The 57,671-nt window shown below is 42.6% G+C and carries 42 protein-coding genes and 1 tRNA gene (2 of these 43 running past the window's edge); 18 read left to right on the forward strand and 25 right to left on the reverse strand.

Features of this window, described 5'->3' with window-relative positions:
• A protein-coding gene (locus I6E84_RS10615) for a proline--tRNA ligase (RefSeq protein WP_197217921.1) crosses the window boundary here: on the forward strand, positions 1-167 show its final stretch. It extends 1,552 nt beyond the left edge of the window; 167 of the gene's 1,719 nt are visible here — the last part of the coding sequence; its start codon lies beyond the left edge, outside the window; the stop codon is at positions 165-167.
• A gap of 88 nt (positions 168-255) precedes the next feature.
• On the opposite strand, the gene I6E84_RS10620 is transcribed toward I6E84_RS10615, so the two are convergent.
• The 6 genes from I6E84_RS10620 to I6E84_RS10645 form a co-directional block, all read right to left on the reverse strand.
• Positions 256-657: a lysozyme inhibitor LprI family protein gene (locus I6E84_RS10620; RefSeq protein WP_197217922.1), complete on the reverse strand. Its 402-nt coding sequence runs from the start codon at positions 655-657 to the stop codon at positions 256-258.
• A gap of 76 nt (positions 658-733) precedes the next feature.
• Positions 734-1,618 carry an NADPH-dependent 7-cyano-7-deazaguanine reductase QueF gene (gene queF, locus I6E84_RS10625; protein ID WP_197217923.1) on the reverse strand — a complete coding sequence of 295 codons (885 nt, stop codon included), beginning with the start codon at positions 1,616-1,618 and terminating at the stop codon, positions 734-736.
• Between the two features lie 63 nt (positions 1,619-1,681).
• On the reverse strand, positions 1,682-2,512 hold the full coding sequence (locus I6E84_RS10630; protein ID WP_197217924.1) for a hypothetical protein: 831 nt from the start codon (positions 2,510-2,512) through the stop codon (positions 1,682-1,684).
• A gap of 120 nt (positions 2,513-2,632) precedes the next feature.
• Positions 2,633-3,406, reverse strand: coding sequence for an ABC transporter permease (locus I6E84_RS10635; protein ID WP_197217984.1), 774 nt, complete (start codon positions 3,404-3,406; stop codon positions 2,633-2,635).
• A gap of 29 nt (positions 3,407-3,435) precedes the next feature.
• The gene (locus tag I6E84_RS10640; RefSeq protein ID WP_197217925.1) at positions 3,436-4,398 is read right to left on the reverse strand and encodes an ABC transporter ATP-binding protein; all 963 of its coding nucleotides are present in this window, start codon (positions 4,396-4,398) and stop codon (positions 3,436-3,438) included.
• 232 nt (positions 4,399-4,630) lie between these two features.
• Positions 4,631-5,281: a c-type cytochrome gene (locus I6E84_RS10645; RefSeq protein ID WP_227681464.1), complete on the reverse strand. Its 651-nt coding sequence runs from the start codon at positions 5,279-5,281 to the stop codon at positions 4,631-4,633.
• Between the two features lie 428 nt (positions 5,282-5,709).
• On the opposite strand from I6E84_RS10645, the gene I6E84_RS10650 reads away from it, so the two are divergent.
• Positions 5,710-5,786 (forward strand) — tRNA-Arg (locus I6E84_RS10650).
• Between the two features lie 243 nt (positions 5,787-6,029).
• Here I6E84_RS10650 and I6E84_RS10655 read toward each other — a convergent pair.
• The gene (locus tag I6E84_RS10655) at positions 6,030-6,410 is read right to left on the reverse strand and encodes a hypothetical protein (RefSeq protein WP_197217926.1); all 381 of its coding nucleotides are present in this window, start codon (positions 6,408-6,410) and stop codon (positions 6,030-6,032) included.
• Positions 6,411-6,445: 35 nt separating this feature from the next.
• Here I6E84_RS10655 and I6E84_RS10660 point away from each other — a divergent pair, with 35 nt between their 5' ends.
• Positions 6,446-7,246 (forward strand): SIR2 family NAD-dependent protein deacylase, encoded by an 801-nt coding sequence (locus I6E84_RS10660; protein ID WP_197217927.1) that lies wholly within the window; start codon positions 6,446-6,448, stop codon positions 7,244-7,246.
• A gap of 164 nt (positions 7,247-7,410) precedes the next feature.
• On the opposite strand, the gene I6E84_RS10665 is transcribed toward I6E84_RS10660, so the two are convergent.
• The 4 genes from I6E84_RS10665 to I6E84_RS10680 form a co-directional block, all read right to left on the reverse strand.
• Positions 7,411-8,409, reverse strand: a complete 999-nt coding sequence (locus I6E84_RS10665; RefSeq protein WP_197217929.1) for an adenosine deaminase — start codon at positions 8,407-8,409, stop codon at positions 7,411-7,413.
• Positions 8,410-8,601: 192 nt separating this feature from the next.
• Positions 8,602-9,126, reverse strand: a complete 525-nt coding sequence (locus tag I6E84_RS10670) for a TPM domain-containing protein (RefSeq protein ID WP_197217931.1) — start codon at positions 9,124-9,126, stop codon at positions 8,602-8,604.
• Between the two features lie 128 nt (positions 9,127-9,254).
• Positions 9,255-10,460, reverse strand: a complete 1,206-nt coding sequence (locus I6E84_RS10675) for a TPM domain-containing protein (protein ID WP_197217932.1) — start codon at positions 10,458-10,460, stop codon at positions 9,255-9,257.
• A gap of 249 nt (positions 10,461-10,709) precedes the next feature.
• Positions 10,710-11,342, reverse strand: coding sequence for a LemA family protein (locus I6E84_RS10680; RefSeq protein WP_197217933.1), 633 nt, complete (start codon positions 11,340-11,342; stop codon positions 10,710-10,712).
• A gap of 1,083 nt (positions 11,343-12,425) precedes the next feature.
• Between I6E84_RS10680 and I6E84_RS10685 the strand changes: the two genes are divergently transcribed.
• Positions 12,426-13,985, forward strand: a complete 1,560-nt coding sequence (locus I6E84_RS10685; protein WP_197102370.1) for an alanine/glycine:cation symporter family protein — start codon at positions 12,426-12,428, stop codon at positions 13,983-13,985.
• A gap of 514 nt (positions 13,986-14,499) precedes the next feature.
• Here the strand turns inward: I6E84_RS10685 and I6E84_RS10690 are convergent.
• The 3 genes from I6E84_RS10690 to I6E84_RS10700 form a co-directional block, all read right to left on the reverse strand.
• Positions 14,500-15,123: a fasciclin domain-containing protein gene (locus I6E84_RS10690; protein WP_110923896.1), complete on the reverse strand. Its 624-nt coding sequence runs from the start codon at positions 15,121-15,123 to the stop codon at positions 14,500-14,502.
• A 183-nt stretch (positions 15,124-15,306) separates the two neighbouring features.
• The gene (locus I6E84_RS14265; RefSeq protein ID WP_197217986.1) at positions 15,307-15,456 is read right to left on the reverse strand and encodes a fasciclin domain-containing protein; all 150 of its coding nucleotides are present in this window, start codon (positions 15,454-15,456) and stop codon (positions 15,307-15,309) included.
• A gap of 105 nt (positions 15,457-15,561) precedes the next feature.
• Entirely contained in the window at positions 15,562-16,122 is a 561-nt protein-coding gene (locus I6E84_RS10700; protein ID WP_110923895.1) for a fasciclin domain-containing protein, read from the reverse strand.
• A 670-nt stretch (positions 16,123-16,792) separates the two neighbouring features.
• On the opposite strand from I6E84_RS10700, the gene metH reads away from it, so the two are divergent.
• The 3 genes from metH to I6E84_RS10715 are packed head-to-tail and all read left to right on the forward strand — an operon-like array spanning position 16,793 to position 23,462.
• A complete protein-coding gene (gene metH / locus I6E84_RS10705) occupies positions 16,793-20,584 on the forward strand; it encodes a methionine synthase (protein WP_197217934.1) in 3,792 nt (1,263 codons plus the stop codon).
• Positions 20,585-20,625: 41 nt separating this feature from the next.
• Positions 20,626-22,800, forward strand: a complete 2,175-nt coding sequence (locus I6E84_RS10710) for a DEAD/DEAH box helicase (protein ID WP_197217935.1) — start codon at positions 20,626-20,628, stop codon at positions 22,798-22,800.
• Positions 22,797-23,462: a DUF2290 domain-containing protein gene (locus tag I6E84_RS10715; protein WP_197217936.1), complete on the forward strand. Its 666-nt coding sequence runs from the start codon at positions 22,797-22,799 to the stop codon at positions 23,460-23,462. Before I6E84_RS10710 ends, I6E84_RS10715 begins: the two co-directional genes overlap by 4 nt.
• Before the next feature lie 258 nt (positions 23,463-23,720).
• Here the strand turns inward: I6E84_RS10715 and I6E84_RS10720 are convergent, their stop codons facing one another.
• From I6E84_RS10720 to I6E84_RS10755, 8 genes are all read right to left on the reverse strand, one after another.
• Positions 23,721-23,867 (reverse strand): DUF2256 domain-containing protein, encoded by a 147-nt coding sequence (locus I6E84_RS10720; protein ID WP_197217987.1) that lies wholly within the window; start codon positions 23,865-23,867, stop codon positions 23,721-23,723.
• Positions 23,868-24,090: 223 nt separating this feature from the next.
• Positions 24,091-24,261 carry a DUF2256 domain-containing protein gene (locus I6E84_RS10725; RefSeq protein ID WP_010196547.1) on the reverse strand — a complete coding sequence of 57 codons (171 nt, stop codon included), beginning with the start codon at positions 24,259-24,261 and terminating at the stop codon, positions 24,091-24,093.
• Between the two features lie 293 nt (positions 24,262-24,554).
• Entirely contained in the window at positions 24,555-30,668 is a 6,114-nt protein-coding gene (locus I6E84_RS10730) for a DNA repair ATPase (RefSeq protein WP_265090864.1), read from the reverse strand.
• Positions 30,669-30,791: 123 nt separating this feature from the next.
• Positions 30,792-31,835: a hypothetical protein gene (locus I6E84_RS10735; RefSeq protein ID WP_197217938.1), complete on the reverse strand. Its 1,044-nt coding sequence runs from the start codon at positions 31,833-31,835 to the stop codon at positions 30,792-30,794.
• Between the two features lie 157 nt (positions 31,836-31,992).
• Complete coding sequence (locus I6E84_RS10740) at positions 31,993-34,077, reverse strand: flotillin family protein (protein WP_197217940.1); 2,085 nt, start codon at positions 34,075-34,077, stop codon at positions 31,993-31,995.
• 461 nt (positions 34,078-34,538) lie between these two features.
• Positions 34,539-35,189 (reverse strand): DUF1449 domain-containing protein, encoded by a 651-nt coding sequence (locus tag I6E84_RS10745; RefSeq protein ID WP_194365112.1) that lies wholly within the window; start codon positions 35,187-35,189, stop codon positions 34,539-34,541.
• 197 nt (positions 35,190-35,386) lie between these two features.
• Complete coding sequence (locus I6E84_RS10750) at positions 35,387-36,388, reverse strand: PD40 domain-containing protein (RefSeq protein ID WP_197217942.1); 1,002 nt, start codon at positions 36,386-36,388, stop codon at positions 35,387-35,389.
• Positions 36,389-36,645: 257 nt separating this feature from the next.
• On the reverse strand, positions 36,646-37,131 hold the full coding sequence (locus I6E84_RS10755) for an META domain-containing protein (protein WP_197217944.1): 486 nt from the start codon (positions 37,129-37,131) through the stop codon (positions 36,646-36,648).
• Between the two features lie 514 nt (positions 37,132-37,645).
• Between I6E84_RS10755 and map the strand changes: the two genes are divergently transcribed.
• The gene (gene map / locus I6E84_RS10760; RefSeq protein WP_406947678.1) at positions 37,646-38,437 is read left to right on the forward strand and encodes a type I methionyl aminopeptidase; all 792 of its coding nucleotides are present in this window, start codon (positions 37,646-37,648) and stop codon (positions 38,435-38,437) included.
• A 313-nt stretch (positions 38,438-38,750) separates the two neighbouring features.
• Complete coding sequence (glnD, locus tag I6E84_RS10765) at positions 38,751-41,495, forward strand: [protein-PII] uridylyltransferase (RefSeq protein WP_197217945.1); 2,745 nt, start codon at positions 38,751-38,753, stop codon at positions 41,493-41,495.
• A gap of 146 nt (positions 41,496-41,641) precedes the next feature.
• On the opposite strand, the gene I6E84_RS10770 is transcribed toward glnD, so the two are convergent.
• Positions 41,642-42,313 carry a hypothetical protein gene (locus tag I6E84_RS10770; RefSeq protein ID WP_197217947.1) on the reverse strand — a complete coding sequence of 224 codons (672 nt, stop codon included), beginning with the start codon at positions 42,311-42,313 and terminating at the stop codon, positions 41,642-41,644.
• Between the two features lie 258 nt (positions 42,314-42,571).
• Between I6E84_RS10770 and dapC the strand changes: the two genes are divergently transcribed.
• From dapC to I6E84_RS10810, 8 genes are all read left to right on the forward strand, one after another.
• On the forward strand, positions 42,572-43,804 hold the full coding sequence (gene dapC, locus I6E84_RS10775) for a succinyldiaminopimelate transaminase (protein ID WP_197217948.1): 1,233 nt from the start codon (positions 42,572-42,574) through the stop codon (positions 43,802-43,804).
• 338 nt (positions 43,805-44,142) lie between these two features.
• Positions 44,143-46,083, forward strand: a complete 1,941-nt coding sequence (locus tag I6E84_RS10780) for a DUF294 nucleotidyltransferase-like domain-containing protein (RefSeq protein WP_197217950.1) — start codon at positions 44,143-44,145, stop codon at positions 46,081-46,083.
• A 16-nt stretch (positions 46,084-46,099) separates the two neighbouring features.
• Positions 46,100-46,705: a 3'-5' exonuclease gene (locus tag I6E84_RS10785; RefSeq protein ID WP_197217953.1), complete on the forward strand. Its 606-nt coding sequence runs from the start codon at positions 46,100-46,102 to the stop codon at positions 46,703-46,705.
• Between the two features lie 108 nt (positions 46,706-46,813).
• Positions 46,814-48,823, forward strand: a complete 2,010-nt coding sequence (locus I6E84_RS10790) for a D-alanyl-D-alanine carboxypeptidase/D-alanyl-D-alanine-endopeptidase (RefSeq protein ID WP_197217954.1) — start codon at positions 46,814-46,816, stop codon at positions 48,821-48,823.
• An 83-nt stretch (positions 48,824-48,906) separates the two neighbouring features.
• On the forward strand, positions 48,907-49,422 hold the full coding sequence (locus tag I6E84_RS10795; RefSeq protein ID WP_197217955.1) for an ABZJ_00895 family protein: 516 nt from the start codon (positions 48,907-48,909) through the stop codon (positions 49,420-49,422).
• Between the two features lie 156 nt (positions 49,423-49,578).
• Entirely contained in the window at positions 49,579-50,127 is a 549-nt protein-coding gene (locus I6E84_RS10800) for a DUF421 domain-containing protein (protein ID WP_197217956.1), read from the forward strand.
• A gap of 158 nt (positions 50,128-50,285) precedes the next feature.
• Entirely contained in the window at positions 50,286-50,774 is a 489-nt protein-coding gene (gene rlmH, locus I6E84_RS10805; RefSeq protein ID WP_197217957.1) for a 23S rRNA (pseudouridine(1915)-N(3))-methyltransferase RlmH, read from the forward strand.
• A 105-nt stretch (positions 50,775-50,879) separates the two neighbouring features.
• The gene (locus tag I6E84_RS10810; protein WP_197217958.1) at positions 50,880-51,782 is read left to right on the forward strand and encodes a DODA-type extradiol aromatic ring-opening family dioxygenase; all 903 of its coding nucleotides are present in this window, start codon (positions 50,880-50,882) and stop codon (positions 51,780-51,782) included.
• Between the two features lie 30 nt (positions 51,783-51,812).
• Here the strand turns inward: I6E84_RS10810 and I6E84_RS10815 are convergent, their stop codons facing one another.
• Both I6E84_RS10815 and I6E84_RS14270 read right to left on the reverse strand, forming a co-directional pair.
• Positions 51,813-53,306 (reverse strand): amidase, encoded by a 1,494-nt coding sequence (locus tag I6E84_RS10815; protein WP_197217959.1) that lies wholly within the window; start codon positions 53,304-53,306, stop codon positions 51,813-51,815.
• 315 nt (positions 53,307-53,621) lie between these two features.
• A complete protein-coding gene (locus I6E84_RS14270; RefSeq protein WP_197217960.1) occupies positions 53,622-56,954 on the reverse strand; it encodes a DNA translocase FtsK in 3,333 nt (1,110 codons plus the stop codon).
• A gap of 663 nt (positions 56,955-57,617) precedes the next feature.
• On the opposite strand from I6E84_RS14270, the gene trxB reads away from it, so the two are divergent.
• Positions 57,618-57,671, forward strand: the beginning of a protein-coding gene (gene trxB, locus I6E84_RS10825) for a thioredoxin-disulfide reductase (protein WP_197217962.1). The gene runs 969 nt beyond the window's last position; the window shows 54 of its 1,023 coding nt (coding positions 1-54); the start codon lies at positions 57,618-57,620; its stop codon lies beyond the right edge, outside the window.

A 57,671-nucleotide genomic window follows, 5' to 3' on the forward strand; every position in this document is an offset into this window, starting at 1 on the left:
GTCCAGGCGTTAAGTTTGCTGATCTAGAATTGATTGGTATTCCACATCGTATCGTGGTTTCAGACCGTAACTTGGCTGAAGGCAAATATGAATACGTCAATCGCCGTGAAGCAGAAAAGCAAATGCTAAGCCGTGAAGAAGTCATGGCGAAAGTAAGCGGTAAATAGTTTTAGTCTTAAAAACTGTGCCATAAAAAGCGCCTATCTCATTCAATGAGATAGGCGCTTTTTTCTCGTGTGATTTAGCTAAAAAAAACTACTTAATATTATATCTTTTAGCAATGACCTTGCTACGTTTCTGTGTCTCGTTAGCGGTGCAAACATCAGAATTAATCATGGCATATACCACGGTGTTATTCATGGGGCCATCATGCTCAAAGTCACACTGCTTGCTGCGAGCTTTTAGCCAAGTAATCTGTTCTTTATCAAGCTGCTGCTTTTGAGTAGGTGATAAGGTGCGATACGCAGTCATGTATATTTTGTTAAGCCTATTTTTTTCAACTTGGACCGCATCTTTACCACAGTCATAAGCCACTTCCATATAGGCATCTTCACAAGTGTACTCACTTTCGGCGGATGCCGCTTGTGCTGATAACATCGTATACAGAGATAGCACAGCTACACCCACTACCGTTATAACATGAGTTCTCAATTTCATACTGGTATCCTTACCTTAGATGAATAAAGTTAATTGATTATAGGACGTAACTGCAACTCATAACATCGATATTTATTTACTGTCGAATTAAACGGCTTGGCTGTGGCAGGAGAGTTATATCACTGACACGGCAAGGATTGATATCGATACCACCACGGCGCGTGTACCATGCACGAACCATCAATGCGCTTGGCTCATAGTATCGACTCAAATCAGCAAATATCTGCTCGACACATTGCTCATGGAAGCCATTATGCTGACGGAAACTTAAAATATAACGCAGTATATTAGCCGCATTAACAGGCTTATCCGTCGTAATCGATACTGCTAATGTACCCCAGTCTGGCTGATTGGTCACCGGACAATTACTACGCAGCAAATTAGAATAAAAAGTATAAGGCTGAGTGCTGTCACTTATCACACTCTCGCCACTCGTCTCTGCTTCATTATCACGCAGCAGTGATGCATCAGGATACTCACACAGCGCTACTTTTTCACTGCTGTTTGCCAAGGCCTCATCAATACAAACGCCTTCAGGCTGTGCAATTAATAATCCCGACTGCTCATTGCCTTGCTCGTCATCTAAGCCAAATAACTCAACAATGACATCTGCTTGCACACAAGCTGATAAATCTTTAGCAATCAGCGTCTGCACCTCTGCCCAACTGGCAAATTCGGTAAAATTGATACTGTTTAAATACAGCTTAAGTGATTTTGACTCAACGATAAACGGTGAGCTAGCAGGAATCGCAAAGCGCGCGATGGCCACTTGCGAAATACCTTGCGTGTTCAACCAAGACATCTCAAATGCCTGCCACCAATCAACACCAACCGTTAATTTATCATCTTGCCAGCCAATCACATCACGTCCCATACTTCGCGCGATAGGATATAGCGTCTCTGGGCTATACTCAGTTGGATAGTCCGTGGTTTGCTCACCTAAAATACCGTGGATACTCATAAATTACTTACCTTTCATGCCTAAATACAATGAAATAAAAACCATTCATTTTACAGCAATAGGTTATTTTATGGGAATCATTTGCCAGTCTGAGGTAGGCTCTGTCTTCACATAATTAAATCGTACTCGATAAGCAATAGTGTCATGCTCATTCATCTTAAAATAAAAATCTACTAATAGGCTATCATTGGCAACCCACTCAAGCTTTGCACTATAAGGCATTGGACCATACTCACGACTGTCATAGAACTTGAAGTGTTGCCGAAATTTATCATAATCTATATTATTTTTATCATATTGATAGCTACCATACTTGTCCTTTTTCCAAATGAGAACCTCTTCTTCTCCTGGAAACTCGACTTCAACCGTGGCTGCATAAGTCATGTCTGGTGAAAGTGTCAAATGCGATCCTTCAAACTCTTGTATAACACCCGTGTTTAGATCAACCAATACGGTGTTATTAGTTTCATAGACTTGTCCAGATAGATAAAGCCAATTTTTATCCTTATCGTAGCGATTTATGAGATAAACATATCTAAGGCCGTCCCCCTCTTCATCTTGTACAGGCTTATCGGTCAATATGATAGGAGCTTCATGATTGGGTATCGTAATAGTGGTTTGGTTTAGCTGACGAGAAATATATTTTGATAACTGTAGTTTTTCGATGAGATTTTGATTATAAATCATCGCACTCTGATCCAAGCAATCTCGATATTTCAGCTCATTTTTACTATCACAAGTCTCACCCAAGTTAGGATAAATAGGGGCTTCTATGACCTCCCAATCATAATCATCCATTGTTGCAAATGGGGCTGCGATGGCAATGCTTGTAATTGTACTTAATAACGTGGCTGCACACGCCTTACTCATACTTCTTACAGAAATTTTAAGCATAAAAAAAGAGCCCAACAATATTAGGCTCTTATGATAAGGTTATCAGTCTATTGATTACAAGCTAACTATGACAAATGACGACTCATAAAACTAATGGCTATCATATTATAAACGCACAATTTACAAACGCACACGTGAGCCATTACTGAGTAAGCGATAGGCAATGGTATAAAACACTGCGCAGAATACAAAAATAGCAGCCATCGAGTACCAGACATTGACATCAGAATAGCCAAGGATACCGTAACGGAATGAGTTGACCATATAAACAATAGGGTTCAGTAATGAGATATTTTGCCAAAATGGTGACAAATTTTCCATCGAATAAAATACACCACCAAGATAGGTAAGTGGCGTCAATACAAAGCTTGGAATGATAGAAATATCATCAAATGAGCGAGCAAACACGGCATTGATAAAGCCACCAAGCGAAAACAATATAGAGGTGCCCAGTACCGTAAATATGGTCACGAACACATGCTCAATACCGAGGTCAGTAAAGAATAGCGCAACGATTGAGACAATAACCCCAATGGCCAGTCCACGGAAGATACCACCGCTAATATACCCCATCAGAATCGCATGTTTGGATACTGGCGAAACCAACAGCTCTTCGATACTAGAGGTGAATTTGGCACTAAAGAAGCTCGAAACCACGTTGGAGTAACTGTTGGTAATAATCGACATCATAATCAAACCAGGCACGATGAACTGCATGTACGGCACTCCGCCCATCTCACCGACACGCGAGCCAATCATTTTACCAAAAATGACAAAATAAAGACTCATGGTGATGACTGGTGGCAGTAATGTCTGTGGCCAAATGCGCAAAATTCGGCGAACTTCTTTCAACAATATAGTGCGAAATGCAATCCACTTTTTGCTCAATGACATGGTTTTATTAGGATCTATCATTTCTTGACTCACAATCCCGCCTCCTTCATGCTGTCTTCACTTTGAATATTTTTGTCTACCAAACGCATAAATAGCTCTTCTAATCGATTGGCTTTGTTACGCATGCTTCCCACAGTAATGCCCTGCTCTGACAACTGGGCGAAGACGTTATTCATCGACTCACCTTCCGTCAAGGTCACTTCAAGTGTCTGATCATCCGGCTGGGTTATTCCTGTCACACCTGTCAAAACCAATTGACTATTAACCGGCACTTCCAAATCAAAGACGAATGTTTCCACCGAGAGCTGTGCTAATAAATCTTTCATTTCTGTATTGATACGAATTTCACCATGATCTAAGATAGCAATGCGCTTACACAGTTGCTCGGCTTCTTCTAAATAATGAGTGGTTAGAATAATCGTGGTCTTTTCTTCGATATTAATCTGCTGCATGAACTCCCACATAGAGCGGCGTAGCTCAATATCGACCCCAGCAGTTGGCTCATCCAAAATCAATAATTTTGGCTTATGAATCAATGCGCGTGCAATCATCAAACGGCGTTTCATGCCACCTGATAGCTCACGCGATTTACTATCACGCTTGTCCCATAGACCAAGCGCTGTTAGTAGTCGTTTCGCTCGTGGCTTGGCTTCTTTGGCAGGAATACCAAAGTATCCCGCTTGTGTGATCAAAATATCTTCGACTTTTTCGAACATATTAAAATTAAACTCTTGCGGTACGATACCGAGGTACTGCTTTGCGACAGAAGGGTTTTCCAACAAGTCAGTACCAAAAATATGCACGCTGCCTGTGGTCGGCTTAAACAGCGAACTGATGATACCAATCATGGTTGATTTACCTGCACCATTGGGACCCAATAATGCAAAAAATCCACCTTGTGGCACAGTTAGATCGACTCCTTTTAGAGCCGAAAACCCATTGTCATAAGTCTTGGATAAGTTTTTTATCGTAAGTGCTGGTACTTCTGACATGAAGACCTCTTTGTTTGTTATAAATGTATATAAAAATATTTTGAGACGACGAATAGCTAGAATAGATGCTGTAAAGTCATAAAATGAGGCTACTATTGACGAATTTCAACTATAGTGCAGCTGAAGTCTCATATTGATAATATTGATGATGAAAAAAGCGCCTATCCCATTGAATGAGATAGGCGCTTTATAGATATCTATCGTAAAAGCTTAGCTAAGCACTTGTTAAAGATTAGCTTGCTGCTTCAATCATATAATCTACAGCATTCTGAACTTCTTCATCAACGATATCCGCGCCACCTTTGGCAGGCATTGCATTGAAACCATTGATAGCATGGGTATATAGAGTATCTGTACCTTTTGCTATGCGTGGTCCCCAAGCGCCGGCATCAGCAAAGACAGGAGAGCCTAGCAAGCCCGCTGCATGACAAGTATGACATACGGCATTGTATACCGCTTTACCATCGCGAGGTCCATCACCAGGTGCTGGGCCAGCAACACGTGCCGTCACATCACACACTTCATCATCTTCGAAGCAGACGGTAGCAACAGGGTGAATACGAGCAATCAGGTTAGGATATAGTGCAATCAGTTTTTGCACTTGTGGCGTATCTTGTGGAATCGGCTCTTCAACAGCAGCAGGTGCTGCAGCGGCTGTTTCTTCAGCAGCTTCACCATCTACAGGTGCGGCTTCATCAGCAGGAGCTGCGCCATCTGTTGTATCTGCAGCAGCTTGGGCATCATTGCCTGACTGCTCAGGCGCATTTTCTACGACTTCCTGTGTGTCTGCTACAGCAGAGACAGTTGCAGGAGTTTCTACAACACTTTCAGCTTGGCTCACCGCGATACTAGCGATTCCTAGAATGGCAGCTGCCGATAACATAACTACTTTTCTCATTCGTCACGTTCTCTTATTACGTATACAAAGGCCTGCACAGCTCAGACATTCTGTCTATCCTCCTTTGATAACCTTTGGTCATCAATAGCAAACAGCCATCCCGCGTGCCAGCACACTTGTAATCGGTGATTATAAATATGAATTCTCCATGACATTATAAGGGAAAAGACAGGTAAATTGCCATGCCTGTTTAATGACTATCTTGTTTTTTCTTAAAAAACATCAATCGCTACCGTCATTTATTGGCTTTATGGTTTTTATTTGTTAGACTAAGCGGTCTTTATTTTTCGACACTTATTCGATACTTAGTAATACGACTGATTATTCATACTATTGATTGATATGTTGTGTTGGTTAGCGCAGTATTTATCCATTGAGTGTCCGTGAATAGAGTCGTTGGTTCAGCATATTATGCGCTCGTAGCTCAGTTGGATAGAGTATCGGTCTCCGAAGCCGAGGGTCGTGGGTTCGATTCCCGCCGAGCGCACCAATCATTATATTTACAGCCTCGCTCCACCCTTCCTTAGCACTACCCTAAACTGCCCATACTCATCAAACCTACATGTCCAAATGTTTGCGGTTTTTCTGTGCCCGTATACTTCTGAGGCTCTCACCTATAGTCGGTTCGGTATAATTTGGATACAAGGAAGCCGAGTGAAAGTACTACAAATAGTAGACTGAGCGAGACTGACACCGTACCCAATTTATAGAGGATTGACTATAATAACAAAATTTACTCTGCCTCTTGCAAATTGGCAGTCAATTGAGCACGGCTGGGTACACGGTGGTAATTAATCACAGGAACATCTCCCAAACGACGTTGACCAACGTCTATTTTTTTATCAATGGTAATCATCGCGATTTTTTTGTCTTGCTTACTGAGCAATAAATGATTCGCTTTACGGTTTACTCGATAATCAGGGAAATACTGCTTCAATAATGCTGAGGTTTTTTGTAGGCTATCATTAATAGGTTTATTCGCCTTTGCACTCATTTTGTGGCTGTGTTTGTGGCTATGTTTTTCGCCCGCTTTAGCACCACGCGCCTTTGCCAACATCCATAAGACTGCGATAACGGCAAACAGTATGACAAGCCACCAAATTCCATCTATCATAAGAAAAAATATCCATCATTAGCAAGGGTTGGCTCATGTTAGCAGAATTATCACCAGCGTTAATAGCAGAAGTAGAACTTGCCACCAAGTTACTGAAATCGAAACAGCGTATTTGCATTTTGACAGGGGCTGGTATTTCTGCAGAAAGCGGTATCCCAACGTTTCGAGACAAACAAACAGGGTTGTGGGAGAACTATGGCGTAGAAGATTTGGCCACGCCAGATGCGTTCATTCGCGATCCAAAGCTAGTGTGGTCATGGTATCAATGGCGCCGGCAAGTGGTCGCCGATAAAAGACCTAACCCTGCACATGATGCCTTAGCACAGTGGCAGTATTATGCCCAGTCCTCCAATCAGCAAGTGACACTCATCACCCAAAATGTCGATGACTTGCACGAGCAAGCTGGTAGTACCGTGACCCATTTACATGGCAATCTGTGGTGCAATCGTTGTAGTCAGTGCGAGAGGCCCTACCCAAACCAAGCAAGGAACTCATATAGCGGCGAAAATGTGCCTAGCTTTGACGAAACGCTGATGACCTGTGAACATTGCGATGGATATATCAGACCAGACATCGTGTGGTTTGGTGAAGCGTTGCCTGTAGATGAGTGGCAAACAGCTGAAAATGCTGCGACTAACTGCGAGGTGTTTATTAGTATTGGCACATCAAGCCTCGTCTACCCTGCTGCGGGACTATCTCAGCTAGCCAAACAAAATGGCGCCCAAATTATCGAGATAAACCCAGACCCGACACCGAATACACTCGTTGATATAACGTTAGCAGAAAAAGCTGGCATCATTCTGCCACTATTAATACAAGAGATTACTGCGCTATAGCCGTAACGGAATGACAGATACTGATATCCGATATGAAATAGGGCTAAGTATTATGTCGTATGATGATTCCATTGAATAAAAGTGTCCTAGCAGCACAATAAAAAAGGCTTAACGATTTATATAAACCGTTAAGCCTTGGATACTAAAACCTAATCATATTGAATTTACTGTAGTGCTAGATCCACTTTCGCTAGATATTCTGCTTTTAATTCATCATCTATAAACGACGATCTAAATGAATTCTTTACTAAGGTAACGATATCGTCTTCTGTTAAAGGTAAGTTTTCACAGATATTTATAAAGTTTTGATTGATATAGCCTTTGAAATACGCTGGATCATCAGAATTGACACTGATATTCAGACCATAATCTAGCAGCTCTTTTATATTGTGTTCTTTATAATTCCCGAAGACCCTGAGTTCAATATTAGAGTTCGGGCAAACGGTCAGCGGCATTTGCTCATCTTTAAGCCTTTGCATCAGCTCTGGGCTCTTTATAGACTGCACGCCATGATCTATTCTATTAATGTTCAATAAATCCAATGCTTCGTAAATGTAGGAAAAATCTGCCTCTTCGCCAGCATGTGCGACCAATTTAAAGCCCGCTTCTTCTGCCGTTTTAAAGACATCTTTGAACTTTGAAGGAGGGTTGCCCAATTCTGAAGAATCAAGACCGACACCGATAATGTCATCTTTGAACGCCATTGCTTCTTCTAGCGTTTTAAAAGCTTCTTCTTGTGATAAATGTCTTAAAAAACACATGATAATGCAAGAAGTGATGCCGTATTTTTCCTTGGCATCCGCGAGTGCTTCTTTGATACCCGTAATTACCGCTTCAAAAGGCACGCCTCTTTCGGTATGGGTTTGTGGATCAAAGAATATCTCTGTGTGAATGACATTGTCTTCAACACACTTCAGAATGTATTCCCATGTTAAATCATAGAAATCATCTTTGGTGATAAGGACGTTTGCACCTGCATAGTAGATATCTAAAAATGTTTGCAGATTGGTGAAGTTATAGGCGTTACGCACATCTTCTATGTCTTTATACGGAATTTCTATCTGGTTTTTTTTTGCCAATCTAAACATCAGCTCAGGCTCTAATGAGCCTTCGATATGTAAGTGCAGTTCAGCTTTCGGTAGTTTCTGTATTAAATCAATCATAGTGTTCCAGTAGTGACTTTTTATATTAGGGTGTTATCAAGAAAGGCTTTTATAAATGCGGTATTTGTATATATGCTTAAGTTATATCTCAATCGCTCTCTTTCTAGAAACGCTATTATATTTCAATTGAAGCTGAAACCATAGAGAAGCGATAAAATCTAAAACAACGGCTATCAGATACGATGATAAACATCACTTTAAAAACACCACCGTATCAGACAACTCATTACCCGCTGGATCATGCTCAAGATGATAGTACTGGCGCATTACTTGTCCTACTTCATCCAATAATTCAGCGAGACTTTCTTCTGTTTTTTGATTGGCAATGCCTGACACTGCTTTGTCGCACATCGCGCGCCAGACAGTTGGACTGACGTGAGCACTGATACCACGATCCGCCACGATCTCTAGCTGATGCTCGCAAACATTGACATAGATTAAAACACCTGTATTTTCTTCAGTATCCCAAACGCGATATTCACTAAACAAATCAATCGCACGTGCGCGGCAGCCAACATGATAAGCATCTTGGATAGGCAGATGGTTTTCTACAATTAAAAACACCTCACCGCGATGCCCACGCTCTGCCTGTGTTACTTTTTCTGTGAGACGAGCTTTGGCATCCTCTGTTAGCCACTTACTATGCAAAAGAGGGACAAACAAAACTTGACGCCACCAGCGGGCAAAACTGGGATTTGAAGTGTTGTTTTCTGCCATTGTATTATTTCCTCAAGTACGTCATTGCTAATGGGGATTTAGTATCTGTTCTTATCAAGAGTTCTAGTTTTATCAAGAGTTCTAGTTTTATCAAGAGTTCTAGTTTTATCAAGAGTTCTAGCCAGCGTCTACCATGATCCGCCAGCACCACCACCGCCAAATCCACCACCGCCGCCGCCAAATCCGCCGCCGCCAAAACCACCACCGCTAAAGCCGCCGCTACTACCACCGCCCATGCCAGGCAGGAATATCATGCCACCGCGTTTACGACCACCGCCAGAGCCACCTTTACCGCCACCGCCACCACGTGAAATCAAAAATAGCCACAAAAATATCGCCATAATCACAGTCATGAAAAAGCCACCACCCAATGCGAGTGAGCCAGCAAAGAAGCCGCCCGTCGTCAGGATAGAGCCAAACACACGACCAAAGATATTAGCAATAAAACTACCGAATATCATCGCCATGATAAATAAGAAAATAGGCGACGGCACTTCTTCAGAGTCCTGCTGTGTACTACGCTCGGCTGCTTGCACATCAGCACGAGCCAATACCTCAGGATCAGCAGTCAGACGCGCCTTTAATGCCCCGACACCTGCCAGTATCCCAGCACCATAATCGTTTTGCTTAAACAACGGCGTGATATCTTCACGAATAATTCGGCTGACCGCAGCATCTGGTAACACACCTTCTAATCCGTAGCCTGTCAAAATATACATGTCACGGTCATTAACAGCGACCACCATCAGTAAGCCATCATCGATATCTTCATTACCTAGCTGCCACTTTTCAGCCACTTCTAGTGCGTAGTCAAATATGGGCACACCATTCGTGGTAGGCACGATCACCACTGCGGCTTGGGCAAAGCCTTGCTGATAAATACTTCTGAGCTGTGCTTCTAACCGCTGTTTTTCTTGCGGGTTTAAGATATTGGCCTGATCAATCACGGGCGAATTCAATATCAGCTTATCAGCATCGACACTCTCTGCATTTGACTGTATTGGTGCTTGAGCGGTTGGCTGCGAGCTTGATGTCGCTTCATCATTAGCCACATTAGGATTAATCGCCTCGTTGCCAAGGACGGCATCATTGATAGCGTCATTACCCAACACGGCATCATTGATAGCGTCATTACCCAACACGGCATCGTTGATGGCTTCATTGGACTCACCTGCTTTGGCAAGCGCCACCAAATCTTCGACACTACGATCTTGCAAGCTCGACGTGCCATTGGTCGCAGCAGCTGTATCGTTAGGCGCAGCGTGTAGCATAGGCGCACCACTGACGCTAAGTGTGAGCAGTAATACTGATAAGATTGCTTTTGAATGATTCATCTAATCTATACCACCTCAAATGACATCTATACTATAGTCAGTTCCATATAAATTGGATATGGCGTCAGGCGTGCTCAGTCTACCATCTGTAGTACTGTTACTCGCCTGCTCTATATCCAAATTACCTTTAACTAACTATAAATTGATAGGTATTCATACTTATCAATACCTTTAAAATAAATCTGGCCGACTACTCTACACGAATAGAGCCACTAACACGTTTCTATCGATAGCTTTATTCAATGCGCTTTATTGAGCACTCGCTACATCGTCATCACCAAAATCAACAGTCGGCGCCGTTGAGATAGCGTCTTCATTCGCCACGCTAAAGTTTGACTTGGTATCCATACCAAATACTTTGGCAGTGATGTTGGTTGGGAACTGGCGTACCGTCGTATTATACGATTGTACTTCTTGAATATAACGGTTACGCGCGACCGTAATACGGTTTTCAGTGCCTTCTAGCTGAGCTTGCAAATCTTGGAACAGCGCATCTGATTTGAGCTCAGGATATCGCTCAGACACGGCCATTAGACGTGATAGCGCACCAGTCATCTGTTCTTGCGCAGCAGCATAACGCTCCATCGCTTCTGGGTCATTGAGCACTTCTGCCGTTACCGTGATACCACCAGCACGTGAGCGAGCTTCTGCCACCTGAGTGAATACTTCTTGCTCTTGCTCAGCATACTGCTGTACCACTTTGACTAGGTTTGGCACCAAATCAGCACGGCGCTGGTATTGGTTGACCACTTCTGACCACGATGCTGTCACTTGCTCATCTTGCGCCTGCAGGTTGTTATAGCCACAGCCGCTTAGACCAACGGTAGAAGTCGCTAATACGGCTGCCAACATAATGGGTTTTACAATTGATTGACGCTTCATCGTTGTTTCTCCTAATAATGGTAAATAATAAAATACTTAGTAACACGTTTTTTTAATAATTTTTGAATACTTATTCATAATTTTTGGATACTGACTTTGAATGCTTACACAGTTCTATATTACTTATATAACTTTGCAGAGACTGATAAAGGCATTGCTAGCGTAGTCGTTATCATACCCCTACTTATACACCTCTATCTATAAAGCGTCATATCGTCATTTGCAAAGTATGCTAACAATGATGATGCCATCACGGCACTTTTGCAATTTATGATTACCAAAGTACAACCGCCATATGTTTTCGCTCGTTTGCTTCTCTTACTGATTATCGAACGATAGCTCTCCGTAAACACCACCAAAATCCTAACATTTCTACGAGTTTATACTTTGCTTTCCTGTGGATTTTATAGCCCATCACAGAGGCTATTTATTTACAATTCATCAGTATATCGGTGTACCGAAATTTGAGATTTACAGAATGATGAAACATATGATGTTTTATGCTTATTTATGACTGTACTCAACTTATCAAATATACATATATATAGTTATATAAAAAGAAAATTCTAGTAATTGGTACAAAAATATGGCAAATTGCAGTTACGTAGCCGTACGGTTTGAATACATTTGGTAGTGGACTTATAGTATGATTAGTATTAGCGAATTTCTGATTTCTATTTAAATATCAGTTAACTACTAGCTAAGTAGTTATAGTAAGTGGTTATAGATAGTTACTCGCTAAACTTAATCAGCCATGCCAATAGTGTAGTCAATCGGAACGGCTCATAGCAAATTGAATACTGTCACTACGATAAGTATTTAATTATATAACTGCCTGTTTTATCCGTTGATACTAATATTGTCAATAGCAAGCACTATATAAACGGTCAATATTGCTATTAATATATGCGGATAAACACAGAAAACTACAGTCCATTCTTAGTGGCCAAGCACGTATGAGACTCAAGTAATATACATGAGTCGATGTAGCTAATTTAACTGCTTAACTTAAATAAGTAAGTTAACCAGTTAGCTTACTCCTAGCATACAGAGCCACTTTGAGACAGTACTAGGAATATAAATATGGAAGGTTTAGTTAACTTAGTAAACGGAATTATCTGGAGCCCTGCGCTGATCTATCTGTGCTTAGGTGCGGGTCTGTTTTATTCCATCTTAACGCGTTTTGTACAAGTCCGCCTATTCGGTGAAATGATTAGATTGCTGTTTAAGGGCAAACCTGATAATGATGGTATCTCATCATTTCAGGCATTAGCTGTTTCTCTAGCTGGTCGTGTAGGTATGGGTAACATCGCTGGTGTTGCTGCTGCCATTGGTTTTGGTGGTCCAGGTGCCGTATTCTGGATGTGGGTTGTGGCCTTCTTAGGCGCTTCAACCGCTTATGTTGAATCTACCTTGGGTCAGATTTATAAAGAGCGCGATGTTGTCACGGGTGAATACCGCGGTGGCCCTGCTTACTACTTCGAGCGTGCGCTTGGGCAAAAGTGGTATGGTATTTTATTCGCCATTGCTTCTATCGTTTCTTGTGGTATCTTCTTACCTGGTGTACAGGCGAACGGTGTTATCAATGCTGTGGCTCAGGTCGCCGGTGAAGGTTCAGTCATGAACTTCATGGGTATCGAAACTGGCACAACTCGTATTATCGCCCTTGGTATTATCTTAGTGGTATTAGGATTTATCATTTTTGGTGGTATCAAACGTATTGCGACCTTTACTGAATACGCTGTACCATTTATGGCAGTAGGTTATATTATCTTAGCCCTACTTATCATGTTCTCTAACTTCAGCATGATCCCTCACGTATTTGGTTCAATCATTGGTGATGCATTTACTGCTCAAGCAGGCTTTGGTGCTGCTATCGGTTGGGGTGTGAAGCGCGGTATTTACTCAAACGAAGCTGGTCAGGGTACAGGTCCTCACGCTGCCGCAGCTGCTGCGGTTGATCATCCTGCACAGCAGGGTTTGGTACAAGCATTCTCAGTTTATGTTGATACCTTACTTGTTTGTTCTGCGACTGCCTTCATGATTTTGTCTACAGGCATGTACAATATCCAAGGTACACTACCTGAAGGTCAGTTCTTAGTCCAAAACGTAGCGGCAAATATCGAGATTAACTCTCCTTCATTCACCCAAATGGCGATGGAATCAGTCTACGGTACTTTTGGTAATACTTTCATTGCCATCGCTGTATTCTTCTTTGCCTTTACGACTATCTTGGCGTACTACTACATCGCTGAAGTCAACATCTCGTACCTTACCCGCTCTATGGGCAAAGGCGCTAGTAAAGCAGGTCAGTTCGTTGTTAAGCTTATCATCATGTTTATGGTTGCTTATGGCGCACTAAACAGCTCTGGATATATCTGGGGACTTGGCGACGTTGGTGTTGGCCTGATGGCTTGGTTGAACATCGTTGGTATCATCGTGATCTTCTTTGTCGCACGCCCTGCTATCGATATCCTACGAGATTACGAAGCACAGCTTAAAGCTGGTGGCGGTACGACTGCCAAAAGATTCGTTTTTGATCCTAAGAAATTTGGTATCAAGAATGCGACTTATTGGGAAGAGCGTCATGCAGAAGAGCAACAAAGATTGGCTGCAAATCCACTCAACAAAGAAGCTAAGTAATACGTTTACTGAAACTCTTTAAAGTAGTGGTTTTTTAAGCCTCTAAAAAAAGCCCAAGATAAGTGTCTTGGGCTTTTTTATTTGTGTAGTCTCAATGAATAAATATAAAACAAGCACTGCTAAAATATAGATACAACAGAGCTAGTCATAAGATACGTACCTACTCTCTTATGTACTTATACAGATATGGTGTGCCTCTATCTTTACCTCTGCGCACTCATAAGACATCCACTCTACTACTCTAACCGCAAGTCTTAATGCGTAAAGACTATGGTCAAAATAGTGATACCAAAAAGTGCTAACGTTGATCTCGCTAAAAAGTTCGATATCTCTGCCCTTATCATCAGCTATCTAGACTCACAGTTGCATTGAATCAGCTGTCAATTTCATGCGATAGACTTATAGCAGTGCTACGATGAACTGACGATAGATAACCTTTGGGCACAAAAAAGCCCAGCTAAAAGCTAGGCCTTTTCGATATCATTGATAAAGTATGAACAAATAGATTAAAAACTTACTCAGGCATTAATACTGCATCGATAGTGTGTACTACACCATTCGTTGCCATGATATCTGTACCAGTGATATTAGCAGTGTTACCAGTAGCATCAGTGATTACATTGTCTTCGCTGATAGAAATAGTTGCACCGTTTGCTGTTTTGATATCAGTACCATAAGGGATATCAGCAGCCAATACTTCTGACGCTAGCACATGGTAAGGAAGTACTTTTTTGAGCAAATCAGTGTTAGCCAATAGCTCTTCTTTAGTTACGCCTAGCTTCTCTAATACAGGAGCAAACGCATCATCAGTTGGTGCAAATACTGTATGCTTGGTTTCTTCCATTAGCATAGTATCAAGACCAGCCGCTTGTAATGCAGCGGTTAGAATCGTTAGGTTTTCGTTGCCTGCTGCGATTTCAGCGATGGTTTGTGTAGCCATCGTATCTTCCATGCCATCAGTTTCAGCCATAGGATCGGTTTCACCCATTGCATCAGTTTCAGCCATTGGCTCTGCTACAACTTCTTCAGTAGTCGCTTCTGGTTCTACTGGATCAGTAGTGGCTTCTTTGTCAGCACAAGCAGCGAGTGACATGGCAGCGGTAACAACAGCGATAGATAATAGGTTCTTCTTCAACATAGGTATTTCCTTATCAATGAATGTTCAATTAAGTTATTTGATGAACAAATAAGTTCTCTCAGTTAATGAATATAACAGTTAACAACTTATTTATTGCAAGCGATACCAATTGGTTGGAGTCGATCACATCAAATCTGCTATACCAATAACTACGATTCTAACTGATTAATTTTGAATTAATGCTTACTTAGGTAGCAACACTGTATCAATCACGTGTACGACACCATTATTAACTTGTATATCGGTCACCGTGATATTAGAGATACGGATGCCTTTAATAAAACGAATGCTTTTAATAAAATGGACGCTTGTAATAAAATGGACGCTTGTAATAAAACAGCCATCTTATGACAGATAAAAGCTGGTATTCATACCAGCTTCATCATATATAGGTATACGGTTATCACATCTTAACTAAAGCTATTTTATAGTCGTACTTTATTTAGGTAATAGCACTTTGTCGATTACGTGTACAACACCATTGGTAGCAGCAATATCAGTCTTTAGGATGTTAGCTGTACGGCCATTTTCGTCTTGCAGCTGACCTTTCGCTGTCACCATTAGCGTGTCTTTGCTAAGCATGGCAATGTTGCCTGGCTTCACATCTGCTGCATATACTGGCGCCGCACCATTAATTACATGGTAGCCCAAGATTTTGGTTAGCAATGGCTTGTTGGCAAACAGTTGCGCTTTGGTCATGCCTGTTTCTTGCAATACTTGTGCAAATGCTTCATTGGTTGGTGCAAATATCGTAAAGTTGGCGTTAGGATTAGATAGTGGCTCTGCAATACCAGCCGCTTGTACGGCTTCAACTAGCAATGAGAAGTCAGCATTGCTCTGTGCGACTTGTACCACGTTCATGTCTGACATTGCTTGGCTGCTAGTAGGCGTTTGCGTTGCTGCATCTGTGCTATCACTTGGCGTCATGTTATTACATGCGCTCAAGCCCGCAACTGAAAGGGCTAGTGTACCGATTGCAGCAATTTTAGTAAGTTTCATAATTCTATCCTTGACGATTAAGTAGTAGTAATTGAATATTTTTAGACGATAATAGTCTTATCTCATTAACTAACCTGTATTTTATAGGCGATCATTACATCGATATAAATATTCATATCTGATAAAAGCGATGAACATTCATTAGTAAGTATTGCTTACGAAATACCAGTTCTTCTGAAATCAAATTAACATCTCAAAAAAGTTTATCAAGATACCTTTGCGCTGTTTTTGTAGCGGCGCTGTAAACTCTGTCTTACTTTTAAGAGTAATGTCTGACTTTTGAGAGTAATGTCTAACTTTAATTTACAAAAGCAAAGCTTTATGTAATCGATAAGCGAATAGATATTCATTTGTGCCTACCTGTTTTATGCAATAGACTCTAATGTTCGTATCGAATAAACAGACAATATAGTCCATCCTCTATAAAAGAATGACAACGTTAACCTCTCTTGAAGTATCACCTATACCTCTACACTCGGTTGCCTCGTATCTCTTTTAAACTGAATCAACTATATGTGGATGATATTGCCAAAGAGGAATAAGTACTATCCCTCGTGCTGTGTAATTTTCATGCTAAAATAATGCGACTTTTTCGACGCCTTTTATATATATTTACACCCTATTTGTTATCCCCTCCTTTTATAATATTGACGATATAAGCAGCGCTCCTATGACCCAAACAATGACTTCAAACACTGATGCCACTTCTATCTCATCACAATCTGCTGATGACTTTATACTGACGCCACCTGCCGTGTTTCCGTACAAAGAGCAGCAGCTAACAGCACGTGCCCGTATCACTGAGCAAATGGCCTCAAGAATTTTGATGTTAGACGGGGCGATGGGTACACAGATTCAAACCTATAAATTAGAAGAAGCAGATTATCGTGGTGAGCGCTTTTCGGATATAGACCAAGATGTGCGCGGCAATAATGATTTGCTTGTACTCTCGCAACCGCAAATGATTATAGATATCCATAACGATCATTTGACTGCTGGTGCGGATATCATCGAGACCAATAGCTTCAACGGTACGCGTCTATCCATGGCCGACTACGACATGCAGTATTTGGTACCTGAGCTCAATAAGACGGCAGCTCAACTTGCCCGCAGTGCAGCAGATGCGTTCACTGCCAAGACACCTGACAAGCCTCGTTTCGTCGCTGGTGTCGTAGGCCCTACCTCACGCACGTGCTCGCTATCACCTGATGTCAATGACCCTGCGTTTCGTAATATCACCTTTGATGAATTGGTACTCAACTACCGTGAAGCGACCTTGTGCTTGATAGAAGGTGGTGTCGACCTTATCCTAATCGAAACTATTTTCGATACGCTCAATGCCAAAGCAGCAATATTTGCCATTACTGGTGTGTTTGATGATATTGGTTTTGAATTACCGATTATGATTTCGGGTACGATCACTGACGCGTCAGGTCGTACCTTATCAGGGCAAACGGCTGAAGCATTTTATAACTCAATTCGTCATGCCAAACCATTATCGGTTGGCTTCAACTGCGCACTTGGTGCCGATGCGCTACGTCCACACATTCAAACGCTATCTAATATCGCCAATACTTATGTGTCAGCGCATCCAAACGCAGGTCTACCCAATGAGTTTGGTGAATATGACGAAACGGCTGATGAAACTACTGCTCTGCTAGAAGGCTTTGCAAAAGCAGGCATCTTAAATATCGTGGGCGGCTGTTGTGGTACGACACCAGAACACATTCGCCAAATCGCGAATATGGTAAAAAACTATGCGCCGCGTGTGATTCCTGAAATCGCTCCTGCCTGCCGCTTATCTGGGCTTGAGCCATTTACCATCACAGCAGACAGCTTATTCGTCAACGTGGGTGAACGTACCAACGTGACAGGCTCTAAAAAGTTCTTACGCTTGATCAAAACGGAAGCTTATACCGAAGCACTCGATGTCGCTCGCGATCAGGTAGAAGGCGGCGCGCAAATCGTCGATATCAACATGGATGAGGGCATGCTCGACTCCAAGCAGGCGATGATTCACTTCATCAACTTGGTGTCTGGTGAGCCTGATATCAGCCGCGTACCACTCATGATTGACTCCTCTAAATGGGACATCATCGAAGAAGGGCTAAAACGCACGCAGGGCAAATCTGTCGTCAACTCTATCTCGCTAAAAGAAGGTCATGCTGAGTTCGTCGAGCGCGCCAAACTCTGTATGCGCTATGGTGCCGCCGTTATCGTCATGGCATTTGATGAAGATGGTCAAGCTGATACTTATGAGCGTAAAATCCAAATCTGTCAGCGTAGTTATGATGTGTTGGTTAATGAAGTCGGTTTCCCTTCTGAAGATATTATTTTTGACCCAAATATTTTTGCCGTTGCCACTGGTATCACTGAGCACAACAATTACGGTGCTGATTTCATCAACGCCACTAAGTGGATTACGGATAACTTGCCAAACGCGATGGTATCGGGCGGTGTGTCTAACGTGTCGTTTAGTTTCCGTGGTAACCCGATTCGTGAAGCCATTAACTCCGTCTTCCTGTTTCATGCGATTACAAACGGCCTGACCATGGGTATCGTCAACCCAGCCATGCTTGAGCTATATGATGATATTCCAAAGGAAGCTCGTGACGCTATCGAAGATGTCATGCTCAACCGCAATCAAGGCGAAACAGGTCAAGACGCAACTGAACGCCTGATGACAGCTGCTGAAAACTATCAAGACGGTGGCAAGAAAAAAGAAAGTACGGTCGACATGAGCTGGCGTGAAGGCACCGTCGAAGCCCGTATTGCCCATGCACTGGTCAAAGGTATTACCACCTTTATCGAAGCCGATACTAAAGAAGCGTGGGAGAAATATCCCAAACCGCTAGAAGTCATCGAAGGTCCACTCATGGACGGCATGAATATCGTCGGTGATTTATTCGGTGCTGGTAAAATGTTCCTCCCGCAAGTCGTGAAATCTGCCCGCGTGATGAAGCAATCTGTTGCGTGGCTAAACCCGTACATTGAGGCCGAAAAAGTCGAAGGCGAAGTCAAAGGTAAAATCTTGATGGCAACCGTCAAAGGCGACGTGCATGATATCGGCAAAAATATCGTGGGCGTGGTACTGGGCTGTAATGGCTACGACATCGTTGATTTGGGCGTGATGGTACCTTGTGAAAAAATCCTCGATACTGCTATTGCTGAAAAAGTCGATATCATCGGCCTGTCTGGTTTGATTACGCCTAGTCTCGATGAAATGGTCTATGTCGCCAAGCAAATGCAAGAGCGCGGCATGACGCTACCATTGATGATTGGCGGTGCTACGACCTCTAAAGCACATACCGCCGTCAAGGTTGAGCCACAATATCAAAACGATGGTGTCATCTACGTCACAGATGCCTCACGCTCAGTCGGAGTGGTCACAAAGCTATTATCAAAAGAGCATCGTCAAGCGCTGATCGATGAGACACGTGAAGAGTACGTCAAAGTACGTGAGCGTCTGGCCAAGCGTCAACCAAAAGCGGCCAAGATTTCTTATGCGAACTCGGTCAAGATTGGCTTTCAGTACGATTGGGAAAACTATGTGCCACCAGTGCCTAATCAGTTAGGCCAAGTGATATTGGATGATTACCCTATCACCAATCTACTGCCATATATCGATTGGACGCCGTTCTTTATCTCTTGGGGACTGGTCGGTAAGTATCCGAAAATCTTGCAAGACGATGTGGTCGGCGAAGCGGCTCGTGATTTATTTGATAATGCTAATGAGCTGATGCAAAAGATGATCGATGAGAAATCACTCGTGGCCAAAGGCGTCTTTAAACTCATGCCAGCACGTCGTACTGGTGCAGATACGGTTACGGTTTATGACAATGCGAGTGAAGGCGGCGCAGCAGAATATCAATTCGAGCACTTACGTCAACAAAGCGACAAAGCCAGTGGCAAGCCGAACTTTAGCTTGGCAGATTTTATCTCGCCATCAGAGACACATACCGACCATTTGGGCGGCTTTACCGTCTCTATCGTGGGTACAGAAGCGCTGGCTGAAAAGTACAAAGCAGCAGGCGATGATTATAATGCTATTATGGTGCAGGCATTGTCTGATCGCTTAGCAGAAGCGTTCGCGGAGCACTTACATGAGCTCATCCGTAAAGAGTATTGGGGTTATCAGCCAACTGAGTCACTCACTAATGATGAGATGATCAAAGAAAAATACGTCGGCATCCGCCCTGCGCCTGGCTACCCTGCTTGCCCTGAGCATACGGAAAAAGGCAAGTTGTTTGATTGGCTCGGTACGGTAGATGCTATCGGTACAACGCTAACCGAAAGCTATGCGATGTGGCCTGCGTCATCGGTCAGTGGATTCTATTACTCGCATCCTGACAGTGAGTATTTCAATGTCGGTAAAATCAGTCGTGATCAGTTAGAGAGTTATGCTGAGCGTAAAGGCTGGGATATGAAAACGGCTGAGAAGTGGTTAAATCCGAATTTGTAAGCTATATTATATTATTACTACTAATGTTGAGGTATAAATAAGTGTTAACAATAATAAATGGAACCAACAAAAAACCGACGGCTTCAAACAAATTGATGGAGTTGTTCAACAAGTATAAAGATGAACTTCAAGGGACCTTATTTATAGGTTACCCTATTATAGGAACATCGAAAGGACTTCATTCATTCGATGCAACGTTTGTTTCAGAGAGACATGGTTTAATCATTTTTGATGTACAAGAGACTAGGCTATTAGACAAAAATTTCAAGTCAAACCAAGATGATAGTTTTAATAAGATGGAGGCTAAATTAAAATCCTATGACGATCTTAATAAAGGTCGTGAGCTAATGGTCAATATTATCCCTATCACGTATGCTCCGTTCATCAATGATGTAAACCATAAAGATGACTTTGACGAAATATACCCTCTATGTGATGACTCTAACTTGATAGGTTTTATTAAATCCCTGCGTAGCTCTTACGAACCAATTTACCATAAGCATTTACTATCTGTATTACACTCAATTTCTAATATTAGAAAAAATAAAAATAGTAGAGACATCAATAATGATAAATCTAGAGGCGCTCGCTTGCAAGAGCTTGAACAATCAATTGCTAATCTTGATAACTCTCAAGCTGAAGCAGTATTGCAAATGGCAAATGGTGTACAACGAATAAGAGGTCTTGCTGGTTCTGGTAAAACTATTGTTCTAGCGCTCAAAGTCGCCTATATACATGTACAACATCCTGACTGGAAAATTGCTGTCACTTTCCATACGCGTTCTCTAAAAAATCAGTTCAAACGATTGATTAATACTTTTGTTTTTGAACATGCTCACGCTGAGCCAGATTGGTCAAAAATACACATCATACATTCTTGGGGTAGCCATTCATCTTCAGGAATATATTATAAATTCTGTGTTGAGCACCAGTTACCTACAATATATGACTTTCAATCTGCTAGAAATAAATTTGGTTTCAATAATGCATTTAGTGGTGCATGTGATTTAGCTTTGAGAGAATATAAGGCTAAAGGGAAGAAATTCAAAACTTACGACGTTATAGTTGTTGATGAATCTCAGGACTTCTCTCCTTCCTTTTTGAATATCTGTTATGAAATGTTAGACAACAATAAAAAATTAATTTATGCATATGACGAGTTGCAAAATTTAAATAGTCAATCGTTACCTTCCCCTGAAGAAATTTTTGGAAACGATGAAAGTGGCAATCCAAGAGTAGTTATTCGTAATAGTGAATATCAGAAAAATGATATTATTTTAGAGAAGTGTTATAGAAATTCTAAACCAGTACTCACTGCCGCTCACGCCTTAGGTTTCGGTATATATAGAGAACCTAGTACAACTCTTAAAACAGGTATAGTTCAGATTTTTGAGAATAACAACCTGTGGATAGAAGTAGGATATGAAGTGACTGGTGGTGAGCTTTTAGAAGGCAAAAGTGTAGTTCTTGAGAGAAATGATGAAACAAGTCCAACTTTTTTAGTTGAAAACTTTGATATTGATGATCTAATTGTCTTTAAAACTTTTGAAGAAAATACAGCTCAAGCAACTTGGATTGCTAACGAAATAATTAAAAATATTAGAGAGGACGAGCTCAGAGCAGATGACATCATAGTTATTAACCCCAATCCTTTTACCACTAAAAAAAATATAGGGCTAATTAGAAAGATTCTTTATGAAAACCAAATAAACAGCCATTTGACAGGAGACGATATTTCACAAGACAATTTTTTTAATGAGGAAGAAGACTCTATAACATTTACAGGGGTGTTTAGGGCTAAAGGTAACGAAGCTGGTATGGTTTACGTCATAAATGCAGAGGAGTGTTATGGTAGTAATTCTGAGTCTAACTCTAATATCGCCACAAACAGAAATAGGTTGTTTACCGCAATTACAAGAAGTAAGGCATGGGTTAGGGTAACTGGGATTGGTGAGAATATGGATAAATTAAACAATGAGTTTGAAGAAGTTAAATCTCGTAATTTCAAATTATCATTTGTATATCCTACAGTAGAACAAAAAGAAAAAATTAAGACTATTAATAGAGATGTATCTGAACAGGAACAAAAAATTATTGATAGTGCCTCTAATATACTCAATGAATTTATAAGTGGTGTTCAATCTAAGAAGTTATTTTTGGATGACTTACCTCCTGAAATACTGGAGGCTCTCAAAAGAGAGATAAGTAAACCATGATTGTTCCTGAAAACATATTGGAGCAAATTAACTTTTTAACAGTTCTTTTGATTGAAAAAAGTTACAGTGCCAAACAAAATTTCAGTTCTATCAATAAGTATTTGAACGATAAAACTGTTGTTTCTTGGGCAAAAACAAATAAATTATCTGAAACGTTTGACAAAAAACTGAGTTATCGAGAAGTTTATGATATATGCAGAGATAGGAAATACTATAACTTAGTTCTTGTTGATGGTGCAATTATTCAATTCTATTACGAATTTCAAAGCACTACTCTTCTAAATCATAGAGTTGCTTTTTTGCCATCACCTTATTTAGAAGAGTTCCAAAATCAGCCAGACCTTTATGTTGACGACTTGATCTATGCTGAAGTAATAAATAGAAGCATAGTACCATCTCCTCTTAGATTCGATTATGACAAAAAATCTTTTAAGGAAGTTGAGCATCCTCAATCACATTTAACTATAGGTCAATATCAAAACTGTAGAATACCTGTTAAATCAGCTATAACTCCCTTTCAATTTATAAACTTTATTTTCAATAACTTTTACAACAACACATTAGTTAATACTGAAATATTTAACAAATGCAATGATATTTACTTTGGCGATTCGATCACAAAAATCGAAAGCAGTCTGGTTCACTTGAATTTCGAAGTATAGTTTATATGATATTTTAATATAATTTATATAACTCCAACAGAACTCTTACTTCTATTTTTCTCTTTTGGTAACTTTGAGTTATAGCCAGTCCTAAATAAAAAAGGCAGAAATATAACTATGCGATACAGAGATACATTTTTCTTTCTTGCTGTGCTTACGCAGACAGAAGCTCCGCAAAATGCAACTCGTATCGCTGTATTTATTTTATAGTGGAACGACTATAGAAGAGGTAGCGGTTTTTACACTTTCAACCTCATCTTAATCTGCCTTATCTTTCCCCCGACGACACCGCTCAGAACAATAGATCACTTGCTCCCAATCCTTTTCCCACTTCTTACGCCACGTAAACGGGCGCTGGCAGACGGGGCAGGTTTTTTGCGGTAGGTTTACCTTTTTATGTGCCATCATCTACCCCCTTGTGCCGTATATCTAGGGCGTGTCCTCATTTTAGAAATGGTGATAAAAATGAGATAAATCGCAGTCAAACAAGGAAAATAGCGAAGATAATATCCAGATATTAGTCAGCTATTTGACGCGGTTTGGCAAGATTTAGCCATTTTTAACCCATTTAGATAACTATCGATTGAATTGAGGACACGCCCTAATATCTATGGTTAATTATTACTGCCTATTTATCTTCTTTTTGATGATCCAGCCCTTCATACTTCTTAACACGGCGGCATTGGTCGGAGCAATAGACCATGCTCTCCCAGTTTTTATCCAACTTCTTCGTCCAACTAAACTCACGCTCGCAGACGGGGCAAAGTTTTTTGCGGACGTTCTTCTTTTTGTGCGCCATAATTTTCTCATTGGTTTGATATAGTCGATTCACTATCATCGGATACAGTGTCAGTCTTGCTTAACCTACTGTTTATAGCACTCTTACTCGCTGTCATCGTATCTAAAGTAGCTGTTGCCGACTATATTACCACTGTCTCTTAATCATAAGCCCTATTTATAGTGCTATTCATAAGTGATAATCATCAGCATTGCTCATAAGCGTTAATAATTAAGCATTAACGCTTAATCGTTAGCCATCAATCATAGCTGTTAACCAGTAGTGACTAATCGTCAGCTATTAATCAGTAGTGATTAATCATAATCATCAAAGATTTTATTAAGTCTATTTAGACTATTGACGATTAACTTACCAGATTGATCGGTGCTGGTATCAATCGCCAGCTTCTCATCCATCCGCATCGTCAATGGCTCTAATGCTTGCTTGAGGGCAGTTGCCATCAATGCGGTCTGCTGATGAATATTAGGGATATCGCTATCGGCTGTTTGATTATCATTATTGCTAACCAAGCTATCCGCCATTTTTTGCGCCAGTTGTTCAACGGCATTGACCAGCTGCACCATGAGCTGTTTTTGTGCATATTGGTTTTGCTTGAGATACTCACCTTCCGCCTTTCCAGCATTGTGATCGTGCTTATATATTTGCAGCAATTGGCTCACGCTTTTTTCAAAGCCATTATCGATACTGTCGCTGACGACTTTGGCATTGTTAATGACGCTATCAGCAAGTATTTTTTGTGCTTCTAATTGGGCGTTTAGCTGGGCATCGAGTTGCGCTTGCTGTCCTGCTTCTCGTAAGCGAGCGATTTGCTCTGGGTCGTTTTTTGTTAAGTATGTCTCAAACTGGCTACTGATGGCATTGAAACCACTGGCCAAGTCGACCAACTGGGCGACGATACGTGCGCCAGTATCACCATCTTCACCGCCCATGGCTTTGTTACGTAGGAAGTCGGCTTTGATTTGCGCCCAACGCTCTGTTTCTGCTTCGGTCAAGACACCACGCATCTCACCAAGCTTGAGCAAGTTGCTCTCTGCGCCTTGGGTCAATAGCTGCGACTCGCCCAGATAATGATCGTCTATCAGCTGGTTCAGCTCTTCTTCATTCATGACCGCCGATAGCTTTTCGGTCATCTTATTCATATTACGATAACTGCCCTGTAGCTTAAATATCGGCTCAACACGATACTTATCATCTTGCGAGGCGGAGGCAATATAGGCTTGGTTGACGTCCAGAATGACTTCTTGCACCCTAAACATATGGCGCAAGATGGCGATAATTTCGTTAACTTCTGAGGTGCTATACGGATACGTCAGATCGCTGCTTTGTGCTTGGGCAAGATTCGCATTGTCCGTTTTTGCCATTTTAATCAAACGATGCACATCGCTTAAGTCACGGTTGGCCATTGGTGCGAGAACCGTATTAGAGGTCAGTGAGTTTTCGATATAACTGAGTGCAAACACCTCTTCCATGCCGCTCATGATATCGCCTAAGTTATAGATATCGGCACGGTTGGCGAGCATGTCCGGCACTTTGAAAGCCTCGCCGCTTTCGGTATACGGGTTACCTGCCATGACCACGCAGAACTTTTTGCCACGCATGTCATAAGTTTTGGTCTTACCTTGCCAAACGCCATCGATACGGCGTGTACCATCGCCCAATGAGATAAACTTCTGCAAAAATTCTGCATGCGTATGCTGAATATCATCGAGATAGAGCATGACGTTGTTGCCCATCTCAAAGGCCAAGTTGATTTTATTCAACTCTTCTCGGGCAGTGGCATTGGGTGCTTTTTCGGGGTCTAATGAGGTGACGTCATGACCGAGTGACGGACAGTTAATCTTCATAAAGATAAGGCCAAGACGATTTGCCACGTACTCCATCAAGGTGGTTTTACCATAACCTGGTGGCGATATCATCATGAGGATACCCATCAAATCGGTACGCTTATCCTCCCCGACCGTGCCCATCTGTTTGGCAAGATTGTCACCGATAAGTGGCAGATAGCTCTCGTTAATCAGACGGTTACGCACAAACGAGGACAATGGACGCGGCATAAACTCGTCCAGTCGCAACGTCTCTTTTGAGTCATGCAATATCTCTGAGCGCATGGCCAAATAACGTCTGTAGGCAGGGATGACTTGCGTATCATGATGATGCAAACGATTTAAGAAATCATCAACGGCAAAGGTTAAGGTCTGCTGATAAATACGTATATGCTCACCCAGCAGGTTATTGACTTGTATCTCAAGCGATACCTTACCCGTGCTACGTTCAAAGCTTTGCACTTGATTGAGCGGATTATTAATACTGGTCAATGATGTAGTCGATGAAACTGGCGACGAGGTGATTGAGGAAAATGACAAGGCCGATGGTGTGCCACTTGCGCCTGTACTGTTTAAACCTTGATTGCCCAATCCTTTAGCACTTAGCCCTTTATTAAAAGTAGCACCTGAATCAATCAATCGTTGCACCAAAGCTTCACGCTGGGCATCATTCAATTGGGTAAGCAAGACGGCAATGGCTTCAGGCACATAATGACGGCCACTCTCTAATTGCTGCTTGCGTAGCGCGTTTTGTGTTTCAATCTCGGCAAGCTGCTCTTCACTGAGTGCTTCGCCTGCCTCATCCGTGCCATCAGCCGATTCAGTACCACCATAAGTCTTATCAAGTAGTGCATGAAACCATGTGGCTAATAGCTCATAGGCTGATTTGGGTTGGAAGCCAAGCTTACTGATAGAAGATTGTAGTTGGTCAAAACTGGCCGTATTTTGTGTGCTGCCTGAGGTACTATTTAGCGTTTGACTTAACTGCTCACACAACTGCTGTGCTTGTTGGCTGGTTTGCCAGTTTATTGTGTTATATGCACCTGCATTCGATTCAGCCGACTGCCCCATGACACTCACGAGATACTCACAGGCAAGCTGAACGTAGCTTGGTTTGAAGATGTTGGCGCCTTTATCAACGCTACCCTCTTTATCAACGCTAGCACTGTCATCATTATGAGCCATAACAAAATGACGCATCACTTGGCTCATGTCCTCGACCAATAGAGACTTCGCAGTATCGCTGCCCAAGGCACGGCGCAGTTGCTCGGCGGTGGCGGCTCTATCCGTCCAGTTATTTGCGCGTGTCAGCACTGATTCATTTAACCAAGCGTCATAACCAAATTGACGCAAGCTGTCTAGACCAAGTGCTTGTACAATGTTTAGTTGCCAATAGAATAATTGCGCCAACGCACGTACTTGCGGGGTATAAATCAGTAGCCCTGCTTCACGCAGTGTCGGCAATATTTGCATCAATAATAGCGTGGCATCATGGTCATGAATGCCTTTGTCATAACCAAGCTGATAGCGAGGGGTGGCATAAGCTTTGACCAGTTTAGACAATGAGCTGTCATTATCAATGTCGCCATTAACATCTAGGGTAATGATGGTCGCATCGTATGCTTGATATAGACGTTCTTCGGTTAGGCCATCTTGACTGCTCTTGGCACTTTCGATAATGCTATAGGCTAAGTACTCGGCGCGGTACACCTTGTCAGACTCGGAGGCGATATTCATGTCCCAATACGGGCGCAAGGCGTTTAGCTCAGCATTATTGAGCACTTCATAGTAATCTGTACCCGTTAGATGCAAGTTCAGCACGCGCTTGCCATCTGACTGTTGACGACTCAACAAGGTCAAATCCAATGGCTGAGTATTGACCGAAAAACGATGCTTACCCAGTTTGATGATTTGACCACCATCTTCAAACAAGTCCGACTTGTCTTTTAAGCTCTTATAGCTCTCGATTTGGATGGCTTTTAGACGGGCGTCTATGTCATCGGCTTTTACGCTAAAGCCCATCGCTTGTAGCTCTTTTGCGATGTTGCGGACTTTTTGCACCAGACCATCAGCCGCAAAATACGTATTTAACGCTTCCTCTTCTGTAAAGCCAGTGACGCCAGTGCTTTGCGTGCGTTTTTTAATACTCTCAAGCATCCGCAGCGCACCATCACCTAAGTTTTGCGCTTTACGGTTGCGAGCATCAAGCAATTGCTGCTTATGATTTTCAAAGGTTTCATAAATCTCTTCACGCTTGCTGATGATGTCTGCTAAAAACTGATCGCCACTGTTGGTTTCTGGATCAGCGAACTGACTCTCTAACTCTTCTAGCTGTACCAGCAATTTTGCCATTTGCTCGTCTGATTTCTCAGGCGTATTGGCAATGGATAAGGCATTGGCAATGGACTGACCGAACAGCTTAAACTGCGCACCAAATTGCGCCACAGCCTCCGCTGAGCCTAGATTTTTGCGTTTGTGGTTGAGCTTGGCTTTGCTCTGGTTCAGGCTGGCATAAATGGTCGATATGTCATCGATGATTTGCGTACGCACGGTGGCATCGGCCACATCTAATGTACCTAACAGCTCGGTTAATAAATCTAACCCTTGCGCGGTCTCATCAATTTTTTCCAGTACAGGTTTTAGCTCAGCATTGGTTTCTGCGGTGTTTAAGCGCTCACTGACATCGACCAATATGCCTTCGTAGCTTGATAGTGCCTCTTCACCACTTAAAAACAGCACCGTTTTTTCGGCAAGCTCGCTTTCGGCCTCTTCTAATTGCTTTTGCAATGCTTGTAACTTATCGGCATCTAGATAACGCAAATCCTCCAAGCTGACCAAACGGCCTTTTTGGCGTCTTAACGCTGACAACTGATCGACATAATCACTGGCCGACTCAAAGCTAGTGACCCGTATCTGCCGCAAAATCTCACTTTGCTGCGTATCAGCATCAGCTAGCGCAGTTTGGGTTTGCTTTTGGATACTTTGTACTTTGGCGAACTCATCAATCACCAGCTCAGCCGTTGCCGTCACTTCTTTAATGCTACTGGCGACTTCGCTCAGCTCAGGCTCAGACAACCAGTAATAGCTGTCAAAAAGTCGGCTGGTATTATTGGTAAGCTCTTCATAGAGCTTCTGTGACACGCTTTGATTATCAATCAGGCGGGTAATGCTATATAGGTCGGAGATACCGCGTACTAGCTCTTTATTGCCGATTTTTCCATAAAAACTCGTGCTCTCGGGCAACTCACTGACATACTCATGTGAGGCATAAGGCGTGTGCCATATTTGCATCGGGTGAATGCGCGACGGCTCACTTTGATCACTAAACAGCACCAAACGGCCATTCTCAGCCAAAGCCATGCCGTTGCAATAGATAGGATTTGCCAATTGCTTTTTAATCAAGTTGTAAGGGAACAGCCCCGTGACGCCCAAGTCTCGGTCATAAAATAAGAATAAAACATCTTCCCCATTCGGCGATACAATTTTACGCTTAAACCGTAAGTCAGTAGCACCAACATTATTGGCCTCAAACAGCTTATACTCACCCGTCTGTAAATAATAACCACCCGGAAACATGATGCCATGGTCTTCTGGTAGCTGGACACACGACTGTCCAATTGCATCCAATCGCAGCACTGCTTCGGTCAAGGTGTTATAAACAAAATAACGGTAGTCTTCTTCACGATAGGGCAATATTTTGAGCAGTATTAAACTGCCAACTTTGGCATACGCAATCTCAGCATCCGTCAGCGACTGGGTACGGTCATTGACTGGTTCGCTATAAATACCCTGACCGGATTGCGTATTGTCCTCAATCTTGATGGTCAAATCACCACCGACCGTTTCCACAAATATCGTGTCTAAGATATTCATATGGGGATATTTGCCATTCACCATTTGATCGCGTGTGGTCTCAATCCAGTCAAAATCATAAGCAGGCGGCAGTTCAATATCACGCTCGCCTCGATTGTCCACATAAGCGACTTGCGCCGACTCTGGTGTACCTTGGCTAAAATCTAACGCGAAACGGAACACTCGAATATCAGTGATGCGCTCACCAATCTGAAACGCCAATAGCAATTTGCTGTCTTTCACCGTTATTTGAATCAGGCGCGTTTGCTTGTAATATCGATACAGCTCATTGAAATCTTGGACAAAGGCGTCTTGAGCCAAAAACGTCCCTTTTAAGTCAACCTCTTCGAGCTGATACTCTTCTTCATTACCAGCTGGCTCGTTCAGACGATATAACGACAACACATCCTTAATATTGCTCGCGCGTTTGAGCCCCATAAAAACGTTGTAGCCAAACAGTAAATAATCGCCGACCTGCACCATGTCTTGTGCCACACAGTTGTACTCGGTACGAATACGCGTGCGGGCGATGACTTGCATTTGGGTGCTACCAAACTCTTCGAGACGCGCATTATTTAGCATCTGCGTCTGCGTCTCTAAACGACCGCCTTGTTCCGTCAGACGTTTTTTGATGAGCTCATAAGCATTGCCTGAAGCAACTGCCTGATCGGTTTGGTTGGCTTGATTAGCGCTATTATTATCGTTGCGATCTGGGGTGTTGGGGTTTTGCATATCCGCCATCGTTGCTCGTCCGTTTTTATTTCAACTAGAAAAGTATAATAATTTTAAGAAGACAAGTTAAAATAAATTAATGATGTCTACCTACTTTTATAAATGCAGTAAATAAAGATAAATTTAGGTAAGATAATTATAAAAATAATTTCCAAGAATACCTATTACAAGTGTTATTATTAACATAATAGCTGTAGAGAACACTTTATTTTTAAAAGAAGTCTTAGAAATATTATTCTCCATAATACTTTTAGTGGCTTCAGTTAAAACAACATATGAAGGATAAGGTTTTATAAACTCCTTTAATATACCAACTATAATTATTAAAAAAGGAATAAGTATTGCAAAAAGTATTGAATTGCTTTCCGCAATATTATTTCTTTCAATTGAAATTTGAGATAAGAGATTTATTTTTTCATTTATTAAAGCTAAGTCTATATTACTATTCCGAGAAGACAGCACGCTTAGTTTTTCAGTTGTGTTTTTTGAAGATGTTGAATATACAGAATAAAAAAACATAAATATACTTAATAGCATAGAAAATAAAAGTACTATTTTACTACTAAGAAAATTTGTTACTTTGATCATAATTCTAAAGGCTATTTTTTCTTCTATCCAGATAGGTTCTAAGGATTTTTCAATCATTGTTAACATATCATCAGCCCATGTTCTTTCGGTATGCTCTATATCTATAACTACTACTCCAACCTTATCTTCTACAGCTCTATACATAGTATCATCATCATCGAGATTGAGATTAGAATCAAAAATAAAATTAATATCCTGTCTCTCAGGTATCTTTTTGCTAGGAAAGTTAATTAACAACGATATACTAATGAACACTCTAACACTAATCAAACTCATAGTTTCTGAATAAGAATAAAAAGACTCAATTGATGTTATTTTTCTTTCTACACCATCGTTGAAGCTTATTTTTGCGACAAAATCTACCATCTCATATTCATTTTGCTGTTTTAATCTTTGAACTATCATACCTATTACATGATTAAAAAAGTTATGATCAGCTTTAAAAGACTTATAAAAATATTTACTAATTGACTGGGGCTGTCCTAAAAGCTTAGATATAAACTCTCCAAGATTTTCGTCCTCTATGTATAGAGAAAGTTCTTTTTGTTCTTTGCCTTTAATTTTTATAACATTCTCCATAATAACCCTTTGTACTTTTTATTTTATAACTACCTAAAATTATTATGATAATAATCCTAGGTAGTTATAAGTAATATTTTTTCGAAAATTTTATTACAACTTGACCTATATTTTGTAGCGTGGGTGATAACCCACGCTACAGCACAATCTTCAAAAACTAATCATTACGCTCAAAAGACTTATCATTTTTCTGGTTTGATTTCATGGCTTGACTGGCCATCACACCATTGATGATACCGCTCAAGGTGTCTGACTTACCCGCTAGGCCGTCAATGGCTTTACCGATAGACAGTGACTTGGCAAAGTTATCAAAGAAATGCGCTTCGCCGCCAACAATATCGATTTTGGCTTTCTGTAACGCAACTGCCAATACTTCAGCATTTTCTTTCGCAATCTCTTTACCAGCGTCAATAGAAGCAAGCGCTTCTTGCAAGGCTGTCTCAAGGCTCATGCGGAACTCTTCGTGCTCGCGTGCTTCTTTGCTCATGCTACCCATGGCATTGAATTTCTCGACCAAACCATCTGCTTCGGCTTGGAAATGTGCGCGAGTAACTTCGGCTTTTGCCAATCCAACTTCGCGTTCTGCTTTGGCATTTGACTCACCGCGAGCAGCGATGACTTGAGCATCTGCCATGCCTTTTTCACGCTCAGCTCTGGCAGTAGATTCACCGCGAGCGGCGATGATTTCTGCATCGACCATACCGATATCACGCTCAGCTTTTGCCTTAGATTCGCCACGAGCGGCGATAACCTCAGCATCTGCCATGCCTTTTTCACGATCTGATTGTGCTTCAGCTTGTCCAGTTGCTTTGATAACATTGGCTTTCGCAATGCCTTCTTTTTCTAAAGAAGCGGCTTTGACTTCTTGGATAGCCGCTTCAGCGAAGCCATGTGCTGACTCTTCGGCTTTGGTACCTTCGGCCATTTTAATTTTGGCTTCTGAATCTTTGGCGGATGCTTCAAGATTAGCAGCGGCAAGCGTGGTGATTTCGACGGCTTTATGCTTGGCAGACAACTCTTCTGCTTCGGCTTTTTTCACCTGACGTACTTTGATTTCTTCCGCATCGGCTTCTGCTGCTAGGACGCGTGTCTGCTTAGAACGCTCCGCTTCGCTAATTTCGCGGACTTCTTTGATACGCTCTTCTTCTTGCGCAACGGTTTTATCTACCGCGATACGTTCACGAATGACGTTGGCGATTTCTTTTTTCTCAAGCTCAATCGCACGTTCGGCCTCGATACGTTGCAAGTCAACTTCACGCTCACGAGAGACAATTTCTAGATCACGAGCACGCGTCACTTTTTCTTCTTCGATGACGACTGCACGCAAACGATTTTGACCTGCTACTTCGATTTCACGCTGCTGATTCTCACGTTGAATGGCCAAATCCTGCTCAACCGAAATAACAGCAGTTTCAGACTTTTTACGTTCTTCTTCTTCAATTTTGCGAGTTTCAGCCGTTTCGCGTGCAATCACTGACGAGATTTCACGTTGCTGTTTGGCTTCGGCATCGGCTTGCTGACGCTCTAGCTCTAGCATCGCCTCTCTGGTTTCGACATTCTTTTTCTTAACAGCCAGCTCTTCATCACGCTCAAGCTCGTTGGTGATGACGTTTTGGAAAGCCGTTAGCTGAGTAATCTTTTTGATACCTTCAGCATCTAAGATATTACTTGAATCTAATGACGCTTTTGGCGTTTGCTCTAAATAATCAATCGCCACATCTTCTAAAACATAGCCATTCAGATCGTTACCAATTTCTTGAACGATACTGTCACGAAACTCGCTGCGGTTTTCAAACAGTTTGACGAAATCAATCTGCTTACCAACTGTTTTTAGCGCCTCTGAGAACTTAGCATTAAACAGCTCATTGACAGCGACTTTATCTGACGCACGCTCTACCCCAACCGATTTGGCGACTTTTAGCACATCCTCTTCGGTTTCATTGACGCGTAAATAAAATGCCACGGTGATATCAGCACGCATGTTGTCTGCGCAAATCAAACCTTCTTTACCGCGTCTGTCTACTTCTAAGGTGATGAGCGAGATTCTCATCAACTCTTTTTTGTTGATAACCGGCCAAACAAAACCACCATCAAAACGTACGGCAATTTTACTCACACCGTTGATAATGAGTGCTTTGCCCTGCTCGACCTTAAAATAAAAGGCCTTGAGCATCAGTAGTGCGACCATCATAAAAACAAACGCCAGCACTACAACCACGCCGACGATAATGAGTGTGTCCATATCCATTCCTTTAATTAAAACATTCCATAATCAATTCTATATAAATCAGATACGCTATCAGGCCTGCTAACTCTACAATTTATAGCACTGTTTATAGCACGTGTGCCTTAATAGCCCTATCACGCACCATTCTTATATCTGCATTATTCTGAACCGACTATAACCAAATTTAAAACCGTTTAAATCATTGCTAAAAATATTATTCATAAACCAGAGATTCTTCTAAAACCTCTGGCTAAATCCCTGTTCATTCTATGAGTTTTTTCTGTGCTAAAAGCGATAATGATGTGCTGAAAATAATGATGGCGAATCATCGTGACTAAATTACTTACTAGTGGCTAAATTATTTATATAGTCGATTCAATTTAAAAGTAGTACAAGGCAACCGAGTGTAGATGTATATCAAATACTTCAAGCGAGGTTAACGCAGTAACACTTTTATAGTGGAGTGACTATAGTGGTTATTTATCTTTTACAGGGGCGACGCGATAAGTATTGGCAGCCTCTAAATACTCCACCAACATCACTCGATCGCCTTGTTTCAGCGAGCCATCATTGATGTCTGAGCGAATTTTGAGTATCAATCCTGCACCGCCATCATTCAATTCCACTTCGCCGTGTTTGTCCGTGACACTAAGGGTACGCACAACCGCGATTTTGCCGATATTGCTAGCGGCATTGCGTCTAGGTATTTTGGCTATTTTGTTGCGGATGGGAGAAATGATGATGCCTGTCAGCCACATGGAGATGACCAATACAAAGATTAGCGCTCCGGTGCCGAATAGATAATATAAAATACCTGAGTCAAAATTTTGATGTAAAAAACTGGTATAGAAGTAACTTAATAACCAACCAATTAAGCTGATTAGGCTAAGGATAACGATAAGTGGCACGCCATACAGACCGAATTTGAGCAGCAGACCCGACACAAATCCTGATGAGGTCAAATTGCTACCTTCGCCACTTGCATCACCAATATCTACCGTATCCATATCTGCCATACCAAGTAGAGACACCATCCAATACAAGGTCACAAACATCACCAATCCTGTAAAGACTATCGTCGGGTACAAGCTGATTTTGGTAATGAATATCAAAAACGACTCTTGCATTACGTACTTTCTCCTTTTGCTCACCCAATCCAGTATCTCTATATAAAGCATGTTTATATAGTATTTTGATACGCAGAATCTTGATGAGCCGTTTATAAAATTTATGTGATGTTCATGAAAACTTAAGTCATAGAATCAACTTATGTTTCTTTATTAATTATATAGACATCTCACCCTATAATACATAGATTTCGCCATTAGCGTCCCCAAATCGGTGAACGCACCATCCCGCCAGCGTCACTATTAATACTGTAGCTTGTGTTGCCAGATAACGAGCGGATAACGAGGCTGCCTATATTTCTAGTGCCTTGGCTGCTCACTTGCGAGCTGCGCATTGGATAAACTGCATACTGTCCAGACGGTGATAACCGTGCAGGCTCATCAAGTCCTGTTTCTGCAAGATCGATGGTTTGACGGGTAGCCAATGTCATAACCGCAGCCTTGCGACCGTTGAGATACGCTAACTGCTGACCATCTGTACTGAGTTGAGGACTCGCGACATAGCCACTAGTCGGCATAGACGTCGCATTGCCAGTGGCAAAGTCATAGCGATAGATGCTTGGGCGTCCAGCACGGACTTTATCACTGGTATAGACAAAGCTTTTGCCATCAGACGCATAGCTTGGCTGTACCTCAGTGCTTGATAGTGTAGTCAACTGTTTGGTATTACCATCGTTCAGACGCATCTCATAAATATCTGCGTTGCCGCCGACGGTTGAGCTATAGAGGAGTTTTTGACCATCAGGTGAGAATGACGCTGACATGTTACTGCCTTCAGCATTAACGATCAGACTTTGGGTTTTACTTTTTCGGTCATAGATATAAATTTTGGGGTTTTGACGTGGTGCTTGTTTACTATAAGCAAGCCGTTGACCATCCGCAGACCATGCAGGCGAATAGATATAACCATTTATCTGATCAATCAACTGACGGTCGCTACCATCAGGACGTATGCTATACAATGTCGATATTTTTGCGGCACCTGTACCCTGCTCATCCACATAGGCTATGCGCCCTTGACGGTCCATCACAGGCATACGCGCAGTTAGTGGATTACTATCGACGGTACTGGTAGCCGTATTGGCTGGTTTGCTAGGCAGCGTCTGACAGCCAGCTAAAGCGCTGAGAGCTGCTATAGCGACCGTGCTGCTTATTATATGCATGCTGATCGTTGGTTTTAACACGGAGGTTTTTAGCATAAGGTAAAGTCCAATAGGTACGCTATGAAAGGTACGTCGCAAAGTGTTGGTTAAACGCAGTGTGGGCTAGATGCAATGTTTATAAAATACAACTTGTTACACTATTGTAACGTAAATTGGACTTTAGTTTTGAACAAAAAAAGCCCCACTATAAAGTGAGGCTTGATCAAAATACTACTTTGCTTTGAAAGCTTATACTGCAACACAGCTTGCATAGAGACTCAATTGCTTAAACATTGGATTAAGTAGAATAAGCTTTATTTAGCAATGGCTTTGAAATGTGCGATTTGACTATCATTCTTGATGGTCAAAATAGGAACATTATTGGCATTTTTATTGAGGTTATACTTACCTTCTACCGTTACCAAAGCCGCTGTATCGAAGCTTGCTTGCGGTTCTGGACAGGCCATCATGGTACTAATGCCATTTTTGATTTGTACATCGCCATTAACAACGCTATAGCCCGCACTCATACTGTTGCAGGTGTTCATAAATGCTACGTAATCGCCGCCGTTATTATTCATAAAATTTAGCGTTAACGGTTTGGTAGGATCAAAGAACAGTTGGCTAATTTTATCACCGCTAGTGAGCTTAGCATCGACCAACTGCCAGTTATAGGCTTGTAAAGCAGCAGAAGTTACTGGTTGAGTGACAGGTGCCGTAATATTTGTGGTTTGGCAACCAGCAGCAAGCGTAGCTATAGCCAGCGTTGCGGCCATCATCATTTTAGTTGTGTTCTTCATATAAGCTCCTATATCGATTAAATTCAAAATTTTAATTACGAGTAAACGTGATGTCTCGCATTTTCCATCAATGCTTTTTATTATTAATAATTATCAAACTTATCAATCTGCATAGCGCATTCTATTGTGCATAGTTAATGCCTGATTGTCATCATAGCTTCAGTATTTGATTGCAACAATACTTGTGAGGGTTAATAGTTTTTCTACTTTAGCTTGCTGTGCTTAGCATTGGTTGCTAATGCTTTCTAGATACCTACTACGAGCTATTGCTTCCTTATCAAAACCATTATTCTACTGACCTATGCTGATAGCACCTGATATGTATGTAACTGTTAGCTAATCCGAACACGATACTCATCAGTATAGAAATCTTGAAATTTCTAAGAACAGGACTATTAATAGCAGTGTACGGATAATATAGCGCCAGACTTGCTCGCCACTCTCTCAAAACAGTCGTGCCTGCATTTATGCTATAATCCCCCCTATTAATTCCATAACTATAAGTACGATTATGATGACTAAAAAATCCTTGATCCAATCTCCAGAAGCCATAGAAAAAATGCGTGTCGCCGGTAAACTGGCCAGCGATTTGTTGGTTATGTTAGACGAACACGTTAAAGTGGGTGTCAGCACCGAAGCATTGAACCGTCTTGCTCATGACTATATCGTTAATGTACAAGACGCTATCCCTGCGCCACTCAACTATAATGGCTTTCCAAAATCAATCTGCACCTCGGTCAACCATGTGGTTTGTCACGGTATTCCGAGTGAAAACAAACTACTAAAAGATGGCGATATTATTAATATTGATGTGACCGTCATTAAAGATGGCTATTACGGCGATACGTCAAAAATGTGGATTGTCGGCAACGGCTCTATTATGGCCAAGCGCATCTGTAAAGTGGCACAGGATGCACTCTATGCAGGTATGAGTGTTGTCAAAAATGGCGCACGTCTAGGCGATGTGGGTGCCGCAATTCAAGAAGTGGTCGAGCCTGAGCGTTTCAGTATCGTACGTGAGTTCTGTGGACATGGCATCAGTAACGAATTCCATCACGAGCCACAAGTCATGCATTATGGCAAAAAAGGCACAGGCTTTGAGCTAAAAACTGGCATGACGTTCACCATTGAGCCAATGATTAATGAAGGCAAATGGCAGACCAAAATCTTGCCGGATGAATGGACGGCGATTACCAAAGACCGTAAGCTGTCTGCCCAATGGGAGCATACGATGGTCGTGACAGACAATGGTTGTGAGGTGTTTACCACCCGCCCTGAAGAAGATTTAAGCTTTTTGACTCAGTAATACAATAAAAGATCGCCTAGGCGGTCTTTTTTTTGGACTATAATCAGGGTGAATTGAGTATTATGCTTATTGATCTTTTATCTTTATACTTTTCATACCCATACAGTTTTAGCACATCCTGATTTTTATAGTACGCTACATATAGTCGGTTCAATATATTTTGATACAAGGAAGCCGAGTGAAAGTACTACAGTTAGTAGACTAAGCGAGACTGACACCGTATCGAATTTATAGTGGATTGACTATAGCACCATAGTTGTCATAGGCTTTCATCTTAACGAGCTATCTCTAAACTCTTAATTGGATAACACTCATGTTTAATTGTGATATCACCTCTATTGACCTAACGCCATTACCGTTGCTGTCAGCTGACATAGCGACGAATGCACCACTATCAGATAGCGATAACGCCGAAAAACCACTACTGGGTATTCCTAAGTGGTTGACTCAAATCAATGAAGACATCAGTCGCGCACTCGAGCGTGGTGTTAATATTCGTCAGTTGGTGACCGTTCGTGCCTGTGCGATAGATGAGTTACTGATTGCTTTGTTTAAGTGGTTTGAGCTGGATAAGACCGACTTGGCATTCTTCGCCACGGGTGGTTATGGTCGCGGCGAGCTGTCGCTTTATTCAGATATCGATATTTTATTATTATCTCCTGATGAGATTGACGCTGAGACCAGTGGAAAAATTGATCGCTTGGTTGCATTGTTATGGGATATCGGACTGGAGCCTGCGCTTTCGGTACGTACCGTCAATGATGCGCTCGAAGCTGCGCTTGATCATACTATTGCTAGCGCACAGCTAGAAGCTCGGCTACTGATTGGCAATGAAGCACTGCAAGAGATGCCTGTCAAAATTGTCAACGAACAATGGTCACCGCGTAGCTTCTTTGAGGTAAAAATCGAAGAAGCAAAAGCGCGCCATCTACAGCACAATGCTACCGAATACAATCTTGAGCCAAATATCAAGACCGCTCCTGGCGGCTTGCGCGATATTCATATTATCGGCTGGGTGACTAAGCGTTACTTCCGAGTGGGCAAGCTATATGACTTGGTACAACAGAATTTTTTGACTGAAAAAGAATTTGATGAGCTGAGTTTTGCAGAAGGTTATTTATGGCAAATACGTCATTACCTACATGTATTGACAGGTCGGAACGAAAACAAGCTACTGTTTGATTATCAGCGTGAGATTGCCCAGTTAATGGGCTATGAGACTCAGCCAGACGATGAGCCTAATGCCGCTGTTGAACGATTTATGCGGGATTATTATCGCTGTGCCATGCAGATATCGACTCTGTCTGAAATGCTCACCAATCATTATTACGAAACGATTATAGAGCCAAAACTATCAGATGACGAGCGCCCTAAAAAGCATCCGATCAATGCGCGCTTTAATCAAGTTGGCGATCAAATCTCTATGGCGCATCATCGGGTATTTGCCCAGCATCCAGAAGCCATTCTGGAGATGTTTTTATTGATGGGTCAACACAATATTAAAAACGTTCGTACGCATACCCTGCGCGCATTAAAAATCGCCGCACGTGGTATCGATCAGGTCTATCGTGATAATCCTGTTCACCAAGCCCTATTCTTAGCCAATTTAAAAGAACAGAACTATCTGTTTCACCGTCTACGTACCATGAACCGCTATGGCGTATTAGGGAATTATATCCCTGCTTTTGCCCAAGTGACTGGGCTCATGCAATACGATTTATTCCATCGTTATACGGTTGATGCGCATACGTTGTTTTTGATTCGGATTTTGCACCGCTTTACTGATTCGCGTTTTTATGAAGACTTTCCACTGGTTAGCTCTATCTTTCAGCGTATCGAACGCAAAGAGATATTAGTACTGGCAGCGATGTTCCATGATATTGCTAAAGGTCGCGGTGGCAATCATAGTGAACTTGGTCAGACCGAATCTATTGAGTTTTGCTTAGCGCATGGCATGAGTTTGGCGGATGCCAACTTGGTCGGCTGGCTGACCCGTTATCATCTATTAATGTCGATGACCGCTCAGAAAAAAGATATTTCAGACCCTGAGGTTGTCACGTTATTCTCAGATCTCGTTGGTAATGTCACCCATCTCAACCATCTATATGTGCTCACCGTGGCAGATATGAACGCCACCAATCCACAGTTATGGAATAGCTGGCGCGCCACGCTCATGAAACAGCTGTACTCACAAACTCGTCGTATTTTGCGCGCTGATATTGATGCTCCAACCAATCGCCAAGATATGATTAGTGCGACACGCACGCAGGCCTTAAATATGCTGGCCAATGTGAATAATCAGCACATGAATCGCGAAGAAGTACTGAGACTATGGGATGACTTGGGCGACGAGTACTTCTTACGAGAAATCGCTGAGGATATTTTGTGGCATACCGAAGCTATCTTGAATCATCCACCGATTGGTCTTGCGTCTAACGCTGATAGCCCGCCATTGGTCGTACTGCGTGAGCATAGAGAGCTGGCTCTAGATGCCGTGCAAGTCTTTGTTTATACCCAAGATCAGATGAACCTATTTGCCGTCACTATGGCAGTATTCGATCAAATGAATCTAGATGTTTTAGATGCACGCATTATTACTGCCACGCGTGACTTTGCTTTGGATTCTTATGTGCTGCTTGACCCTACTGGTACGTTATTAATCGATGAAGAGAGTCAGCAAGAGCTCAAGCAGCGGTTGATCAGTGCCTTTAAAGATCCAACAGTGCTAAAGATTACGAACAAGCGTATTCCGCGTCAGCTCAGAAACTTTGAAGTGACCACGGTCATCAAATTTGAGTTTAATGAGGCCTCAGATCAGCACATAATGAGCTTAGAAACGCTCGATCAACCAGGGTTACTCGCACGAGTTGGACAAGTATTCTTGCAAGAGAAGATTGAGGTTCATGCGGCTCGTATTACCACTTTGGGTGAGCGTGCAGAAGATATGTTTTATATCAGCGATCAGAACGATGAGCCACTCTCTGCTGACAGACTTGAAACTTTGAAGTCAGCGTTGATTGCGAGCCTCAGTGTACAGAAAGACTGCCCTCTTTATTAAATCAAATGCAATGAAGTAAGCACGTCAAAAAAGCCCTGTTTAAAAAGTACAAAGCATGCCATTGATAACGCTATCGATGGCATGCTTTTTTATATCTACTTGCCTTGATACCCCACTACATTAATACCTAATAGCAAAGCTGTTTTTTATAAAGTGCTTTTGTATATCATCTCGCTAGCGTGCTCATTAAGCTCATCATCAGCAAGATCTGGCGGCAAAATCTCTGCTTCGATATGCTTTTGCGTCAGTATTAAACGCCCAGCATCGACCTCTCTTTTTAGCAAACAATGCAAACTTGCTAAATGGAAGCTTTTATCAAAATATTCATACATCTCTCTTAGCGAAAGAGGGGCATGGGCATGCACATCTGGATAGAGACTGTCCTCTGCTAGAATAATCATTTCATTCATAGCTTCTTCACGTAGCAACTCATCTTTGTCAATTTTGCGTTGCAAAGTATTCGCCATTTGACCTTTGGCTGCCAACATGACCAAAAATATGATTGTCTGTAAGGTAAACAGAGCAACATATTGCCATAAAGGCAGCATGATACCCAGCAACTTGCTAAGTAACATCAGCAGCATTGCCACGATGACATAGCTGACCAATTGCCATAAGAACCACATCATCAGGCTGTTTTCACCGTACCAAAACATTTTTCTTTCTTTACGGTTAATCAGTTGCTGACGCGATTGCCACCAGCTGTGCTCACGTTGCTTGAGTCGCTCGTACAATTTAGTACGCGGCAGGCTACTATTAGAGTTTTCATCATTGATATCTTTAGCGTCAAGACTATCGGGTTTTGCAACACTAGGCATATCAAATTATCCTTACCATGATCTATCATTAAGACTGATAGAGATTTTTGTATTGTTATAAGTTATCAATTGATAAGATTTTCTGAGCATTTTTCAGTACATTACTTCTGTGTCTGTTTCATCATTTACGGTCAAATAGCTTGGCAGTCTGAGCATGAAAAGAAGAAAAAGACAAAAAACAAGAGAAGTGCTACACTGCTTAAATGTAAATTTTCTTTATAACTTTATTATTAATTGTCTATTATAGTTACCCTACCTATGAATCACAACTTAACGTATCTGCATCTTTACCCTTTTGCAAAAATGGCTACACTACTGGCCGATAGCACCCCAGCCCATAACTACAGTGAAATCAAACTGGGTATTGGTGAACCAAAGCATGAGCCACCCGCTTTTGTACTGGACGTACTACGCGAAAATTTGGACAAAATAAGCCGTTATCCAACGACCAATGGCCTGTTTGAACTACGCCAAACCATTGCACACTGGTTAGAGAAGCGGTTTTTCTTAAATCATGTCGATGCTAATACACAAGTATTGCCAGTGATGGGAACACGCGAGGCTATTTTTAGTTTGGTACAAGCGGTCGTCGATCACAAAGTCATCGATACTGGCAATCATTCGCTGTCTGTATCTGGTCAACCTCCTACCGTGGTCATGCCCAACCCGTTTTATCAAATATACGAGGGTGCGGCCATATTGGCACAGGCAACGCCTTACTTTGTACCTTGCACACTAGATAATGACTTTAAAGGGGATTATCGCGCAGTACCAAAAGAAGTTTGGGCACGCACGCAGCTTTTGTTTGTCTGTAGTCCGAACAATCCGACAGGTTCCGTCATGACGATAGATGATTGGGAATACCTCATTCGCCTATCTGATCAGTACGATTTTATCATTGCTAGTGACGAATGCTATAGCGAGCTGTATTTTGATACAGCGCCGATTGGACTGTTGCAAGCTTGCGCGACACTCGGTCGTCATAAATTTAAAAACTGTATCGTCTTTCACTCTTTGTCCAAACGCTCAAACCTGCCTGGTTTACGCTCAGGATTTGTGGCGGGTGATGCCAATATTTTGCAGGCGTATCTGCAATATCGCACCTATCAAGGCTGTGCCATGCCCATACCGCACCAGCTCGCCTCTGTCGCTGCTTGGCAAGATGAAAAGCATGTAGCGCATAATCGCGCACTCTATCAAGAAAAATTTTCCTTATGGATGTCGGAGCTTGGCGATCTATTAGAGTTGCGGATGCCTGAGGCTGGATTTTACTTTTGGATAAAAGCGCCTAAGCAGTTCAATGGTAATGACGAGCTGTTTGTCAAAGCGCTGTATGAGCAAGCCAATATTCATGCTTTAGCAGGTCGCTATCTATCACGTGAGGTGAATGGTAAAAACCCTGGGCAAGGTTATGTGCGTATTGCTCTGGTCGCTAGTGTCGATGAAAGCCGTGAAGCGATAAGCCGTATTCGAAAATTACTTGGTGCGTAAGGTGCACAATTCATAGAATGTATAAGCAGTCGCTTTACATGCATTAATCTTCAAGAAAAATACCAACCTCTAATAGCCACAATATAAATGTGGTTATTAGAGGTTTTTTGCTGCAATAGTGCTATAGTAAAGTATCTTTTACCTAGGGCGTGTCCTCACTCTGAACAATAAACTTTAAATGGACTAAAAATGGTTAAATCTTTGCCAAACTGCGTCAAGTAGCTTACTAATATCTCAATATTATCTGCACTACTTTCCTCGTTTAGCTGCAATTTATCTCATTTTTATCACCATTTTCAAAATGAAGACACGCCCAATATGCCATCAAGGATGATGCCATGGCCCATCTTGATTTTACCCAGCCGCCCTTTGATGTATTAAGTATGGCTGAACGTCAAAGTATTAGAAAAAACACCCAAATCCGCTATCTTGCCAAAAGCGAAAGCCTGCTAGCAGAAGAGCTGCAATGTCTGTATGTGGTCATCAAAGGACAGATTGAACAGTCACTTGACGGTGAGTTCGTCGGCTCCTATCTAGGTAGCAATCATTCTGACCATCTCAATAATAACGACTGGTTCGATAGTCGTCGTCTGCCCGAGTCATCGGCAAACGGCAATCCTAATATCGAAGCCGTACAGACCTATCAATTTACAGCTGCCGAAGACACTTTGCTACTACAGGTCGCTGGTAGCGCAGTCGATAAAATCAGCGCACAAAATCATCTAGTACGCCAAATGCTATCTGACAAACTCCCTGAACGGTTAAAAGCCTTACAGCAGCGACGTAATCACAAAGTAACCAATCCTAACGCCTATAACGATCAGCAAGAAGTTCAGCAAATCATGCTGCAACCAGTGATAGATGTCAGTTTATTGCCCGTACATATTGTTGACGCCAGTAACAGCTTGTATGACGCCGCTTGCATTATGACCCAAGTAGGACTAAAGCACGTACTGGTGCGACCATCAAACTCTTTAGAAAACACTGACAACAAACATCATGGCACAGGGCATCTATTGGGGATTTTGACCGATACCGATATTTGCCGCGCGGTGAGTGAGCAGCAGAATCCTGCCACGACTACCTGCCAGCGTTATGCTAACTTTAACCTGCGTACCATCAACGCCACTGATGAAATTGGCGATGCCCTATTGACCATGACTCGCTATCGTATCCATAGATTGCCAGTGATTGATCAAAATGGTGACGTGGCAGGCGTACTTGGACAGAGCGATATGCTCGCTCATATTGGTCATCATTCACAACTCATTAGTATTCAAATCGAACAGGCAAAAGATCTCTCAAGCCTAGATACTGCTGTTGAGCTTATCGGTCGTTATATTCGTGTGCAGCATCAAAATGGCGTCAAAATCGGCAACATCAGTCGCATGGTACAGACGCTCAACGCACAGGTATTTACCAAGCTCTGGCAACTCATCGTGCCTGATGAAGTCATGGCAAACACCTGCCTCATCGTCATGGGATCAGAGGGTCGCGGTGAGCAAATCATGCGTACTGACCAAGATAATGCACTCATCATGCGTGATGGTTACGCCCATGATGATTTGGCACAGTTTGCTGATACTTTTAATAGCCATTTAGCGACGTTAGGCTATCCCCTGTGTGATGGCAATATCATGATGACCAACCCCATGTGGCGACAGCCGCTAAAAGCATTTAATGCGCAAATCAGTTGGTGGTTTAAAAACACCGATCCGATGCATGGTATTTATTTGTCCGCTATCCTCGATGGTGAATACGTCTGTGGTGATGATTCGTTATTGACTCAGGTACGTCAACATCTAAAAGTGGCGCACCGACAGTCAGACCCTATGTTTGTACGCCAGTTCGCACGCGCCGCGCTACAGTTCGGTGATGTGAATCAGTGGTGGCAAAAATTTGTTCCACTACTAGGTGGTAAGGCAGATTCACAAGATATCGACCTAAAAAAAGCCGGTATCTTTCCACTGGTTCATGGTATTCGCACCTTGGCATTAGAAAATGACATTTTAGAAGTCCCTAGTACCAAGAATCGCCTAAAGGCTTTGGTAAAAAACCAAGCACTAACCCAAGAGCGTGCAGACAACTTGTTAGAGGCTTTAGAATTCTTCATGGCACAGCGTCTATCAGTTGCTCTGTCTACCGATGACAGACACGCACGCCAAGTGAACCCAACGACGCTGACGGCGCTGGAGCGTGACTTGCTAAAAGAGTGTCTGTCCGTGGTCAAAAGCTTTAAAACACAGCTACGTCAGCACTATCAATTAGAAATAGCATAAAAAAATGAGCACGCATATGAGTTGGCTAAAGCAGTTGTCTTGCACTTGGCAAAAGACGCAATTACAGCGTTCAGAGTTGGCCTCGATGTTTACCCAACCGATGGCTGAGCAGTGGGTGGCGATTGACTGTGAGATGACAGGACTCAATCCCAAAAAGCATCATATACTGTCTGTCGCAGCAATTCATATCAATGGCAATACTATTGATACGGGCAATGGCATGCATTTGGTCTGTAGACCACCGGTGATGCCTGACCGCGATACCATTGTCATTCATGGTTTGCGTACCGCTGATGTCGAGCATGGTATGAGCTATGATGAAATGCTGGCGCTGTTGCTGCCATTTATAGATAACCGACCTATCATTGGGTTTTGTACGCAATTAGATACTGGATTTTTGAATCCTTTGGTCAGGCGCTATATGGGTACCACGCTGCCCAATGAAGTCATCGATGTGCGCCATTTATACAGTCGTCGTATGAGTGGTCACACCCAAGGCCTCTCTGGCCAATCGCAGCATTTGACCAATATATTAGCGCATTATAATATTCCTGATCTGGGCGCTCACGATGCTTATAACGATGCCATTATGACGGCGATGGCCTTTTTGCACGTGCGTTAATATCATTTATAGATAACAAAATCGAGCTTTTAACAAGCCTCTCAACCTACGCGAAAACAGCAACTCATGTTAGTATAGTCGGCTTTTACCACCGACTAAAAGATGCTCATGCGACCTACTTCCAAACGCTCTCGTTCTCCTGCCCTTGCTGCCAAACTTTCACCGATTTTTCACCATCTACGACCGTTTAATCAGGTGAGTAAACGCTTGGCTGTATTAGCATTAGTCGCAACGCCGCTATATGCACAGGCAGCATTACCAGCAGCCATTCAAGCAGCATTATCACGAGCTGACTTAACGGAAGCTGATATCAGCATCATCATTACGCCAGTCGGCGATAAAAATGCCAGTCACCTGCCTGCTCCTATTCAAGTCATTGACAGCCAGTCGGATAGCTCTTCTGAGAGTACTTCGCAACCAACGTTAACGACTAACGCAACTTCTGACATTAATAATAGCGGCCAGAAAACAACGCAGAGTGACACTCGCGATGAAAAAAGTCATTTAGTGCAACCAAGCACATTGGTTACGATTGAAAAGCGCACGATTAAAAAGCGTGAGCAAGCATTGCATGCTTATACGGATGACCCTTATACTTACCAAAGTTTAGAAAGTATCCCAACCGTACTGGGTGACTCATCAAAGCCAACAGTCATCGACGAACATAATAATCATGAAAGTGGTAATACTGATAGCAAAATGGGTACACCTACTATCAAGATGTCATTCTCACCACTACTGAGTCATCAACCTGATATCGCTCGTACGCCTGCCAGCACCATGAAACTCGTTCCCAGTTTTATCGCTTTAGATACCTTGGGGACTGGCTTTGTCTGGCATACACGTGTCTACCATACTGGCCTTGTCATCGTTGATCGTCTACACGGTGACTTGGTTATACAAGGCAGTGGCGATCCAAAAATGACCCATGAGCGTTTGGCGCAATTGCTCTATAAAGTACAGTCAGCTGGCATTCATCACATCGATGGAGATATCATCATCGATAGCGCTGTCTTTAAAAATATCACTAAAGATCCTGCCGCCTTTGATAACTCGCCGCTACGTCCTTATAACGCCAGCCCCGATGGTTTTTTGGTTAACTTCAGCACTATCGGTATCAAAAGCTACCCGTTAGACAATGGTCAAGCCAGCCTGACTTATACGCCGCAATTAGCAAATTATCAATTACCCACTACCATCAATACCCGCTCAGCGAGCTGTGGACAGGCAAGCTATAGTCTCTCGCCGCAGTGGCAAACCAAACAACTGGTGTTAAATGCCGACTTGCCAAGCAGCTGTGGCAAGCATGTTTTTTATGTTGCGTATCCTGATGCCAAAGACTTTGCTGCACGTATCATCGCCGAAAAATGGCAGGCGCTAGGCAATACACTCAGTGGTGATGTCATCACACAAGAAGTGCCTTATGCTGGGACAAAGTCTCTAAAGTCGACACACGGTCTCACAGCATTGTCGATGTCACCGCTCCCCATTGTCAGCTACCCCTCCTTGAACCTCACTCAGCAAATTTATGATATTAACCACTTCTCCAATAATGTAATGGCTGAGCAAGTGGCTCTATCGATAGGAGCATATAGCAATGCCAATGCCGTTAAAACTCATGACGAAACACCTGTAAATAATCACAATAACGCAAGTAGCTTATATCAATTTGGTAAACCCACTACTACCGATTATCCAGCGGCGCTACAGAGCATCAATCAATGGTGGCAAACCAATCTCAGCACACCACCACCTCATCTAACCAACGGCTCAGGACTCTGCCGCGAATGCACCATCACCGCGGCCAATCTAAGCGAACTATTAACATATGCTTATGATAGTCCAAGCTTCGATGCTTACGTTAACTCGTTAGGTGTGGCAGGTGTCAGCGGCACCATCACCGCGCATGGCGAACGCTTGCCCGAATCAGCAGCCATTGGCCGTGCATGGATAAAAACGGGTACTTTAAATAACGTGACTTCGATGGCAGGTTATGTCAAAGGACTGTCAGGGCAGGATTATGTCGTCGTGGGACTTATCAATAGTGAGCAGTCTCTAAACGCTTATACTGCCAGACCAGTATTGGATGCGATGCTCGATTGGACCGCTGAGCATTGATTACTTTTATCAAAAATACTTTTTAATGAATAATTGATAATATATCAATTACCTTATGTTTTTACCTTTATAAAGGTCAGATTATGCCACGTAAGATAACCAATCTCAGCAAGCCTAGCCCTCAGTCGAATCGTGATGGGCTAACAAAAAATAATGGATTGGCTCAACCCAAACTGGCGCAGTATATTGGTTTTTTTGCAGTTGGTTATACACTTGCCAGCGCAGTGTTTATGATGATTCAAACCCAGCTTACCTTGAACTCACAACTGGTCACGGTGCTGTCTATTATTATTGGTGCTTACATCGCAGTCAGTAAATTCGTCAAGCATCAGCAGCGAGCATTGAATAGAAGTGAAATTAATCGCATCATGTTGAGCGGGGTTGCTGTTATCTGGCTAGTAACTGCGCTTTACTTCGTAGCCATATGGTTTTGGTTATTTGACACAGTGAGCCGTGAAGTCTTAGTCGATATGGCGATGCAAAAACCTTTACCACTGCTCTCAGCACTCGTCATGATATTGGTACTGACGTTGGTCAGTGCTCGAATCAGTCTTTGGGTGCTCAACAGCCTACTTGATCCCAAACGCAAAACTCGATAAGCAATTAGCAAGCGTAGAAAAACTATAAGTAGCGAAAAATCGGCTCAGTTATCGAGCTGTAGAATCTATAAAATCTATTGCGTCAATGTTAATGGGCAAAATTTTGGACAATGACCTACTTTGGACAATAACCTACTTTGAATAGGAGCGAGCATCATGGAAATGTTCTTTTTTGACAATATAGACAAACTTGGACGTATCGTCTTAACGACCGTTATGATTTACGTATTCATCGTGCTGATTACCAAAATCTCTGGCAAGCGCTCGACGTCACAGCTCAATAACTTTGATTGGGTCGTCACCGTGATGATCGGCTCATTAGGTGCCAGTACTATCTTGCTAAAAGACATTCCTTTTGTCGAAGGGGCTTCATCAATTTTAGTGCTTTATGTATTGCAGTTTTTAGTCACCAAATATGCGTCTATTTCAACGCCCTTTAGCAGTTTTATTTTGTCTGAGCCGCGTATCGTCTTTTACCAAGGACAGTTTTTGCCAGATGCCATGCGAGATGAAAGGCTGACCCGTCAAGAAATCGAATGTGCGATGCGCTCCGAAGGCATGAACAGTTTCGATGATATTGAAGCCATTGTCTTTGAGTCTGATGCCCAGCTTACTATTATTCCAAAGCCAAGCACGACTGATGCGAGTAAGGATAACTCAAACACAGAAGCGACTGTCTCCGATACTATTGCACCGCTAATGTAAAATATATAGTCGGTGAACTACTAAACCACTACGGCGTTATCCTCTTTAGATGTACTACTTGTACAATCTGCAGTCGGCTACCTTGTACCCACTTTAGAGTTCTTTGACTATAGAGCATCATATTTTTCGTTTTATCAATTATTAAAATGGTAACTACTATGAAGGTAAGAATTTTAACCGTCGGTAATAAAATGCCCAAATGGGTACAGACGGGTTTTGATGAATATTTTAAACGTATTCAACCCATGCTCAGCACAGAAATTGTTGAGCTAGCTGCTGCAAAACGTGCAAAAAACCCTTCGGACGCCAATCTAGCACAGTACCGTGAGCAAGAAGGTCAGGCAGTATTGTCCGCTCATAACACGTCAGGTCGTGAGCAGTTATGGGTATTGGATGTCAAAGGTAAGATGATCTCAACAGAAGGATTGGCTGACAAATTAGCCGATGGTATGCAGCAAGGCGATGATATCGCTCTAGTCATCGGCGGTGCAGATGGTGTCTCGCCAGAAGTATTAGCCAAAGCCGATGTAAAACTGTCACTATCAGCTCTGACATTACCGCACCCGTTGGTACGTGTGGTGCTAATGGAACAGTTGTATCGGGCGATGAGTATCAATAATAACCACCCTTATCATCGTGGAAACTAGATAGATTGGACGTGTAAAAAATGATTACGACGTTTTAATTAAACCACTCAAAACATCAATCGTAGAACGGATTGAAAAACTGGTGCACGCCCTAATACATAGAACATGAAATATCCAAAAACTGCGAAACCTGACGCCTCTCGTCCAAGCCATCAAGACGATGAGTCCCATTCCAATTCGCCAACGCCTATCACTGCGGCTGGTGTTTGGGCAGATGCACCTGCGGTAGCGGCCAATGCTACCAAATTTGCGAAGCTACCAGCACTTTTTATCTCGCATGGTGCTCCGACGCTTGCTATCGAGCAATCGTCTACGACCAGCGCGCTGGCACGTATCGGACAAAACTTACCAAAGCCACGTGCCATCCTTATTATGTCCGCGCATTGGCAGTCATCCAAGCTTGAAATCAGCAGCAACCCACAACCGAAGACGTGGCATGATTTTTCAGGGTTTTCGCCTGAGTTGTACGAGCTACAATATCCAGCAGCTGGTCATCCTGTGCTTGCAGAATCACTCGCACAGCAGCTCACCGCACGTGGGATCACCTGTAGCGTCAACCCTGTACGTGCGTCTGACCATGGCGTGTGGGCACCTCTCAGACATCTGTACCCAGAGGCAGATATACCTATCGTACAAATATCTTTACCGCGGCATTATGACAGTGTCGCCTGTTATCAATTGGGCGCGCAGCTAGCACGACTGCGTAATGAGCAAATACTTGTTGTTGGTTCAGGTAACATCACACATAACCTGAGCGCCATGCGCTGGCAATCTGACAGTATCGATCAGGCCGCCAAAGGCTTTAAGCTATGGCTACTACAGCAGCTTAAGATAGACATACCCACTGCTCTAGACTGGCAGCAATACCCTAACTATAAAGACATTCATCCGAGTGATGAGCACTTGCTACCTCTGTTCTTTGCACTAGGGACTGGACAGCGCGTCTCAGTCGTTCATCAAAGCATGGCACATCATAGTTTGGGTATGGATATTTATCGCTTTGATTAATATGTATTAGGCCGTGTCCTCATCATAGCGCTACTGTTCAAAAGCAGCTTTCGTAAACAATCCCGCACGCTCAAACTCACCTGCCACACTAAATAGTGTGGCTTCATCGTTCATACGCCCAATCAACTGCATACCAATCGGCAAGCCTTTTTTGCTCATGCCGAGTGGTAACGACATTGCTGGTAGACCTGTGACATTGCCTAATAACGTAAAAGCCATTTTGCCTAGTATCGGTTGGCTCAGCTTTTCAATCATACCAGAGCGAAAAGCATACTTACCCATATCAAAGCCTTTATTGAGAAACTCTGCACTACGCATCAGCATTTCGTCCGTGCGGCTGGGTGGTAATATCCCATGTTTGACCGCAGGTGTGGGTACGGTCGGGCACAAAATCATATCGTAGGTTTCAAGCAATAAGCCAGTCTGATATTGGCTATGATGCCAGCCATGCTTAGCATGAGCCAAATCAACCGCTGATAGCGAGCAACCTAGCAGTGCCATATTATAAGTTTGCGGCTCTAAATTCTGGATATGCTCGATACCAAAATCACGCTCGAGATTGTCAATGGTAAATGCGGTATGAGCACAAACCACCACCATAAAATCATGCCAAAACTGTTCAATATCAATATTAGGTTCGGCAGGTACTACTCGGTGACCCATGGCTTCTAGCTGTTTGGCAGTCTGATCCAGGACCGCCAGTACTTCTTTGTCCACCACAGTATTGGCAATCAATGGCTTCTGATGCAAAGCAATGGTTAATTGTCTTGGCGCGCGCATGGCGGCTTGTAAAAAAGTACCCTTTGGCGGCGCGATGACATACGGAGCACCGATTTCTACACCGCTTGTCGCATCGAGCATAGCAGCACTATCACGCACGCTACGTGTAATCACATGGTCAGCGACTGCTCCCTCCCACCCTTCTCCAAATGATGGGCCCATTGGGTTACGACCCCGGCTAGGTTTGAGTCCAAACGCGCCGCACCATGCAGCGGGGAAACGTATCGAGCCACCGCCATCACCTGCGCCTGCCATCGGTACGATACCACTTGCCACGGCTGCTGCACTGCCGCCAGATGATCCACCAGAGCTATAGTACTTCTTAAATGGATTATGAGTTGCGCCATGAGCTTTGGGTTCAGTAGTGATAATCAAACCAAACTCAGGAGTGTTCGTTTTGCCAAAGGTATTGACACCAGTGGCTTTCATCCGTTTGACGATTTCGCTGTCTTTTTCTGAGATGATATGGACACTACGACTGCCCATCGTGATGGGTTCATCCGCGAAGCTAAACGATAAATCTTTTAATAGATACGGCACGCCATTGAATACGCCAGAAGGCAATCCTGCCTGCGCCGAACGATACGCACGTTCATCAAAACGGTGGATAATGGCATTCAATTTAGGATTTAATTTGTTTGCCTGACTGACTGCTGCATCTAATAATTCTTTGGCGCTGACCTCACCTGCATTGACCAATGCCGCTAATGCGAGACCATCGTACTGGGTGTACTCTTTAAACATAACTGACCTTCCTTGGAGAGTAATTGAATGGAGAATTCTTAAAATTAACAAATATTTATCGATAAATAACTGTCAGTTTAGTATAAAAAATCACTACTTATGATTGATAAATGAACTCATTAGTCATTTAGATACTGAACTGCCTGTTATCCATGCATGAATTTAATCTTAGATAATTACAGTGTGTTTAATAACAATATTTCAGTATTATATTCCTAAGCGCTTAATTCCTCACTAAAAATATACTTATGCTTACGCAATAAAAAAGGCGAGCCACTTTCGTGATTCGCCTTCTTATATCATAAAATCCAGACGCTACATTAACAGCTCGCGCTTGCCGCTTTTACCCATCGAGCTGACCAATCCAGCTTCTTCCATCGAGTCAACGATACGTGCTGCACGGTTATAGCCAATACTAAATTTACGTTGGATGCTAGAAGCTGAGACTTTACGTGTTTCCATAATAAAGGCAACTGCATCATTGTATAAATCATCATCTTCGCCAGAGGCGTTGCTTGAGCTACCGCCACCGCCTGGGCTAGATAATTCAAAATTCCCTGCCATGTTATCAATATAGTCAGGTGCACCGCGCTCACGCCAAGCGTCACACACACGATTGACTTCTTCATCGCTGACATATGCACCATGCACACGATCAGGCTCAATTTGCCCAGGCCCTAAGAACAACATATCACCATTGCCTAGCATATCCTCAGCACCACCACTATCCAAGATAGTACGTGAATCGACTTTTGAGTTAACACGCAATGCTGCACGTACTGGGATGTTGGCTTTAATCAGACCTGTAATGACATCCACCGATGGACGCTGAGTGGCTAACATTAAGTGAATACCGGCTGCCCGCGATTTTTGTGCCAAACGCGTGATGAGCTCTTCGGCTTGTTTACCAACCTGCATAATCATATCAGCAAACTCATCCGCGACGATGACAATCATTGGCAAGGTTTTGAGCTTGGGCGCTTGGCTGATACTCACGCTATCATTGGGTCGCCATAAGGGATCAAGCATAGGATTGCCTGAGGCCTCGGCAGCGCGCACTTTTTTATTGAATTCATCAAGCTTGCGAACTTTCAGTAAGCTCATCAGCTGATAGCGGCGTTCCATCTCTGCCACACACCATGATAATGCACTGGCAGCTTCCGTCATATCAGTCACAACAGGCGTTAACAGATGCGGAATATCATTATAGTTGGCAAGCTCAAGCTGCTTGGGATCAATAAGAATCAGACGCAGCTCATTGGGCGTATATTTGAGTAGCATCGACAGTAGCATTGAGTTAACCAGAACCGATTTACCAGAACCTGTCGTACCAGCGACCAGCATATGCGGCGCACGCGCAAGGTCAGTAATGATAGGTTTACCGCCAATATCTTTGCCCATTGCCATGCTGATTTGCGCTTTTGGGTCTTTGAATTTTTCAGTATTTAGCAGCTCTATCAAACGTACCATTTCACGTTTTGGGTTGGGTACTTCAATACCAATATAAGGCTTACCTGGTATCACCTCAACCACACGCAGAGATGCCATAGACAGCGAGCGTGCTAAATCACGCGAAATGCCCGTTACCTTGCTAGCCTTTACCCCTGCCGCCAGCTCGACCTCAAAACGTGTTACGACTGGCCCGGGAATCGCATTGACAACCGATGCTTTTACATTAAATTCTTGTAGTTTGATTTCTAGTAATTCTGATAGCTCAACCAGTTTTTCGTCGGTATAACTCGGTTGGCGATTTGGGTCTGGATTGTCTAAAATCGACATCTCAGGAATAGGCGACAAACTACTACGATAAGCCGCCGTTTGCATTGAGCGTGACTTGGTACTAAACGCTGCATCATCGCTAATATGGGGCATAACAGGAGCAGCATCATCAGCGCTCGTATCATCTGGCACCATATCAGCAATATGGTTGCTAGAATCTCCTTCAGGTATATCAAAACTCACATTGGATTTAGAAGCAACAACTGGCTCAGCGACAACAGTTGGTGGTAATGTTGGATTGGCAGGCGGTGTATTGGTCGGCGTCATATCGGCCATTTCTGACATTGGCTGAATAGCTTCTGCTGCCAGTTGAGTAGCTGACTTTGCAATAGCAGCTGAAGCAACAGGTATACTCGAAGGCTTATTATCAGAAAGCTTGCTATTCGAAGGCTGCTTATTAATAGCATCGCTACTGGTTAAATCGGACACAGGCTCTACGACTGCTTCTCGTACTGGCTGCTCCACGACACTATCAGACTTAAGTGTTTCTACAGACGCTTCAGTAGTAGGTACTGAAATATCTGCATGCTCTGCTAGCCAAGCATCTGCCAATGTATCAATGCTCTCCGCTGGCACATCAAGCCCAGAATCTGCCGTATTTTGAAGAACCGTCTCACCGTATACGACATCCTCAATTGGCGATTGAACGTCAGCTATTTTTGCGCTTGATATAGTCGGAGCTGATGGCACAGCTGATTCTAGCGACTCAGTATTGGTATGACTAAATTCAGTATTATTAGGTACTGGCGCAGCAGAATCTGAACCATGACCGTTCATAGTATTGGTGTTATAAGCTAATTGCTCACTGGCCAATAAATCATCAACGGTATTTGCATCATTCCAAGCAAAGCTCGGTTCTACTTTGCGGACAGGTGTCATTACAGAGCTTGACGTCGGCGATGTATTAGCATGATTGACTGTATTATCAATTGTACCGCTAGGTGTCGCTGTTGCCGCCTGTAGCTGTTGGCTATTTTCATTATTAGACATGGCACTTGAATTAGATATAGCACTTGAATTAGACATAGCCGCTTGCGTTGCTGCTGCCATCGACGCTTTTACGCTATCAGCAAGCCCTGACGTTGATAAAAAGTCTGATAAGACATTGCTGAAACGACCACTATTCTCTACTGCTTTTACACTATCTTCAGAGTGTAGCTCAAGCGGTAACTGCTGCTGTTCTGAGATTTCTTTAGCTGTTTTATTCGTTGCTATACTTTCATCGTTTTGCTCTGAGATAATACCTTCTTGAGCAGAGATATCATCATGCGCCATGCCTTTGTGTTTGACCCCTGAACCTAACCATGACAACGCTGTCACTTTCTGATAAATCGCAAGCCAATGAATATTAAAGGCAAAAGTCGCCGTGATAATAACGAAAACCGTTAAGAAGAGTACACTCCCCCACTGCGATAAAAGCTGAGCCAATCGAGACTGTAGCTCCAACCCTATAATACCGCCAGCAACCCCTTCTAGCCTTGTCGCTGTTGGATCCGTTACGTGCTGAACCAACGCAACCAATTGTGCAAATAAAGCACTGGCACTCAATAATAAAAACACATAAGCAATCAAACGCATCAGCCAAAATGTTGGCTTGTTGTCCCACCAGATAAGGATAGACTCATAAACCAAAAATGCTAGCAGCCACCATGCACCAAAACCAAAGAAGCTATAGAGCAAGTCCGATAACCAAGCACCCGATGCACCACCCACATTATTAATCGTGGTCATGTCACTACTGATATGCGACCAGCTAGGGTCGTTACCTGTATACGTCATCAAGATGACAAAGAGATAAACGGCCAGTATTAACCCAAGGAGGGTAAATATTCCCTTTTTTAAATACTCAATAAGCGGTGCTGATATCACGTAAGATCTGCCTTGTTATTAATACTAAATGGTCGTCAACGCATGACTAAGCTTAATCATGCTGACATAAAGTGCTGACATAAAGTGCTGACATAGAGATACTGATATAGAAGTGCGAATATAAATATCTCTGGCAAAGTATTTAGAACGCATTGTCTGTCATAAAGATGAGTCATGACAGCCTTCTTTCTGCGCCCCAATACACTTGGCATAACTTCTTATAATAACAAATACATAGGCATAGTGGCGACAGTCTTCTAAAGAAAGAGTGCAAGAAAGTTAGCTAATATGCGATTTAGATAAAAAACCCTACTTTTAGCAATATAGCTCACAGAATAAGGCTAACAATCTTATATAGACCTTATAAAATAGTCGTCATTTATGGCAACAATACTTCAAGGTTTATATGCTTTAATTCTAATGATATCCATGTTGATTTTAGCAAACTTGCACTTTGCCCGCCGTGCCCTTATGTTATTATCACACAGCAATGAAAAAACCATATTAGTCGTTATTTTGAAAAATTTACTATATTAGATTTCTTGCATAAGTCATCGCTAGCCCTCGTGACTCCGTCAGTGAAAATCAATGAACTGGTACTTTTGCAAGAGATCTATTAATCACTCCTATTTTTAACTTTTTATATTTAGCAAGGAATTACCCATGGCAACTGAAAATACAGCGCCACGTCACGAAAAACTCATCATCCTAGGCTCA

Source organism: Psychrobacter sp. SCQQ22 (genome assembly GCF_015864605.1).
GTDB classification, from domain to species: Bacteria; Pseudomonadota; Gammaproteobacteria; order Pseudomonadales; family Moraxellaceae; genus Psychrobacter; species Psychrobacter fozii.

Bases quoted from the DNA above. Each gene is read 5' to 3' on its own strand.
- I6E84_RS10750 (WP_197217942.1), bottom strand. From the start codon at position 36,388: ATGCTAAAAACCTCCGTGTTAAAACCAACGATCAGCATGCATATAATA.
- I6E84_RS10690 (WP_110923896.1), bottom strand. From the start codon at position 15,123: ATGTTGAAGAAGAACCTATTATCTATCGCTGTTGTTACCGCTGCCATG.
- glnD (WP_197217945.1), top strand. From the start codon at position 38,751: ATGTTTAATTGTGATATCACCTCTATTGACCTAACGCCATTACCGTTG.
- I6E84_RS10700 (WP_110923895.1), bottom strand. From the start codon at position 16,122: ATGAAACTTACTAAAATTGCTGCAATCGGTACACTAGCCCTTTCAGTT.
- I6E84_RS10680 (WP_197217933.1), bottom strand. From the start codon at position 11,342: ATGAAGCGTCAATCAATTGTAAAACCCATTATGTTGGCAGCCGTATTA.
- I6E84_RS10720 (WP_197217987.1), bottom strand. From the start codon at position 23,867: ATGGCACATAAAAAGGTAAACCTACCGCAAAAAACCTGCCCCGTCTGC.
- I6E84_RS10620 (WP_197217922.1), bottom strand. From the start codon at position 657: ATGAAATTGAGAACTCATGTTATAACGGTAGTGGGTGTAGCTGTGCTA.
- I6E84_RS10795 (WP_197217955.1), top strand. From the start codon at position 48,907: ATGCCACGTAAGATAACCAATCTCAGCAAGCCTAGCCCTCAGTCGAAT.
- I6E84_RS10675 (WP_197217932.1), bottom strand. From the start codon at position 10,460: ATGAATCATTCAAAAGCAATCTTATCAGTATTACTGCTCACACTTAGC.
- I6E84_RS10740 (WP_197217940.1), bottom strand. From the start codon at position 34,077: ATGGACACACTCATTATCGTCGGCGTGGTTGTAGTGCTGGCGTTTGTT.
- rlmH (WP_197217957.1), top strand. From the start codon at position 50,286: ATGAAGGTAAGAATTTTAACCGTCGGTAATAAAATGCCCAAATGGGTA.
- I6E84_RS10800 (WP_197217956.1), top strand. From the start codon at position 49,579: ATGGAAATGTTCTTTTTTGACAATATAGACAAACTTGGACGTATCGTC.
- I6E84_RS10685 (WP_197102370.1), top strand. From the start codon at position 12,426: ATGGAAGGTTTAGTTAACTTAGTAAACGGAATTATCTGGAGCCCTGCG.
- I6E84_RS10640 (WP_197217925.1), bottom strand. From the start codon at position 4,398: ATGTCAGAAGTACCAGCACTTACGATAAAAAACTTATCCAAGACTTAT.
- metH (WP_197217934.1), top strand. From the start codon at position 16,793: ATGACCCAAACAATGACTTCAAACACTGATGCCACTTCTATCTCATCA.
- I6E84_RS10645 (WP_227681464.1), bottom strand. From the start codon at position 5,281: ATGTTATCGGCAGCTGCCATTCTAGGAATCGCTAGTATCGCGGTGAGC.
- I6E84_RS10655 (WP_197217926.1), bottom strand. From the start codon at position 6,410: ATGATAGATGGAATTTGGTGGCTTGTCATACTGTTTGCCGTTATCGCA.
- I6E84_RS10745 (WP_194365112.1), bottom strand. From the start codon at position 35,189: ATGCAAGAGTCGTTTTTGATATTCATTACCAAAATCAGCTTGTACCCG.
- I6E84_RS10665 (WP_197217929.1), bottom strand. From the start codon at position 8,409: ATGATTGATTTAATACAGAAACTACCGAAAGCTGAACTGCACTTACAT.
- I6E84_RS10810 (WP_197217958.1), top strand. From the start codon at position 50,880: ATGAAATATCCAAAAACTGCGAAACCTGACGCCTCTCGTCCAAGCCAT.
- dapC (WP_197217948.1), top strand. From the start codon at position 42,572: ATGAATCACAACTTAACGTATCTGCATCTTTACCCTTTTGCAAAAATG.
- I6E84_RS10785 (WP_197217953.1), top strand. From the start codon at position 46,100: ATGAGTTGGCTAAAGCAGTTGTCTTGCACTTGGCAAAAGACGCAATTA.
- I6E84_RS10660 (WP_197217927.1), top strand. From the start codon at position 6,446: ATGTTAGCAGAATTATCACCAGCGTTAATAGCAGAAGTAGAACTTGCC.
- I6E84_RS10630 (WP_197217924.1), bottom strand. From the start codon at position 2,512: ATGCTTAAAATTTCTGTAAGAAGTATGAGTAAGGCGTGTGCAGCCACG.
- queF (WP_197217923.1), bottom strand. From the start codon at position 1,618: ATGAGTATCCACGGTATTTTAGGTGAGCAAACCACGGACTATCCAACT.
- I6E84_RS10815 (WP_197217959.1), bottom strand. From the start codon at position 53,306: ATGTTTAAAGAGTACACCCAGTACGATGGTCTCGCATTAGCGGCATTG.
- I6E84_RS10730 (WP_265090864.1), bottom strand. From the start codon at position 30,668: ATGCAAAACCCCAACACCCCAGATCGCAACGATAATAATAGCGCTAAT.
- I6E84_RS10770 (WP_197217947.1), bottom strand. From the start codon at position 42,313: ATGCCTAGTGTTGCAAAACCCGATAGTCTTGACGCTAAAGATATCAAT.
- I6E84_RS10725 (WP_010196547.1), bottom strand. From the start codon at position 24,261: ATGGCGCACAAAAAGAAGAACGTCCGCAAAAAACTTTGCCCCGTCTGC.
- I6E84_RS10790 (WP_197217954.1), top strand. From the start codon at position 46,814: ATGCGACCTACTTCCAAACGCTCTCGTTCTCCTGCCCTTGCTGCCAAA.
- I6E84_RS10780 (WP_197217950.1), top strand. From the start codon at position 44,143: ATGGCCCATCTTGATTTTACCCAGCCGCCCTTTGATGTATTAAGTATG.
- I6E84_RS10735 (WP_197217938.1), bottom strand. From the start codon at position 31,835: ATGGAGAATGTTATAAAAATTAAAGGCAAAGAACAAAAAGAACTTTCT.
- I6E84_RS10635 (WP_197217984.1), bottom strand. From the start codon at position 3,406: ATGTCATTGAGCAAAAAGTGGATTGCATTTCGCACTATATTGTTGAAA.
- map (WP_406947678.1), top strand. From the start codon at position 37,646: ATGACTAAAAAATCCTTGATCCAATCTCCAGAAGCCATAGAAAAAATG.
- I6E84_RS10670 (WP_197217931.1), bottom strand. From the start codon at position 9,126: ATGGCAGAAAACAACACTTCAAATCCCAGTTTTGCCCGCTGGTGGCGT.
- I6E84_RS10715 (WP_197217936.1), top strand. From the start codon at position 22,797: ATGATTGTTCCTGAAAACATATTGGAGCAAATTAACTTTTTAACAGTT.
- I6E84_RS10755 (WP_197217944.1), bottom strand. From the start codon at position 37,131: ATGAAGAACACAACTAAAATGATGATGGCCGCAACGCTGGCTATAGCT.